General features: G+C 64.6%; 42 protein-coding genes and 1 pseudogene. 30 read left to right on the forward strand and 13 right to left on the reverse strand.

Going from position 1 to position 40,450, the window contains the following annotated elements; genetic code table 11:
- Positions 1–140: 140 nt before the first annotated feature.
- A complete protein-coding gene (locus FBY03_RS21410) occupies positions 141–428 on the reverse strand; it encodes a PA4642 family protein (RefSeq protein WP_147174371.1) in 288 nt (95 codons plus the stop codon).
- Between the two features lie 217 nt (positions 429–645).
- Here FBY03_RS21410 and FBY03_RS21415 point away from each other — a divergent pair, with 217 nt between their 5' ends.
- Entirely contained in the window at positions 646–1,320 is a 675-nt protein-coding gene (locus FBY03_RS21415; RefSeq protein ID WP_147174407.1) for a GntR family transcriptional regulator, read from the forward strand.
- Positions 1,321–1,338: 18 nt separating this feature from the next.
- On the opposite strand, the gene FBY03_RS21420 is transcribed toward FBY03_RS21415, so the two are convergent.
- The 5 genes from FBY03_RS21420 to FBY03_RS21440 all read right to left on the reverse strand — a co-directional run bounded on the left by FBY03_RS21420 (position 1,339) and on the right by FBY03_RS21440 (position 6,112).
- Positions 1,339–1,809, reverse strand: a complete 471-nt coding sequence (locus FBY03_RS21420) for a VOC family protein (RefSeq protein ID WP_147174372.1) — start codon at positions 1,807–1,809, stop codon at positions 1,339–1,341.
- Positions 1,810–1,866: 57 nt separating this feature from the next.
- Positions 1,867–2,319, reverse strand: a complete 453-nt coding sequence (locus FBY03_RS21425; RefSeq protein ID WP_147174373.1) for a nuclear transport factor 2 family protein — start codon at positions 2,317–2,319, stop codon at positions 1,867–1,869.
- A 29-nt stretch (positions 2,320–2,348) separates the two neighbouring features.
- Entirely contained in the window at positions 2,349–2,714 is a 366-nt protein-coding gene (locus FBY03_RS21430; RefSeq protein WP_147174374.1) for a YciI family protein, read from the reverse strand.
- 122 nt (positions 2,715–2,836) lie between these two features.
- Positions 2,837–4,087: an RNA polymerase sigma factor gene (locus FBY03_RS21435; protein ID WP_147174375.1), complete on the reverse strand. Its 1,251-nt coding sequence runs from the start codon at positions 4,085–4,087 to the stop codon at positions 2,837–2,839.
- A gap of 129 nt (positions 4,088–4,216) precedes the next feature.
- Positions 4,217–6,112: an ABC transporter ATP-binding protein/permease gene (locus FBY03_RS21440; protein ID WP_147174376.1), complete on the reverse strand. Its 1,896-nt coding sequence runs from the start codon at positions 6,110–6,112 to the stop codon at positions 4,217–4,219.
- A 655-nt stretch (positions 6,113–6,767) separates the two neighbouring features.
- Between FBY03_RS21440 and FBY03_RS21445 the strand changes: the two genes are divergently transcribed.
- The gene (locus tag FBY03_RS21445; protein ID WP_147174377.1) at positions 6,768–7,409 is read left to right on the forward strand and encodes a hypothetical protein; all 642 of its coding nucleotides are present in this window, start codon (positions 6,768–6,770) and stop codon (positions 7,407–7,409) included.
- Positions 7,410–7,468: 59 nt separating this feature from the next.
- Positions 7,469–8,110, forward strand: a complete 642-nt coding sequence (locus FBY03_RS21450; RefSeq protein WP_147174378.1) for a metalloregulator ArsR/SmtB family transcription factor — start codon at positions 7,469–7,471, stop codon at positions 8,108–8,110.
- A 60-nt stretch (positions 8,111–8,170) separates the two neighbouring features.
- Here the strand turns inward: FBY03_RS21450 and FBY03_RS23350 are convergent, their stop codons facing one another.
- The gene (locus FBY03_RS23350; RefSeq protein WP_256678017.1) at positions 8,171–8,293 is read right to left on the reverse strand and encodes a hypothetical protein; all 123 of its coding nucleotides are present in this window, start codon (positions 8,291–8,293) and stop codon (positions 8,171–8,173) included.
- Between FBY03_RS23350 and FBY03_RS23355 the strand changes: the two genes are divergently transcribed.
- The 13 genes and pseudogenes from FBY03_RS23355 (at position 8,292) to FBY03_RS21520 (ending at position 21,633) form a co-directional block, all read left to right on the forward strand.
- The gene (locus tag FBY03_RS23355) at positions 8,292–9,374 is read left to right on the forward strand and encodes a proline racemase family protein (RefSeq protein ID WP_256678018.1); all 1,083 of its coding nucleotides are present in this window, start codon (positions 8,292–8,294) and stop codon (positions 9,372–9,374) included. The genes FBY03_RS23350 and FBY03_RS23355 overlap by 2 nt on opposite strands.
- Entirely contained in the window at positions 9,371–10,492 is a 1,122-nt protein-coding gene (locus FBY03_RS21465) for an FAD-binding oxidoreductase (RefSeq protein ID WP_147174379.1), read from the forward strand. Before FBY03_RS23355 ends, FBY03_RS21465 begins: the two co-directional genes overlap by 4 nt.
- Positions 10,489–10,725 carry a (2Fe-2S)-binding protein gene (locus FBY03_RS21470; protein WP_147174380.1) on the forward strand — a complete coding sequence of 79 codons (237 nt, stop codon included), beginning with the start codon at positions 10,489–10,491 and terminating at the stop codon, positions 10,723–10,725. The genes FBY03_RS21465 and FBY03_RS21470 overlap by 4 nt, the downstream gene beginning before the upstream one ends.
- Positions 10,722–11,948 (forward strand): annotated as a pseudogene (locus FBY03_RS21475) (FAD-dependent oxidoreductase); the annotation flags it as partial. The gene FBY03_RS21470 and the pseudogene FBY03_RS21475, both read left to right, overlap by 4 nt.
- 123 nt (positions 11,949–12,071) lie before the next feature.
- Entirely contained in the window at positions 12,072–12,821 is a 750-nt protein-coding gene (locus tag FBY03_RS21480) for an AraC family transcriptional regulator (protein ID WP_178090749.1), read from the forward strand.
- A gap of 340 nt (positions 12,822–13,161) precedes the next feature.
- Positions 13,162–13,977, forward strand: a complete 816-nt coding sequence (locus tag FBY03_RS21485; RefSeq protein ID WP_147174382.1) for a transporter substrate-binding domain-containing protein — start codon at positions 13,162–13,164, stop codon at positions 13,975–13,977.
- 64 nt (positions 13,978–14,041) lie between these two features.
- A complete protein-coding gene (locus tag FBY03_RS21490) occupies positions 14,042–15,823 on the forward strand; it encodes an aconitase X (protein ID WP_147174383.1) in 1,782 nt (593 codons plus the stop codon).
- The gene (locus FBY03_RS21495) at positions 15,816–16,481 is read left to right on the forward strand and encodes an amino acid ABC transporter permease (protein WP_079200867.1); all 666 of its coding nucleotides are present in this window, start codon (positions 15,816–15,818) and stop codon (positions 16,479–16,481) included. Before FBY03_RS21490 ends, FBY03_RS21495 begins: the two co-directional genes overlap by 8 nt.
- A 13-nt stretch (positions 16,482–16,494) precedes the next feature.
- Positions 16,495–17,145 carry an amino acid ABC transporter permease gene (locus FBY03_RS21500; protein WP_147174384.1) on the forward strand — a complete coding sequence of 217 codons (651 nt, stop codon included), beginning with the start codon at positions 16,495–16,497 and terminating at the stop codon, positions 17,143–17,145.
- Positions 17,138–17,860: an amino acid ABC transporter ATP-binding protein gene (locus FBY03_RS21505; protein ID WP_147174385.1), complete on the forward strand. Its 723-nt coding sequence runs from the start codon at positions 17,138–17,140 to the stop codon at positions 17,858–17,860. Before FBY03_RS21500 ends, FBY03_RS21505 begins: the two co-directional genes overlap by 8 nt.
- Before the next feature lie 9 nt (positions 17,861–17,869).
- Complete coding sequence (locus FBY03_RS21510; protein WP_147174386.1) at positions 17,870–18,901, forward strand: proline racemase family protein; 1,032 nt, start codon at positions 17,870–17,872, stop codon at positions 18,899–18,901.
- Between the two features lie 165 nt (positions 18,902–19,066).
- Complete coding sequence (locus FBY03_RS21515) at positions 19,067–19,984, forward strand: dihydrodipicolinate synthase family protein (RefSeq protein WP_025164824.1); 918 nt, start codon at positions 19,067–19,069, stop codon at positions 19,982–19,984.
- Positions 19,985–20,049: 65 nt separating this feature from the next.
- On the forward strand, positions 20,050–21,633 hold the full coding sequence (locus FBY03_RS21520; RefSeq protein WP_147174387.1) for an aldehyde dehydrogenase (NADP(+)): 1,584 nt from the start codon (positions 20,050–20,052) through the stop codon (positions 21,631–21,633).
- Positions 21,634–21,888: 255 nt separating this feature from the next.
- Here FBY03_RS21520 and FBY03_RS21525 read toward each other — a convergent pair whose 3' ends face one another.
- The 3 genes from FBY03_RS21525 to FBY03_RS21535 form a co-directional block, all read right to left on the reverse strand.
- Positions 21,889–22,896: an Ldh family oxidoreductase gene (locus FBY03_RS21525; RefSeq protein WP_147174388.1), complete on the reverse strand. Its 1,008-nt coding sequence runs from the start codon at positions 22,894–22,896 to the stop codon at positions 21,889–21,891.
- Positions 22,897–22,997: 101 nt separating this feature from the next.
- Positions 22,998–23,471: a WbuC family cupin fold metalloprotein gene (locus tag FBY03_RS21530; protein ID WP_147174389.1), complete on the reverse strand. Its 474-nt coding sequence runs from the start codon at positions 23,469–23,471 to the stop codon at positions 22,998–23,000.
- A gap of 4 nt (positions 23,472–23,475) precedes the next feature.
- Entirely contained in the window at positions 23,476–24,033 is a 558-nt protein-coding gene (locus FBY03_RS21535; protein ID WP_147174390.1) for a hypoxanthine-guanine phosphoribosyltransferase, read from the reverse strand.
- Between the two features lie 282 nt (positions 24,034–24,315).
- Between FBY03_RS21535 and upp the strand changes: the two genes are divergently transcribed.
- Entirely contained in the window at positions 24,316–24,954 is a 639-nt protein-coding gene (gene upp, locus FBY03_RS21540) for a uracil phosphoribosyltransferase (RefSeq protein ID WP_147174391.1), read from the forward strand.
- Between the two features lie 2 nt (positions 24,955–24,956).
- Complete coding sequence (locus tag FBY03_RS21545) at positions 24,957–26,222, forward strand: uracil-xanthine permease family protein (protein WP_178090751.1); 1,266 nt, start codon at positions 24,957–24,959, stop codon at positions 26,220–26,222.
- Positions 26,223–26,489: 267 nt separating this feature from the next.
- Here FBY03_RS21545 and FBY03_RS21550 read toward each other — a convergent pair whose 3' ends face one another.
- From FBY03_RS21550 to FBY03_RS21560, 3 genes are all read right to left on the reverse strand, one after another.
- Positions 26,490–27,821, reverse strand: a complete 1,332-nt coding sequence (locus FBY03_RS21550; protein WP_147174392.1) for an MFS transporter — start codon at positions 27,819–27,821, stop codon at positions 26,490–26,492.
- 257 nt (positions 27,822–28,078) lie between these two features.
- A complete protein-coding gene (gene hemH, locus FBY03_RS21555; protein ID WP_147174393.1) occupies positions 28,079–29,101 on the reverse strand; it encodes a ferrochelatase in 1,023 nt (340 codons plus the stop codon).
- 12 nt (positions 29,102–29,113) lie between these two features.
- Positions 29,114–30,016 carry a TIGR01777 family oxidoreductase gene (locus FBY03_RS21560; RefSeq protein WP_147174394.1) on the reverse strand — a complete coding sequence of 301 codons (903 nt, stop codon included), beginning with the start codon at positions 30,014–30,016 and terminating at the stop codon, positions 29,114–29,116.
- Between the two features lie 200 nt (positions 30,017–30,216).
- On the opposite strand from FBY03_RS21560, the gene FBY03_RS21565 reads away from it, so the two are divergent.
- The 12 genes from FBY03_RS21565 to FBY03_RS21620 all read left to right on the forward strand — a co-directional run bounded on the left by FBY03_RS21565 (position 30,217) and on the right by FBY03_RS21620 (position 40,334).
- Complete coding sequence (locus tag FBY03_RS21565; protein ID WP_147174395.1) at positions 30,217–31,209, forward strand: NAD(P)/FAD-dependent oxidoreductase; 993 nt, start codon at positions 30,217–30,219, stop codon at positions 31,207–31,209.
- Positions 31,206–31,451, forward strand: a complete 246-nt coding sequence (locus tag FBY03_RS21570; protein WP_147174396.1) for a TIGR02450 family Trp-rich protein — start codon at positions 31,206–31,208, stop codon at positions 31,449–31,451. The genes FBY03_RS21565 and FBY03_RS21570 overlap by 4 nt, the downstream gene beginning before the upstream one ends.
- Positions 31,452–31,586: 135 nt before the next feature.
- The gene (locus FBY03_RS21575; RefSeq protein ID WP_147174397.1) at positions 31,587–32,555 is read left to right on the forward strand and encodes a DUF523 and DUF1722 domain-containing protein; all 969 of its coding nucleotides are present in this window, start codon (positions 31,587–31,589) and stop codon (positions 32,553–32,555) included.
- The gene (locus FBY03_RS21580) at positions 32,552–33,502 is read left to right on the forward strand and encodes a MerR family transcriptional regulator (RefSeq protein ID WP_147174398.1); all 951 of its coding nucleotides are present in this window, start codon (positions 32,552–32,554) and stop codon (positions 33,500–33,502) included. Before FBY03_RS21575 ends, FBY03_RS21580 begins: the two co-directional genes overlap by 4 nt.
- Before the next feature lie 8 nt (positions 33,503–33,510).
- On the forward strand, positions 33,511–34,965 hold the full coding sequence (phrB, locus tag FBY03_RS21585; RefSeq protein WP_147174399.1) for a deoxyribodipyrimidine photo-lyase: 1,455 nt from the start codon (positions 33,511–33,513) through the stop codon (positions 34,963–34,965).
- The gene (locus FBY03_RS21590; protein ID WP_147174400.1) at positions 34,962–35,384 is read left to right on the forward strand and encodes a nuclear transport factor 2 family protein; all 423 of its coding nucleotides are present in this window, start codon (positions 34,962–34,964) and stop codon (positions 35,382–35,384) included. The genes phrB and FBY03_RS21590 overlap by 4 nt, the downstream gene beginning before the upstream one ends.
- A complete protein-coding gene (locus tag FBY03_RS21595; protein WP_147174401.1) occupies positions 35,381–36,154 on the forward strand; it encodes an SDR family oxidoreductase in 774 nt (257 codons plus the stop codon). The genes FBY03_RS21590 and FBY03_RS21595 overlap by 4 nt, the downstream gene beginning before the upstream one ends.
- Entirely contained in the window at positions 36,151–37,398 is a 1,248-nt protein-coding gene (locus tag FBY03_RS21600) for an NAD(P)/FAD-dependent oxidoreductase (protein ID WP_147174402.1), read from the forward strand. Before FBY03_RS21595 ends, FBY03_RS21600 begins: the two co-directional genes overlap by 4 nt.
- Positions 37,398–38,198 (forward strand): DUF1365 domain-containing protein, encoded by an 801-nt coding sequence (locus tag FBY03_RS21605; protein ID WP_147174403.1) that lies wholly within the window; start codon positions 37,398–37,400, stop codon positions 38,196–38,198. The genes FBY03_RS21600 and FBY03_RS21605 overlap by 1 nt, the downstream gene beginning before the upstream one ends.
- Positions 38,185–39,459, forward strand: coding sequence for a cyclopropane-fatty-acyl-phospholipid synthase family protein (locus FBY03_RS21610; protein ID WP_147174404.1), 1,275 nt, complete (start codon positions 38,185–38,187; stop codon positions 39,457–39,459). Before FBY03_RS21605 ends, FBY03_RS21610 begins: the two co-directional genes overlap by 14 nt.
- Complete coding sequence (locus FBY03_RS21615; protein ID WP_147174405.1) at positions 39,452–39,979, forward strand: DUF2878 domain-containing protein; 528 nt, start codon at positions 39,452–39,454, stop codon at positions 39,977–39,979. Before FBY03_RS21610 ends, FBY03_RS21615 begins: the two co-directional genes overlap by 8 nt.
- A gap of 37 nt (positions 39,980–40,016) precedes the next feature.
- The gene (locus FBY03_RS21620; protein ID WP_147174406.1) at positions 40,017–40,334 is read left to right on the forward strand and encodes a YkgJ family cysteine cluster protein; all 318 of its coding nucleotides are present in this window, start codon (positions 40,017–40,019) and stop codon (positions 40,332–40,334) included.
- Positions 40,335–40,450 lie beyond the last annotated feature (116 nt).

The following is a 40,450-nucleotide window of genomic DNA, read 5'->3' on the forward strand; positions in this document are numbered from 1 at the left end:
CGCTGAAAGGCTTGAGTATCCATGGTGGGCAGACCTCACAAGCGGATGTCTGCCTTAAAGCTTAGTCCTTGCAACACAATTTTGGGACAGAGCCATAAAAAAGCCCGCTAGCTAAGCGGGCAGTTTTATTTCTTTAGACCTCAACCGCGGGCGGTTTTGATCACGTCGATATAGGGTTCTGCCGATCGTTGATCCTGGATCAGGGCGATAAAGTCGTTGCCCTTCTCGTCCTTGGCATCCAGGTCGTAACCGGCGGCTACGAAGAAGCCGACAAAACGCTCGAAATCGTCGATGCGCAGGCCACGATAGGCCTTGATCAGCTTATGCAACGACGGCGGCGTGGCATCGGCCGGTTCCACGGCGAGGAACAGTTTGATCGGCTCGTCACCAATCTCTTCGCCAATCACCTGTTTCTTGTCTTTACGCATCGTTCACTCCAGCTAACCAGGCCACACGGGGGCCGCAGTGTACCTCTGGCGAGCCCCGAGGCTCAACGCATCAACCGCTTCGACAGCAGAGCAACGCTGGGCAGACTCGCGGGCCCATACCCTGGCGAACGGTCTAAACATCAGGAGGCGCGATTCGCCCGATTCCTCGTATACAATATCCGCCATCACTGACCAACCGGGGGCCACTCCCTTGCCATTGCCGACCTTCAGCGCCCCCAACCTCGGCGTCACCCCGACCGCCTCGGAAGTCATCACCAAGCACCTGCGCGACGCGATCATCGGCGGCCATTTCGCCGAGGATGAACCGATCCGCCAGGACGACATCGCGCACAGCTTCAATGTCAGCAAGATCCCGGTGCGCGAAGCCCTCAAGCGCCTGGAGGCCGAAGGGCTGGTGCAATTCCAGCGCAACAAGGGCGCGGTGGTGACCAGGATCTCCGAGCCGGAGCTGGCGCAGATCTTCGAGGTTCGGGTGCTGCTGGAAGTCCAGGCGATTCGCCTGGCCGTACCGAACATGAGCGCAGCGACCTTCGCCCGCGCCGAACGCATCTGCGAGGAGTTCATCGGCGAGACCGACATCGGCCGTTGGGCCGAGCTGAACTGGGCACTGCACGCCTGCCTCTACGAACCGGCGCAGCGCCCCTTCCTGCTCAACCTGATTCGCTCCATCCACGACAAGGTGGAACGCTACCTGCGCATGCAGATGAGCCTGTCCGCGGGCAAGGACCGCGCCGACCATGAGCACCGCGAGATCCTCGCGGCCTGCCGGGCGGGCGATGCCGACAAGGCTGCCGAACTGATCGAACAACACATCATCGGCGTCTGCCGCACCCTCTACGAGCACCTGCCCAATCGCCTGACGCCGAACTGAGAGGCGCCGAGCCTGCTATCAGGCATCGCCCTCCCTGAACAGCGCCTCGGCGCGTCTGCCGATCTCCTCCACTGACAGGTCTTCCTTGTGGGTGGCGATGAACCAGACATGCCCGAAGGGATCTTCCAGGGTGCCGGTGCGATCGCCATAGAATTGATCCTGCACCGGGCTGATGACCCTGGCGCCGGCCTCGACCGCCTGGGCAAATTGCCCATCGACATCGGCCACATACAGGTGCACGCCAACCGATACGCCTGGCTGCGACTGCGAGCTGCACAGCGGGCCCTTGTCACAGGGCTCGCCGAGCATGAGCGACGAATCGCCGATCCTGATTTCGGCGTGGCCAACAGCACCGTTGGGTGCCAGCAGACGGAACAGCTCGGTTGCGCCAAAGGCGCGCTTGTAGAACTCGATGGCATCCGCCGCATGCTCGATCCCCAGGTAGGGCGTGATGCTGTGAAAACCGTCGGGTATCGCTTTAACGCTCATGTCGATGCTCCTGCTCAGGTGAATAGCCGCCCTCCGACCACTCAAACTCGGACAGCGCTAGGGCTTGAGGTCGAACAAGGCCTTGCCGCTGTCCATCTCGAAGGGTGCCGAGAAGTGCTCATGCACGATTTTCCAGCCGGCGTCCGTCTTGCGGTAGCTGGCGCTGGCGCGCATCCAGGATGCCTTCACTTCGCCTGTTTCATCCGTGCCGCCGCAGCGGCACAGCCAATGCGCACAGGCCAGATCAGCGGCGGTCATTACCTGCACTTGATCCATCTCGAACAGCATCGGCCCCGCACACAGCGTCAGGCAATATTGCCAATGCTTCCTGTACGCCTCGATACCCTTGAACTGCAGCTGGACGATGGCATCGAAGGCGACCACATCGGCCGCGTAACAAGCCATGATGGCATCGATATCCAAGGCGCGAACGGCCTGTACCCAACGCTCCTGCAAGGCACGGACCTCGGCCTCGGCCTCGGCCGTGGTTTTGGCACTTTCGAGTGGCATGATGGTTCTCCTCTGACGATCGCCGGCGCCTAGGCGTGGCGCTGCTGTTGTTGCACGTTCAAGGTGCGCACCGGGCGCACTTCGATGCTGCCTACCCGCGCGGCCGGGATTTGCCCGGCGATCTGGATGGCTTCGTTCAAGTCCCGGGCATCAACCAAATAGAAGCCGGCCAACTGCTCCTTGGTCTCCGCGAAGGGTCCATCGGTGATCGATAGCTTGCCGTTGCGCATGCGCACGGTGGTCGCGCTCTGCACCGATTCCAGCGCCTCGGCGGCGATCATCCGCCCGCTCTCGCGCACCGCTTCGCTGTAGGCCAGACACTCCTCGTCCCGCGGACTCTCCGGCAGGCTGTGCAGGGTTTGTTCGTTGCTGTAGACCAGGCAAAGGTATTTCATGGCTGTCTCCGTATGCGGTTGTCATCCATCTGGATAATCACTAGTCGTTCCGCGCCGCCGGCAATCGACATCGCTGCAGCGGGCCGATTGAATTTCGACGAACGGTCGATCACGGCCCTCGCTCAGGCGGACAACTCAGCCAAGCGTCGCTCGAGAAACTGTCGATCCGGGCCCAGCTGCGCCAGCTCGAGGGCCTTGCGGTAAGCGACGCGGGCCTCGTCCAGGCGTCCCAGGCGTCGAGATAAATCGGCGCGCGCGGAATAGGCCAGGTGGTAATCGGTCAGTTCACCGCGGGCCAGGAGCGCATCGACCAGGGCAAGCCCCGCTTCGGGACCGTCGCACATGGCCACGGCCATCGCCCGGTTCAGCTCCACCACCGGCGAGCCCGTCACACGGACCAAGACATCGTAGAGGCCGACGATCTGCGCCCAATCGGTCGCGGCGGCGCTCGGCGCCTCGGCATGCAACGCGGCAATGGCCGCCTGCAGACTGTAGGGGCCGAACCGGCGCGAGCGTAGCGCCTGCTCCACCAACGCCTCGCCCTCAGCGATCAGCTCGCGGTTCCACAGGCCGCGATCCTGCTCGTCCAGCAGCACCGGCTCACCGCCCGCCGTGGTGCGCGCCGGGCGCCGCGACTCATGCAGCAGCATCAACGCCAACAGGCCCACGGCCTCCGGCTCGGGGAGCTGCTCGACCAGCAGCCGGCCGAGACGAATCGCTTCGTTGGACAGTTCGCTGCGCGTCAGCGCGTCGCCGGACGAGGCGAAGTAGCCCTCGTTGAACACCAGATAGACCACCCGCAACACCGCCTCCAGGCGCTCTGGCAGCTCCGCGGGGACCGGCACCTCGTAGGGGATGCGCGCATCGCGGATCTTGTTCTTCGCCCGCACTATCCGCTGCGCCACGGTGGGCGTGGCCGTGAGGAAGGCGCGGGCGATTTCTTCGGTGGTCAGGTCGCAGACTTCGCGCAATGTCAGCGCGACCTGGGCGTCCGCGGTCAGCGCCGGATGGCAACAGGTGAAGATCAGCCGCAGCCTGTCGTCCTCGAGGCCGTCCTGATCCATCTGTGGCGCATCCAGCCGATCGTCCAGCTCCATCGCCATCTGCGCCAGCGAGGCGTTGAAGCGGGCCCGCCGGCGCAGGTTGTCGATGGCCTTGAAGCGCCCAACCGATACCAGCCAGGCGCGCGGGTTTTCCGGCACGCCCGCACGCGGCCATTGTTCTACGGCGGCGATAAAGGCGTCCTGCAACGCCTCTTCCGCCAGGTCGAAGTCGCCGAGCAGGCGGATCAGGGTGGCCAGCACGCGGCGCGACTGCGCACGGTAGATCGCCTCGACAACTGCCGGCAGCGGCCCATTTTTCGCCTCGTTCATCCCTCGACCTCACTCCTGTGACGACCACCGATCTGTTGAGATTGAGCAAGCCTATGCCCTCCCACGGATTAGACAAGTCCCCGCGCAACCCTTCTGCATGCTTGCTCATGCGGCTAGCCCGCGAGGCCCTTAACGCGGCGGCTCGGGCCGCGGCGATGGTTCGATTGCCGGTTCCTGCTGCTGCAACCGCCACATCTGCGCGTAGCTGCCGCCGGCCGCCAGCAACTCGCGGTGGCTGCCGCTTTCGATGATACGACCGGCATCCAGCACCAGTATCCGATCGGCCTCCATCACAGTGGACAGGCGATGGGCGATCACCAGAGTAGTACGGCCGACCTGGATGCGCTCGAGCGCGGCCTGGATCGCCTTCTCCGATTTGGAGTCCAGCGCCGAGGTGGCCTCGTCGAAGATCAGGATGGCCGGGTTCTTCAGCAAGGCGCGGGCGATCGCCACGCGCTGCTTCTCGCCGCCAGACAGTTTCAGGCCGCGTTCGCCGACCTGGGTCTGGTAACCGTCCGGCAGGCGCTCGATGAACTCGTGGATATGCGCGGCACTGGCGGCCGCCTCGACCTCCGCGCGGCTGGCCTCGGGACGGCCGTAGCCGATGTTGTAATAAATGCTGTCGTTGAACAGCACTGTGTCCTGCGGAACGATGGCGATGGCGGCGCGCAGCGAGGCCTGGGTCAGCTCGCGCAGATCCAGGCCGTCGATGCGGATATGCCCGCCATCGACGTCGTAGAAGCGGTACAGCAGGCGTGCCAGGGTCGACTTGCCCGAGCCCGAATGGCCGACCACCGCCACCGTACCGCCGGGCGGCACCTCGAAACTCACACCATGCAGGATCTCCCGGCGCGGGTCATAGCCGAAGTGCACCTGCTCGAAACGCAGCCGCGGACGGCTGGCCAGCAGCGGTTGGGCGCCCGGCGCGTCCTGCACATCCTGGCGCTGGTCGAGCAGACCGAACAGCCGCTCCATATTGGTCAGCGCCTGCTTGACCTGGCGATACATCATGCCCAGCACGAATAGCGGAGCCGACAGCTGCAGCAGATAGGCGTTGACCAGCACCAGGTCGCCGATGCTCAACTCGCCAGCCACCACCCCCGCGGCGGCCCGCCACATCATGGCACTGACGCCGCAGGCGATCACCGCGGACTGGCCGAGGTTGAGCAGTGCCAGCGACTGGGTTGACTTGACCTTGGCGTTCTCCAGGTGGCGCAGACTCTGGTCGTAGCGCCCGGACTCGTGCGCCTCGTTATTGAAGTACTTGACCGTCTCGTAGTTGAGCAGCGAGTCCACCGCGCGCTCGTTGGCGCGGGTATCGGCCTCCACCGCGGCGCGGTAGAAACGTGTGCGCCACTCGGTCACGGCCAGGGTCCACAGGCTGTAGGCCAACAGCGTGCCCAGGGTGATGAAGGCGAAGCCCCAGTCGTAGGCCCAGACCAGCACGGCCGTCACCAGCAGTACCTCGAGCAGGGTCGGCACTATGGTGTAGAGCGTCCAGTCGAGCAGCTCGGAGATCGCGCTGCCGCCGCGCTCCACATCACGGGCCACGCCGCCGGTGCGGCGATCCAGGTGGAACTTCAGGCTGAGGCCGAGCAGATGGCCGAAGACTTTCAGGGTGACCTGGCGCGAGGTCCGCGCCATCACGCGGGCGAACACCACCTGGCGCAGCTCGTTGAACAGGGTGACGCCGATGCGCGCCGCGCCGTAGGCCAGCAGCAGGCCGACCGGCAGCAGCAACAGGCTGGGTTGGACATTCAAGCCATCGACTATCTGTTTGAGGGCGACCGGCACATAGAGGTTGACCAGCTTGGCACCGACGATCAGCAGCAGCGCCAGGGCGATGCGCCCGAGGTAGGGCCGCAGGTAGGGCAGCAGCTCGGCGAGCACCCTGAGGTCGCCACGGGCACTGGCCGCGCGTTCGACCGCCGCGGCGCCGCTGGCAGTGTCCTCGGCGACGCTGTTGGCGCTGGGGTCAGGAGAACGGGCAGGCTGCACGAGCGGCTGCTCGTCGGGGGTTGTCATAGGTTCACCTGTCCCGCCACGCGGAGACGGCTCGGGCACTCGTAAGCAACCCGCCTGCGGTCTGCGCCGGCCAGACTGCAACGGGGATTCGCTGTTCGGCACACCTCGATCTCTGCATCACCGCGCTCCTGCGTTGAAAAGAGCCGTCGCAACGACCTTACGCACTTAGGCGCGGTGCTGGAATCTCGGGACAGGCTCAGGGCTCCTTGAACAAGGTTAGCTGTGGATGCTTCAGGGCATGCGCATCGGCAGAAAATCTGCGTGTGCGCCCTGCATTCGTTGGACGTTCTGGCGAGTGGATCGCTCCGGGCGCTTTGACACAACCGGGCAGCTCAGACTGGGGCCGTCGTCGCCTGCACGGCTGGCCGTCATCGCTCAGTACCAGCGCCTTGTTCTGCGTCGAGCGACTCATTGAATCAGCAGCTGCACAACGGAGCCAGTTTCGCGCGGCTGCGAGCCTGCTCGGCGTAGGCACTCCGGGGGCTCGCCCCGGCCACTGACCATCTCAGTCGCCCATCCGGAAGGCTATCAGGCAGCCAGGCGAATCCTTCGAGCCGACTCATGGCCTGCACCACGACTGACTTATTTTTAATATTGACATATTTTTATGTCGTAACTACTTTTAAAGGGCAATCCACTACTCGAGGCTACTGCCATGAACATCAGGACATTGGTTTTGTTGCTGTTTGCATTGTGCGTTCAACCTGCCTGGAGCCAGGTGGATGCGGATAAGGGTCACGCCCTGGTTACCGGGTCGGAGTCCGCCGCGCTGAATACCCGCCTGGCGTTGCGGGACCTGTGGGTGGAGCATATTTTCTGGGTCAGGAATTACGTCATCGCCAACCAGCAGGGTGAGCGCCAGCAGGCCGAGACGGCTGCCACCGAGGTGGTCGCCAATGCCACTTCGATTGCCAATAGCATCGCGCCCTTATACGGTCAGCCAGCCGCAGACCAGTTACTCAAACTGCTGGCCGGACACTGGGGGGCAGTGAAACACTACAGTGACGCGGCGCTCGCGAAGCAAGCGGCAGGCAAGAGCGCCGCGGTGGATGAACTGACCAGCAATGCCAAAGCTATTGCGCAATTTCTGGCCACGGCCAACCCGAACTTGCCGGAAGCCACCCTGGTCAGCATGCTCAGCGCCCACGGTGGACACCACATCGCCCAGATCGATCAGTTGGGCAAGCAGGATTACGCCGCGGAAGCGAGAACCTGGCAGGCCATGCGCGAACACATGCTGGTCCTCGCGGACACCTTGACGGCGGCACTGGTCAAGCAGTTCCCGGACAAGTTCTGAGTTGAACGGGGCGCCTCGGCGCCCCTCCTTTGGGTTGCAGAAGATGACGAGGTCGCAGAATGTTTCAAGGGATGGGCCGTACCCAGCAAGACCTGCTCTGCGCGCTGCTGTACCAACCGGCGGGCATGAGCATCGACGAGCTGGCCAGTCATTTGGCGGTGACGCGCACAGCCATACGTCAGCATCTGTCCGCGCTGGAACGTGACAGCCTGATCCTGCGCGGTGAAACCCGCCCTACCGGTCGTCGTCCCGAGCAGCTGTACCTGCTCTCGCCGCCCGGCAGGGAGCTGTTCCCCAGGCAATACCAGCTGCTGGCGGACCTGCTGATCGGCGAAGTGGCGACCCTCATCGGCCACGACAGCCTGGTCAACTTGATGCGCAGCCTAGGCCGCAGGATGGCCGCCGACATGGAGCAGCAGGCGGTGAGTGAAGCGCGGATCGTCGAGCACATGAATCAGGCCGGGTATGAGGCCGAGGTATTTTTCCGCTCCTCTGGCGAGCAGGAAATAGTCGCGCACAACTGCGTCTTCCACCACCTGGCCGAGGCTCATCCGCAAGTCTGCGAACTCGATCTGGCCCTGATCGGTGCCCTCGGCCAGGGTGACGTGGAACATCTCGAATGCATGGTGCGTGGCGGCCAGGTCTGTCGCTTCAAACTCACCGGAACTCCCCCTACAGCCGGCGGCCGCCCTCACAAGTAAGGCGACGGCAACGGCTCAACTGCCCAACGCCATTGGCTCGGTTCAAGAACCCATGCAGGGTCAGGCTCGCTCGCGCGCAGCTATGCCGATTTCGTCATCTGCCAACGGGAAACTCATCAAGCCGCAGGCCGCCTGAGCGGCCAGTCTTGTCCAGACCTTTCCTGTGCAGGTGTTGGCATCCATGAAACGCATCCGCGTCATCGACTCACACACCGGCGGTGAACCGACCCGCCTGGTGCTCGACGGTTTTCCGGACCTGGGCCACGGTAGCATGAGCGAGCGCCGCCAGCTGCTGGCCGAACGCTTCGACGACTGGCGCGCCGCCAGCATGCTCGAACCGCGCGGCAGCGACGTACTGGTCGGCGCGCTGCTCTGCGCGCCAGTGGACCCCAGCGCCAGTGCCGGGGTGATCTTCTTCAACAACAGCGGTTATCTGGGCATGTGCGGCCACGGCACCATCGGCCTGATAATTTCCCTCGCTCACCTCGGCCGTATCCAGCCCGGCCTGCACCGCATCGAAACCCCGGTCGGCATGGTCGAGGCGACCCTGCATGAGGATCGCTCGGTGAGCGTGCGCAACGTGCCCGCCTACCGCTACCGTCAGGCGGTCAGCCTGCAGGTGCCGGGCCTGGGAACGGTCAGCGGCGATATCGCCTGGGGTGGCAACTGGTTCTTCCTGATCGCCGAGCACGGCCAGCGCGTCGCCGGCGACAACCTAGAGGCGCTGACCGCCTATTGCTGGGCGGTGCGCCAGGCGCTGGGGCAGCAAGGCATCCGCGGCGAGGATGGCGGCGAGATCGACCATATCGAGCTGTTCGCCGATCCTGAAACGCCGATCGGCTCGCAGCCAAGCGTCGCGAGCGAAGAGGAGGCAAGGCAAGAGCAGGCGAAACAGCGCAGTTTACAAGGCGTAAATGAGCATTTTGAGCCTGCTCTTAACGCAGCATCATGCGCGAAGCCCGCAGCAGCTTCGCTGCGAGCCGACAGCCGCAACTTCGTGCTGTGTCCGGGCAAGGCCTACGACCGCTCGCCCTGTGGCACCGGCACCAGCGCCAAGCTGGCCTGCCTGGCCGCCGACGGCAAGCTGGCGCCCGGTGCGCTGTGGCGCCAGGCCAGCGTGATCGGCAGCCAGTTCGAGGCCAGCTACGAGTGGCAGGACGACGGGCGCATCGTCCCGACCATCCGCGGTCGCGCCCACCTCAGTGCCGAGGCCACCCTGTTGCTGGAGGACGACGATCCTTTCGCCTGGGGCATTCGTCCATGAATGCCGAGATCATCGTCGTCGGTGCCGGCATAGTCGGCAGCGCCTGCGCCCATGAGTTCGCCCGCCGCGGCCTCGACGTGCTGGTGCTGGACAGCCAGCGCGGCGGCGCCACGGCAGTGGGCATGGGCCATCTGGTGGCGATGGACGACAACCCGGCGGAACTGGCCCTGAGCCGCTACTCCATCGAGCTGTGGCGGCAGTGGGCGCCGCAACTCGATGCGGGTTGCGCCTACCGCAACTGCGGCACCCTGTGGCTGGCCGCCAACCGCGAGGAGCTGCAGGCCGCCGAACACAAGCGGGAAACCCTCAGTGCCCAGGGCATCGCCTGCCAGATGCTCGACGGCGCCGCCCTGCGCCAAGCCGAGCCAATGCTGCGCAAGGGGCTGCTGGGCGCGCTGAAAGTCGGCGGCGATAGCATCCTCTACGCGCCGAATGCCGCGCGCTGGCTGCTGCAACAGGGCGGCGCGCGCATCACCCGGCGCCAGGATCAGGTCAGCGAGATCGACGGCAACCGCGTGCGCCTGGCCGATGGCCGCTGGCTGACGGCCGAGGCCGTGGTGCTGGCCAACGGCATCCACGCCAGCGAGTTGTGCCCCGAGTTGCCGATCCGGCCGAAGAAGGGCCATCTGCTGATCACCGACCGCTACCCCGGACGCATCCAGCACCAGCTGGTCGAGCTCGGCTACGCCGCCAGCGCCCACGCCAACACAGGCACCTCGGTGGCCTTCAATGCGCAGCCACGGCCGACCGGGCAGATTTTCCTCGGTTCGTCACGCCAGTTCGACAGCCTCGACCCGCAGGTCGAAGGCCCGGTGCTGGCGCGCATGCTGCGCCGCGCCCTGGATTACCTGCCGGCGCTGGGCAAACTCAACGCCATCCGCAGCTGGACCGGCTTCCGTGCCGCCACCCCGGACGGCCTGCCGCTGCTCGGCGAGCATCCGCAGCAGCCCGGCCTGTGGCTGGCGGTCGGCCACGAAGGGCTCGGCGTCACCACCGCGCCGGGCAGCGCCCAATTGCTCGCCGCGCACCTGTTCAAGGAACCCGCGGCCATCGACCCCACCCCCTATCTACCGGGACGCTTTCTGCCGACGCCGCGGCCCCTGGAGCACAGTGCATGATCGAACTCAGCCTCGATGGCCTTCCGCTGCGTGTCGCAGAGGGCAGTACGGTAGCCGCCGCGCTCTATCTGGGCGGCGACGGCAGCAGCCGCACCTCGGTCGGCGGTCACCGCCGCGCCCCGGTATGCGGCATGGGCATCTGCCAGGAGTGCCGGGTCAACATCGACGGCCAGCGCCGCCTGGCCTGCCAGACCCTGTGCCAACCCGGCATGTGCGTGGCGACCCACGCATGAGCGAAGATTTCGACCTGCTGATCATCGGCGCCGGGCCCGCCGGCATGTCCGCCGCCCTGGCGGCCGCCCCCAGTGGCCTGCGCATTGGCGTCATCGACGACAACCCACTCCCCGGCGGGCAGATCTGGCGCGACGGCGTGCAAGCCCAGCTGCCTGCCAATGCCCAACGCCATCGCGCGGCACTGGCGGCGGCGCAGAATATCCAGCTGTTCAGTTCGACCCGAGTGGTCGCCATCGCCGGGCCGCAGCAGTTGCTCCTGGAAGATGGCGAACGCGCCTGGCGCGCACGCTACGCCAAGCTGATTCTCTGCACCGGCGCGCGCGAGCTGCTGCTGCCCTTCCCCGGCTGGACCCTGCCCGGCGTCACCGGCGCCGGCGGCCTGCAGGCGCTGATCAAGGGCGGCGTGCCGGTGGCCGGCGAACGCCTGGTGATCGCCGGCAGCGGCCCGCTGTTGCTGGCTAGCGCCGCCAGCGCCAAACATGCCGGCGCACAAGTGCTGCGCATCGCCGAACAGGCGCCCCCCACTGCCTTGGCCGGGTTCGCCCTGCAGTTGCCGCGCTGGCCGAGCAAGTTGCTGCAGGCCTTGCAGCTGTTCGATGCCAGCTACCGCAGCAACAGCCATGTACTGGCCGCGCTCGGCGAGGAACGCCTGGAAGCTGTGCGTCTGCTGCAAAACGGTAAAGTGCTGGAGATCCCCTGCGAGCGCCTGGCCTGTGGTTTCGGTTTGCTGCCCAACACCCAGTTGGGCCAGGCCCTGGGCTGCCGCATCGCCGGCCAGGCCATCGCCGTCGATCAGTGGCAAGCCTGCAGCCTGAGCGATCACTATGCGGCGGGTGAATGCACCGGCTTCGGCGGCAGCGAACTGGCCCTGATCGAAGGCGCCATCGCCGGCCACAGCGCCATCGGCGCGCAGGCCAAGGCCCGTGCGCTGTGGTCGCAGCGCCAGCACTGGCAAGCCTTCGCCGACCGACTCGAACGCAGCTTCGCCCTCGATCCGCGACTCAAACGGCTGGCCGCCGCGGACACCCTGGTCTGCCGCTGCGAGGATGTCCCTTATGCCGCCCTCGCCGGGCGCAACTGCTGGGTCGATGCCAAGTTGCACAGCCGCTGCGGCATGGGCGCCTGCCAGGGCCGCATCTGCGGCGGCGCGACGCAATTTCTGTTCGACTGGCCGGCCCCGGCGCCGCGCCCGCCGTTCTCCCCGGCGCGCTGTGCAACCCTGCTGCACCTGGCCGACGAACCAGACACGGCGCCGGCCCCCACTCCAGGCAAGGTCTCGACGCTTCCCAGCGCCGTGCAGCCCGACTTAGAGTAGAGGGCTTCCCGTCTCGCCTGGATTCCTTGCATGCTGCCCCTGCCGCTGCCCACCCCGCGCGATCTGCCCGAGCTGCTCGGCAGCCTGCAACAGATTTCTCCCCTGCTGGATGCCATGCCCGGCGTGGTGTTCTTCATCAAGGACAGCGCCGCCCGCTATGTGCTGGTCAACCAGACCCTGAGCCAACGCTGCGCGGTACACAGCCACCACGAGCTGCTGGGCCAGACCGCCGAACAGGTGTTTCCCTCACGCTTCGGCCCGCTCTACACCGAGCAGGATCGTCGCGTATTGCAGGGCGGCGACCCACTCAGCGACCAGCTGGAGTTGCACCTGTACCCCGGCCGTCAACCAGGATGGTGCCTGACTCATAAGCTGGCGCTGCGCGACCCGCAGGGCGTGATCATCGGCATGGCCGGCATCTCCTACGACCTGCAGGCCCCGCAAGCCAGCCACCCGGCCTACCAGAAACTGGCCGCGGTAGACGCGCATATCCGCGAGCATTACGCCCAGCCCATCAGCCTCAAAGACCTCACCGCCATCGCCGGCCTGTCCGTCGCCCAGCTGGAACGCCACTGCAAGCGCATCTTCCAGCTCACCCCGCGGCAGATGATCCACAAGGCGCGCCTGGGCGCGGCCTCGCAGTTGCTGGCCGACCACCTGCCGATCACCGACATCGCCCTGCGCTGCGGCTACACCGATCACAGCGCCTTCAGCCGTCAGTTCAAGGCCCTCACCGGGCTGTCTCCCAGTCAGTATCGCGAGCGTCTGCGCGACGCTTAGCAAGCCGCTGAAAAACTACTGCGCTCGGCTTGCCCAGGCTGTTACCCAATGCGTGGCCTAAACGCACACTCCTGGGGCGAGCTGCTCCCCTAGGTGACACTCACCTCTGCGCGTGCTGTCTGCGGGCTGGGCGGCGCGCCTCATCAAGAACACTTCACGAATAGGTCCAGTGCCCGCCCTCAGCGGCTCGCGCGGTCCGACAGCGCCGTTTATTGCCTGTCCACCAGCACCCCGTCGTCTCTTGGCACAGGCAGTGCATATAAAATATCGTATACGAAATCCTTGATACGAAAGACGCGAGACTCTATAACTGCTCGACCCACACCACCACGAGGCCCCTATGAAAAATCCAACAACTGCCGTAGCCCTCACCGTTGCTCTTAGCGCGTCGCTAATTGGTCAGGCCCAGGCCGACAAACTCGACGACATCATCGAATCGGGAAAACTGCGCTGCGCCGTGACCCTGGACTTCCCCCCCATGGGCTTTCGCGATGAAGGCAACAAGCCCGCCGGTTTTGACGTCGACTATTGCGCTGACCTGGCGAAAGTCCTTGGGGTAACCCCTGAAGTGGTCGAAACACCGTTCCCGGACCGTATTCCCGCGCTGATCTCAGGCCGTGCCGACATCATCGTCGCCTCAACCTCCGACACCCTTGAACGCGCCAAAACCGTGGCGATGACCGTGCCCTACTTTGCCTTCCAGATGGTCGTGCTGACCCGCGAAGACAGTGGCATCGAAAAATACGCAGACCTCAAAGGTCGCCCAGTGGGTAACACCAGTGGCACCTTCGAGGCGATCGCCCTGGAAAAAGACGTGAAAAGCTGGGGCGATGACGCCAGCTTCCGCGCCTACCAAAGCCTGAACGACACCATCCTCGCCGTGACTCAGGGTCACATCGACGCCTCTGTGGTGACCAATACAGTGGCGGCCTCGACCCTCAAGTCAGGCAAATACAAAGGCCTCAAAGTGGCCGGCAATGCGCCCTACACCATCGACTACGTGTCCCTGGCGGCCAAGCGCAATGAGTACGGCCTGATCAACTACCTCAACCTCTTCGTCAACCAGCAGGTCCGTTCGGGTCGCTATGCCGAGCTGTACCAGAAGTGGGTCGGTGGCACTCCGGTGGAGCTGACGGTTCCAGGCGTTTACTACTAAGCACGCGCCCCCCCCATCCACTGGTTAACGCACGGTCGCCAACCCGGCCGTGCGGGAGTTAAACATGCCTGAATTCGCAGTAACGGCACGCAGGCTGGTTGCAGGCAATGCACAAGGCGAGTTGCTGTATGCCGAAGTCGGCCTGAGCTTCTGGGGCGGCGTCGATCCCTTTAGCGGTGAGGTGATCGATCGCCACCATCCACTCAGCGGCCAGGTCATTGCGGGACGCGTGCTGGCCATCCCCAGTGGTCGCGGCTCCTGCACCGGCAGCAGCGTACTCCTGGAACTTATTCTCAACGGTCATGCCCCGGCCGCACTGGTCGTGGCGCACCCCGAAGAAATTCTCAGCTTGGGCGTGCTGATCGCCCAGAGCTTGTTTGACTGTGGCTTGCCCGTCGTCTGCATCGGGCCTGAAGCCTTTTCCCAGCTGCAGGACTGCGCGTTTGTCCGCGTTGAAGCTGACCGGGTTAGCGCCTTCACCCAGATTCCCGCGGATAATTGGCAAGCGACCACGTCAAAGACCAGCGTCACACACGGGGCCACTGGTCCAATTGCCTTGAACGACACGGACCGCGACTTGCTGGCAGGCAAACACGGCAAGGCCGCGCAGGTCGCCATGCAGATCGTCTTGCAAATGGCCGAGCTACAGGGCGCCGGCGAATTGATCGATATCACCCAGGCGCACATCGATGGCTGCATCTATACCGGCCCGGCCAGCCTGCGCTTTGCCGAACAATTGCTTGCCTGGGGGGCGGCCGTCAAAGTCCCGACCACACTCAACTCGATCTCGGTCGACCAGCGTCTCTGGCGCCAGCAAGGCATCGACCCGGCATTCGGCGAACCCGCCAGCCAACTCGGTGAGGCGTATATGGCAATGGGGGCGCAACTGAGTTACACCTGCGCACCCTACCTGCTCGACAGCGCGCCGCAGGCCAATGAACAGGTGGTCTGGGCTGAATCCAACGCCGTGGTGTATGCCAACAGCGTACTCGGCGCCCGGACGCAGAAATACCCGGACTATCTGGATATCTGCATCGCCCTGACCGGTCGCGCACCACTCACCGGCTGTCACCTGGATGCCGGCCGCTTGGCCACTCTGCTAATTCAAGTAGCGCCGCTCGGCCCACTCGATGATGCGTTCTATCCACTACTCGGCTATCACGTCGGCGCGTTGTCGGGCAGCCAGATCCCCGTGCTCGATGGTTTGCACAACGCGGCGCCTACGCGTGACGATTTAAAGGCCTTTGGCGCCGCATTCGCGACCACCTCCGGCGCCCCGATGTTCCACATCGTCGGGGTTACCCCAGAAGCCGCCAGCCTAGAGCAGGCGCTGGGCGGCCTCCCAGCCCAGCACATTGAAACAGTCAGCGCAGCCGGCTTGCTCGAGAGCTGGAACGAACTCAACAGTGCGCCGTCTCCGCAGTTGGGCCTGGTAGCGCTAGGCAATCCGCACTTCTCTTTGAGCGAGTTCGCCGCCTTGGCCGCATTGTGTGAGGGCCGCAGCAAACACCCCGACGTCGCCCTGGTGATCACCTGCGGACGGCACGTGCAGCAACAAGCCAGCGCGGCGGGCTACCTGGCGACACTCGATGAGTTTGGCGCACAACTGGTGACCGATACCTGCTGGTGCATGCTCGGCGAGCCGGTGCTCCCGGTCGGCACCACCAGCCTGATGACCAACTCAGGCAAGTACGCCCACTACGCCCCAGGCCTGGTCGGACGCACGGTGCATTTCGGCAGCCTGGCGGCCTGCGTCGAAGCGGCCTGCCGAGGATTTGTCAGCGGCGAGCTTCCCGCCTGGTTGAGCCAGGCCCATCAGCCAAGGGAAATATTGAGCGATGTTTGACTATAACTTTCACTGGCGCTCGGCTTTAAAGGCACTCCCGGACATGCTCGGCGGTGCCTGGGTTACCTTTGAGACGGCCGCGCTATCGATGGTCTTTGGCGTGCTGATCGCGCTGCTGTTGACCGTCATGCGGCAGAGCCAGAACCCGCTGGCGCGGGGTGTTTCCGGGGCCTGGGTCTCGGTTGCCCGTAACACCCCATCGTTGTTTCAGATCTACCTGTTGTACTTCGGCCTCGGCTCGTTCGGCCTGCACATCAGCTCATGGGCCGCACTGCTGGCCGGGATCACGTTCAACAACGCCGGCTACCTGGCAGAAAACTTTCGTGGCGGGCTCAAGGCCGTTCCCGATACCCAGATGCGCGCGGCCCGTTCACTGGGGATGAGCGCATTCAAAGCCTACCGGTTGATCATAGTTCCGCAGCTACTGCGCATCGTGTTCTACCCCCTGACCAATCAGATGGTCTGGGCCGTACTGATGACCTCGCTGGGGGTCATCGTCGGCCTCAACAACGACCTCACCGGGGTCACCCAGGACTACAACGTAAAGACCTTCCGCACCTTTGAGTATTTCGCGCTCGCGGCAGTGCTTTATTACCTGATTGCCAAAGCCATCGTAATGGTCGCCCGCCTACTCGGCTGGCGCCTGTTCCGCTACTAAGAGGGCAATAGCCATGTTGACTACCAGCCTCACCTCAACCGATCTGCTGTTCATGCTCCAGGGAGCCTGGACCACTATTGCGCTAACCCTCTGGTCGATGCTGCTGGGCACATTCGGCGGGGTAATCTGTGGCCTGCTGCGCGCCACGTTGCCGCAAGCGACCCTGCCGCTGGCCTGGGTGCTGGATATCTTCCGCAGTGTGCCGCTGCTGATCCAGTTCGTGCTGTTCAACTCGCTGAAAAGCATCGTCGGCCTCGACTGGAGTGCGTTCACCGTTGCCTGCGTAGTGCTCGGCGTATACGCCACGGCCTATTGCACGGAAGTGGTGCGCAGCGGTGTCCTCGCCGTCTCGCCCAATGTCCGCCGCGCCAGCCGCTCGCTGGGGTTGAGCTACTGGCAAGACCTGCGCTACATCGTCATGCCGATGGCCACCCGCGTGGCATTTCCGGGCTGGCTGAACCTGTGCCTGTCGGTGATGAAAGACACCGCCCTGGTCATGTGGATCGGCATCATCGAACTGCTGCGCTCCTCACAAACCATAGTCACACGCATCCAAGAACCGCTGCTGGTCCTGTGCATCGCAGGGCTTATCTACTACTTCATCAGCCTGGTTGTGGCCCGCCTGGGTCATCAACTGGAGAAAAGGTGGCAGGAAAATGATTGAGATCGAAAGCGTACACAAATCCTTCGGCGACCTGGATGTGATCAAGGGCGTCAGCCTGACCGTCGAAAAAGGCGAAGTGGTGTCGATCATCGGTGGCTCGGGCTCGGGTAAGTCGACCCTGCTGATGTGCATCAATGGCCTTGAATCGATTCATCAGGGCAGCATTCGTGTCGACGGCGTCGAGGTGCATGACAAAGCCACCGACCTCAACCAGCTACGCCAGAAGATCGGCATCGTGTTCCAGCAATGGAACGCCTTCCCGCACCTCACGGTGCTGGAGAACGTCATGCTGGCGCCGCGCAAAGTGCGTGGCCAAAGCCGCGCCGAGGCAGAGGAAATGGCCATCAAGCAACTCACCCACGTCGGCCTCGGCGATAAGTTCAATGTGTTCCCCGGCAAGCTTTCCGGCGGCCAGCAACAGCGCATGGCCATCGCCCGCGCCCTGGCCATGTCACCTGACTACATGCTGTTCGACGAGGCCACCTCGGCGCTCGACCCGCAGCTGGTCGGCGAGGTGCTGGACACCATGCGCCTGCTCGCCGAGGACGGCATGACCATGGTCCTGGTAACCCACGAGATCAGCTTCGCCCGCGAGGTGTCCGACCGCGTGGCGTTCTTCCGCGACGGTCTGGTGCATGAGATCGGCACACCCGAGCAAGTGCTGGTCAATCCGCAGCGTGCGGAAACCGCCGACTTCCTCAAGTCCGTGCTCTAGGAGAACCCCATGCGCTCGAGCAAAGTCATTCATGTGGTCAGCTGTCACGCCGAGGGCGAGGTCGGCGATGTGATAGTCGGCGGCGTGGCCCCGCCGCCCGGCGACACGGTCTGGGCGCAATCGCGCTGGATCGCCGAAGACCAGACCTTGCGCAACTTCATGCTCAACGAGCCACGCGGCGGCGTGTTCCGCCACGTCAATCTGCTGGTGCCGGCCAAGGATCCACGGGCGCAGATGGCCTGGATCATCATGGAGCCGGCCGACACCCCGCCGATGTCCGGCTCCAACTCGTTGTGCGTGGCCACCGTGCTATTGGAGACCGGCATCCTGCCGATGAGCGAGCCAGAAACCCGCCTGGTGCTGGAAGCCCCCGGCGGTTTGATCGAGGCCGTCGCGCAATGCCGCGATGGTAAGGTCGAGCGCGTCGAGGTACGCAACCTGCCCTCCTTCGCCGACCGGCTGGATGCCTGGATCGAGGTGGAAGGCATCGGCTCGCTGCAGGTGGACACCGCCTATGGCGGCGACAGCTTCGTGATCGCCGACGCCCACGCCCTGGGCTTTGCCCTCAGCGCCGACGAAGCCGCCGACCTGGCGCGCCTCGGCGTGCAGATCACCCGTGCAGCCAATCAGCAACTGGGCTTCGTCCACCCGCTGAACCCGGACTGGGCACATATTTCCTTCTGCCAGCTGGCGGCGCCGGTGAGCCGCGAGCACGGCATCGCCAACGCGGCCAACGCGGTGGTGATCCGCCCCGGCAAGGTCGACCGTTCGCCCACCGGCACCGGCTGCTCGGCACGCATGGCGGTGCTGCACGCCAAGGGCCAGTTGCAGGTCGGCGAGCGCTTTATCGGCCGTTCGATCATCGGTTCCGAGTTCCACTGCCATATCGATAGCCTCACCGAGGTGGCCGGGCGTCCGGCGATCATTCCCTGCCTGTCCGGCCGGGCCTGGATCACCGGCACTCACCAGCACCTGCTCGACCCGAGCGATCCCTGGCCGCAAGGCTACCGACTGTCCGATACCTGGCCGGTCGAGGCCTGAGCCAAACTCTCGCTGCCTGCCGCGACCCCGCTGGGCACGAGCTGCCACGATAAGCAGCACAGCACACCAGAACGACCCGCATCATCGATGCAAAATTTGTCTGGCATTTCTTCGTCAAGACTATATCGTATACGAAATACATTATTCGCAACCGGAGGCACAACCATGAGCAAGCGCGTCAACTGGAGCGGGGTATTCCCTGCAGTCACCACTCAATTCAACCCTGACTTCTCGGTAAACCTGGAGGAGACCCACAAGGTGATCTCCAACCTGGTGCGCGACGGCGTATCCGGCCTGGTGGTCTGCGGCAGCGTCGGCGAGAACACCTCGCTGACCATCGAGGAGAAGATGGCCGTCACTGAAGTGGCCAAGGACGCGTCCGCTGGCCGCGTGCCGGTGATCTGCGGCATCGCCGAGTTCACCAGCGCCGGCGCCGCCAAGGTGGCCAAGGCGGTTGAGCGGGTCGGCGTCGACGGCATCATGGTGATGCCCGCGCTGGTTTACTCCTCCAAGCCACACGAGACCGCCGCGCACTTTCGCAGCGTCGCCACGGGCACCGACCTGCCGGTGATGGTCTACAACAACCCGCCGATCTACAAAAACGACGTCACCCCGGAGATCCTCATCTCCCTGGCCGACATCGAGAACGTGGTGTGCTTCAAGGACTCCTCCGGCGACACCCGGCGCTTCGTCGACGTGCGCAACCAGGTGGGCGACCGCTTCATCCTGTTCGCCGGCCTCGATGACGTGGTCCTGGAGAGCATCGCCGTCGGCGCCGAGGGCTGGATCTCCGGGATGTCCAACGTCTTCCCCAAGGAAGGCGAAACCATCTTCCGCCTGTGCAAGGCCGGCCGCTTCGACGAGGCCATGCCGATCTACGAATGGTTGATGCCGATCCTCCACCTCGACGCCCGCCCGGATCTGGTGCAGTGCATCAAGCTGTGCGAGGAAATCGCCGGGCGCGGCAACGCCCTGACCCGCCCGCCACGCCTGGCCCTGCAAGGCGAGGACCGCGCCCACGTCGAGACGATCATGGCCAAGGCCATGGCCAACCGCCCGGCACTGCCGGATGTCGGCCTGTAAGCCCTGCCCCAAGCCAACAGCGCCACGCTCGGCAACGAGCGCGGCCCTCACCGGAGGCCCCCCGCATGCAGGAAATTCTCGGTCACAACTACATCGGCGGCGCTCGCAGCGCTGCTGGTCAAGCCACCCAAACCAGCTTCGACGCCTGCACAGGCGAAGCCCTGCCCTACCGCTTCAGTCAGGCCACAGTTGCCGAAGTAGACACTGCGGCAAAGGCCGCCGCCGCGGCTTACTTGCAGTTTCGCAGTCTCCCGGCCAGCCGCCGCGCCGGGTTTCTCGAGGCCATCGCCGACGAAATCGACGCCCTGGGGGAGGACTTCGTTGCCCTGGTATGCCGCGAAACCGCACTGCCCGCAGGACGCATCCAAGGCGAACGGGGCCGCACCAGCGGGCAGATGCGCCTGTTCGCCAAGGTATTACGCCGAGGCGACTTCTACGGCGCACGGATTGATAGTGCACTGCCCGAGCGCCAGCCGCTGCCGCGCCCGGATGTGCGTCAGTACAACATTGCCGTCGGCCCGGTCGCAGTGTTTGGCGCGAGCAACTTTCCGCTGGCCTTCTCCACCGCTGGCGGCGACACCGCCGCAGCGTTAGCCGCCGGTTGCCCGGTGGTATTCAAGGCGCACAGCGGCCACATGGCCACCGCCGAGTGCGTCGCCGATGCGATCATTCGCGCCGCCGAAAAAACCGCCATGCCCGCCGGCGTGTTCAACATGATCTATGGCAATGGTGTGGGTGCCGACCTGGTCAAGCACCCACTGATTCAAGCCGTCGGCTTTACCGGTTCCCTCAAGGGCGGCCGGGCGCTGTGCGACATGGCCGCAGCTCGTCCGCAGCCGATCCCGGTGTTCGCCGAGATGTCCAGCATCAACCCGGTGCTGCTGCTGCCGACCGCCCTGCAACAGCGCGGCAGCAAAATTGCCGGCGAACTGAGTGCGTCCGTGGTGCTTGGCTGTGGCCAGTTCTGCACCAACCCGGGCCTGATCATCGCGATTCGTTCGGCTGAATTCAGCGCATTCCTGCAAGAATTCGCCGCCCAGATGGCCGCACAGCCGGCGCAGACCATGCTCAATGCCGGCACCCTCGACAGTTACCGGCGCGGTGTCGACAACCTCCTTGCGCACCCTGGCATCGAACATCTGGCAGGCGCCCGGCAGACCGAGAGCAAAGCCCAGCCGCAGCTGTTCCAAGCGGATGTGAGCTTGCTGCTGAATGGCGACGAACTGCTCCAGGAAGAAGTTTTCGGCCCGACCACCATTGTGGTCGAGGTGGCGGACAAGACCGAACTGCTGGCAGCGCTGCAAGGTTTACACGGACAGCTGAGCGCCACCCTGATCGCCGAACGTGAAGACCTCGCGCCCTTCGCTGACGTAGTGGCGGTGCTTGAGCAGAAGGTCGGCCGGGTGTTGTTCAACGGCTACCCAACGGGTGTGGAAGTGTGTGACGCGATGGTGCATGGTGGCCCTTACCCTGCCACCTCGGACTCACGCGGCACCTCGGTGGGCAGCCTTGCCATCAGCCGCTTCCTGCGGCCGGTGTGCTACCAGAACTGTCCCGATCAATTACTTCCGCAAGCCCTGCAAAACGCCAACCCACTGGGAATTGCCCGCTTGGTTGACGGCCTGATGCAGCGCCCATCCATAACCTGAAAGGTGTCGGCCAGGAAGAAAGTAGATCGGTGCTTTGCCCCGGCTCAATGAGTCGGGGCCTTTTTAGCTTGCGTAGGGTGGGTTAGGCGCTAACCACTTCCTTGTCGGTTGGCGAGTAGTTGGCTGCGCCGTAACCCACCAAAGAAGCCGATACCGCCTGGTGGGTTACGCGACGCAAAGTTGCCGAGGCGCACCTTCACCCCGCGATGCGTCGCTAACCCACCCTACAGATTTCATCCACCCGAACAGCCGTGACTAATCGACCATCAGCGCCTTGAGCTCGTCGTACAAGGCCTGGGGAATCTGCACGCCCTGCTCGGCGCTGCGCGCTCGGGCCTCGTAGCGGGGCTGCGATGGCAGGCGCGCACCCTGGCCCTGGATACTCTCGAACATCGCCTCGGCCCGCGCCAGATGTTCATCGGTGGCATCACCGAGAAAGCGCCGTGGATCAAGCACCACGATCAGTTCACCGTGATAGGGCGATGACTTGCTGCCGTCGTCGAACGCCAAGGATTCGGCACTGGTCAGATCACCAATCAGCGGGCCGGCAATCAGCTCCACCATCGCCGCCAGCGCTGAGCCTTTGTGCCCGCCAAAGGTCAGCATGGCGCCGTTCATGACCGCCTCGGCATCCGTGCTCGGCTGACCATTCGGGTCAAGCCCCCAGCCCAGCGGAATGGGCTTGCCCGCACGCCGATGCAGTTCAATCTCACCACGGGCAATCGCACTGGTGGCGAAATCAAAAATGAACGGATTGTGCCCGACACGTGGCCAACCGAAGGCAATCGGGTTGGTGCCGAACACCGGCTTGCTGCCACCTGCCGGTGCCACCCAGGCATGGCTTGGGGTGAAGGCGAATGCCACCAGACCGGCCCCGGTCAGCGCCTCGATCTCGACCCACAATGCCGAGAAGTGCACACAGCGATTAATCGCCAGCGCGGCGATCCCGCACTGCCTGGCCTTTTCCACCAGCACCGGCAAGCCGGCCTGAAACGCCAGCTGAGAAAAGCCACCCTTGGCATCCACCCGAACCAGCGCCGGGGCCTGATCGATGACCTCAGGTGCGGCGTCCGCCACGACCTTGCCTGCCTTCAGCGAGCTGACGCAGCCGAGCACGCGATACAGGCCATGGGAGGCGCAGCCATCACGCTCTCCCGCCAACACAGTGGCGCTCACCGCCTGTACATGGGGCTCGCTGAAGCCGTTGCTGCGCAAGATGTCCTGCGCCAGTTCGCGCGCCTGTTCCAGGGTCAATCGAATCACGGTCAGCCTCCTCTATTAACCAGTGGCTAGAGTGGCGCCTGGGGCCTACAGCGGCTTGACCCCTTTACCCGGACAGGATGACGAATTCGGCACAACTGTGTTCAGGCGAACTGCCCACGCATCCAGGCCAGATAGTCGGCGACGCCCGCCCCGCCTTCGTTCGGTGCCCAGGGCGCGCGCTCGCCCTCACCGACCGGGCGGTAGGGCCCGGCCTTGCACTCGAACAGAATACTGTCGGCGGCCAGCACCACCAGCGCGTGGAACACCCCGGGCGGCAGGTCGACGCCGACACAGTCGCCGCCCGCCTCGAGCACGCGCGTTTCCAGCAGCTCGCCGCTGTCGCTGAAAATCAGCAGGCCCAGACGTCCCTTGAGCACCAGCAAGGCTTCGGCCTTGTCCGCCGACAGGTGACGGTGCGGCGGGATGTAGGTGTCCGGCTGCAAGCCCACGGCCATGCGGTGGCAAGGCTCTTCCATCTGATGGAAGTTATGGTGCTGACGCTGGCGCGGGCTGGCCGCGGCCTTCCCGGCCAGTTCGGCGAACAGGGTTTGATCGAGAAAGCGCGGTGCGTCCATGGGCTTACAGCCCCTTGACCGCGAAGATGCCGGCGGCGTTGCGCCAGTAGCCCTTGTAGTCCATGCCGTAACCGAAGATGTAGCGGTCGATACAGGGCAGCCCGACGTAGTCGGCTTTCAGGTCCGGGCGCGCCTTGCGCTCGTGATCCTTGTCGATCAGCACGGCGGTATGCACCGCGCGGGCGCCGGCGTGGCGGCAGAAGTCGATGATGGCGCCCAGGGTGTGCCCTTCATCGAGGATGTCGTCGATGATCAGTACGTCGCGGTCGATGAACGACACTTCCGGCTTGGCCTTCCAGAACAGCTCGCCGCCGCTGGTTTCGTTGCGGTAGCGGGTGGCATGCAGGTAGGACACTTCCAGCGGGAAGTCGAGTTTGGGCAGCAGCTTGCCAGTGAAGATCAACCCACCGTTCATCACGCAGAACACCACGGGATTGCGTTCGGCCAGCTCGCCATTGATCGCCACGGCGATCCGCTCAATGGCCGCTTCGACTTCGGCTTCGGTGTACAGGCAATCGGCTTCCGCCATGACTTGGCGAATGTGCGCGAGATCGGCGGACATGGTGATTCCTCTTCAGTGGGCGGCACTGCGCAAGGCAGAGAACCTGATCGGTGCGTCAAAATAAAAGTCGGCAAAGGTACGCATCTGCCATCCAGGGGGCAAGCCCTGATGGACGAGCGTTGCGCCTGCGCAGCCTAACTCGCGCGCAACCGGCGGGTTTATCGGCGAACTTGGGGATATTAAACGCTAACCTCTAGAAAGGCTCGGCCATAGGCCCACCACTTGGCCCGGCCAATGCTTTAATCTAGCGGCATTTTTGCCAGCCCTGCCGGAGAACCCGCCATGCCCATTCTCGAGATCCGCCATCCGCTGATCCGCCACAAGCTCGGCCTGATGCGCCGCGTCGATATCAGCACGAAGAATTTCCGCGAACTGGCCCAGGAAGTCGGGGCCTTGCTGACCTATGAGGCGACCAAGGATCTGCCTCTGGAAAGCTACGAGATCGAGGGTTGGTGTGGCGCGGTCCAGGTCGAGAAGATCTCCGGCAAGAAGATCACCGTGGTGCCGATCCTGCGAGCCGGCATCGGCATGCTCGACGGCGTACTCAGCCTGATCCCCGGGGCCAAGGTCAGCGCCGTGGGCGTGGCGCGCAACGAAGAGACCCTGCAGGCGCACACCTACCTAGAGAAGCTTGTGCCGGAGATCGACGAACGCCTGGCGCTGATCATCGACCCGATGCTGGCTACCGGCGGCTCCATGGTCGCCACCATCGACCTGCTGAAGAAGGCCGGCTGCAAGGAGATCCGCGCCATGGTGCTGGTCGCCGCGCCCGAAGGCATCCAGGCGGTGGCCGCTGCCCACCCGGACGTGACCATCTACACCGCCTCAATCGATGAGCGCCTGAACGAGCACGGCTACATCATTCCCGGCCTCGGCGATGCCGGCGACAAGATCTTCGGCACCAAGCAGAAGGACGCCTGAGCATGCAGGATCATATGCAGGATGCCCCCTGGCGCCAGGCCCTGGCCGGCTCGCAAATGCTCTTCGTGGCCTTCGGCGCGCTGGTGCTGATGCCGCTGATCACCGGCATGGACCCTAACGTGGCGTTGTTCACCGCGGGTCTCGGCACGCTGATTTTCCAGCTGGTGACCAAGAACCAGGTACCGGTGTTTCTCGCCTCCAGCTTCGCCTTCATCGCGCCGATTCTCGCCGCCAAGGCCGACTTCGGTCTGCCCGCGACGCTCGGCGGCCTGGTCGCCGCCGGCCTCATGTATACCCTGCTGGCCGGTGCGGTGCGCCTCAAGGGCACCGGCTTCATCGACCGGCTGCTGCCGCCGGTGGTGATCGGTCCGGTGATCATGTCCATCGGTCTGGGCCTGGCCCCGGTCGCCGCCAACATGGCGATGGGCAAGGCCGGTGACGCCAGTGCGCAACTGGTGCCCTATGACGTTGCCTTGATGATCTCCCTGCCGGCGCTGATCACCACCCTGGTGATGGCCGTAGTGGGTCGCGGCATCCTGCGCCTGGTACCGATTCTCCTCGGTGTCGCCGTGGGTTATGGGATGTCCTGGTCGTTCGGGGTGATCGACTTCGCCCCCATTGCCGCCGCACCTTGGCTGGCCGTGCCGAACTTCGTCGCCCCCGAGCTGCACTGGGGCGCCATTCTGTTCATGCTGCCGGTGGCCATAGCACCGGCCATCGAGCATATCGGCGACGTGCTGGCGATCGGCACCGTGACCGGCAAGAACTACCTGAAGAAACCCGGCCTGCACCGCACCCTGCTCGGCGATGGCTTGGCCACCTCGGCTGCGGGCCTGCTCGGCGGCCCACCGAACACCACCTATTCGGAAGTCACCGGCGCGGTGATGCTGACCAAGAACTTCAACCCCAAGGTGATGCTCTGGGCCGCCGTGATCGCCATGCTCCTGGCCTTTATCGGCAAGTTCGGCGCGGCCCTGCAGAGCATTCCGGTACCGGTGATGGGCGGCATCCTCTGCCTGCTGTTCGGCTCCATCGCGGTGGTCGGCCTGAATACCCTGATCCGCCACCAGGTCGACCTGTCCGAGGCGCGCAACCTGGTGATAGTCGCGGTGACGCTGGTGTTCGGCATCGGCGGCATGGTGATCGGCGCCGGCGACGTCAGCCTCAAGGGCATCTCGCTGTGCGGCATCATCGCCATCGCGCTCAACCTGCTGCTGCCCGGCGGCCGGGGCTGGCGCAGCAAGGCGCTGAGCGACGATCAAGGCTGAAAGCAACTCGGGCAGTGCGCCGCAACCCGCGTGCTGGCGCAGCGCGCCATCAGCCAGAGATAAGAATGCCCCGCCAAGTGCGGGGCATTTTTATTTCCACGACTACCCGCCTGAACGGTTGGTGGGTTCACTCAAGTTCGGATACTTGAGGTTCCCAGACCAGGCGCTGCGACGCGTCATAGTGGGCGATAGCGAGGAGCGGCAACCCAGGACCGGGGCCTGAAATGCCGAATTTGACTCATCGAACTCGCCACACAGGCCACTCGCTCAGGCCGGCTCAGCCGACCATTGCTGCAGACGCACCACGCTTTCCCGGTAGGGTTTGAGGCTCATGCTCAGCAGCACGATCGAGCTGAACACGGCAATGCTGGTGACGATCAGCAGCGAGTAACGCAGCGCCGTGTCGTCGGCAAACACATAATCGGTCACCAGCGCTACGGCGGTCGGACCTATGCCCAGACCGATCAGGGTGATGACGAACAGGTAGATCGCCGAGGCCTGGCCGCGCATGGAGTTGGGCATGATCTCCTGGATCGCCGCAGGGGCCACGCCGAAGGGCATGCTCAGAAAGAACACCGCCGGCGCGACCAGGATCGCCGCCCAGAGCGCGCTTTCCATCAACGGGAAGGCCAGCACGAAGGGCGCAGCCCCCAGGGCGGCATAGAACCCGACGCGCATATTGGCGTCGCTGCTGCCACGCTTGGCCATCCAGTCGGCCAGACGCCCGCCGAAAACGATGCCCAGGCAACCGAACACCGCCACGATGGCGCCGTAGACGATACCGACCTGGCCGGCATCCCAGCCATAGGTGCGGATGAAGAAGGTCGGAATCCAGGCCGCGCTGCCGTAGCCGGCGAAGGCCAGGCCGGCGAAGCCGAAATTGTGGCACAGCACGGTACGTTTGTTGGCGCGGATATAGCGCCCGACATCGGCCAGCGGCACTACCACCCCCGCCCCGACACCACGCCGTGCTGGCTCTTTGACCGCTAGCATGAGCAGGGTGAACAGCACACCGGCGGCGCCAAGCGCGAGAAAAATCAGTTGCCAGGGCCGCACTTCGCCCACTATCGGCAGCAGCACGTCGCCTTGAGCCGAGGCCAGCTTGATCACCAGGCCACCGAACAGAAAGGCCAGGCCCGAGCCCAGGTAGACGCCCATCGAATAGACACTGATGGCGGTGGCGCGGCGCTCGGCGGGAAAGCTGTCGGCGATCAGCGAATAGGCCGCGGGTGACAGCGCCGCTTCGCCGACCCCCACGCCGATGCGGCAGATCAGGAACTGCCAGTACAGCCTGGCCATACCGCAGGCCGCGGTGGCCGCACTCCAGAACAGGATGCCGATGGCGATCAGCCCACGCCTGCTCCGGGTGTCGGCCAGACGCCCCAGGGGAATACCGCAGACGGTGTAGAACAGGGCGAAGGACAAGCCCATCAGCAGGCTCATCTGCGTATCGCTGATCAGCAGGTCGCGACGAATGGGGCCGACCAGCAGGTTGAGGATCTGCCGGTCGATAAAGGACAACACGTACGCCACCATAAGGATGGCGACAGTGGCCCAGGCGCGGGCATTGGAGGGATAGCCGTTATTGTTGTTGGACACTGGCGGTCTCCTCGGCACCGTTTACGCGGTGCGCGACGGTTGAAAGTGACCCCAGCTTAAGCCGACATTGGCCCTGGTGAGTATGACAAGACCCCGTTATCAGCCTGGCGAATGCGCGGCATCCCTTCGGGCTGATAACCGACCCGTGCGTAGCCCGGATGCAATCCGGAGATTTAAATTCCCCGGATTACAGCCGGGCTACTGACTGACAAGCTGATCGAGCGGCGCCCCTGCGCAGCTAGCAAGGGCATGCGCACTCAAAGCATCAGCGGCGCCCGTTCGCTCAGGCTGTTCAGCGCCGCCACCCAGCTCGGGTGATCGTTGAGGCAGGGCACCAGCTGCAGGCTTTCACCACCGGCAGCCTGGAATTGCTCAAGGCCCCGGTCACCGATCTCTTCCAGGGTCTCGATGCAATCGGCGACGAAGGCCGGGCACATCACCAGTAGCTTCTTCACACCCTGCTTACCCAGCTCGTCCAGGCGCGTCTCGGTATAGGGCTCGATCCACTTGGCCCGGCCCAGGCGCGACTGAAAGGACACCGACCATTGCTCCGGACGCAGCCCCATACGGCTGGCGAAGGCCTCGGCGCTGGCCAGGCATTGCGCGCGGTAACAGTGAGCCAGCACCTCGGGCGAGGCCGTGCGGCAGCAGTCGACGCCCTGCAGGCAATGGCCGCTGGGGTCGAGTTTGTGTAGATGCCGCTCGGGCAGGCCGTGAAAACTCAACAGCAGATGATCGAACGGCTGCTGCAGATAGGGCTTGGCGCTGTCCACGAGGGCGTCGAGGTATTCCGCCTGGTCGTAGAACGGCGGCAGCACGGCGATCCGCAGCTTCAGGTTGTGCGCGCGCAGCACCCGCTTGGCCTCCTCGATCACCGTGGTCACCGTGCTGTCGGCGAACTGCGGATACAACGGCGCCAGGGTGACCTGCTGGATGCCTTGCCCCGCCAGGTGCAGCAGCGCCGACTCGATCGACGGCTGGCCATAGCGCATCGCCAGTTCGACCGGGCCGTGACGCCACTGCGCCTGCATCGCCTGCTGCAAGCGCCGACTCAACACCACCAGCGGCGAGCCCTCCGGCCACCAAATGGAGGCGTAGGCGTGCGCCGATTGCGCCGGGCGCTTGATCAGAATCAGCGAGACCAGCAGTCGGCGCACCGGCCACGGCAGGTCGATCACGTAGGGGTCCATCAGAAACTGGTTGAGGTAACGCCGGACATCAGCCACTTCGGTCGACGCAGGGGAGCCCAGGTTGACCAGTAGCAGGGCGTGATCGGTCATATCTATTCCTAGTCAGTGACGGCCCAACAAGTCCTCGAGGGCCGTATCCAGATCGGTGAAACGAAAAGTGAAGCCCGCCTCGCGCAAACGTAGCGGCAGCGCACGCTGGCCGCCCAGCAGCAAGGCGGATAACTCCCCCAGGCCGACGCGTAACAACAGCGCCAGCACCGGCAAAATCGCCGGACGCTGTAACGCGCGGCCCAGGGCGCGGGCAAACTCGGCGTTACGCACCGGCTCTGGCGCGCAGGCATTATAAGGACCGCTGGCCTGCGGCTGCTGCAAGAGAAAATCGATCAGGGCGACTTGATCGGCTAAATGAACCCACGACATCCATTGCCGCCCGTCGCCGAGCGGCCCGCCCAGGCCCAGCTTGAACGGCAACAACAAGCGCTTGAGAAAGCCACCGTCATTCGCCAGCACCAGACCGGTACGCACCAGCACCACACGGATGCCCAGGTCTTCGGCGCGAAGGGCGGTTTCCTCCCAGGCGCCACACAACTGCGCGGCGAAATCCTCACAGACCGGCGGGCTATCCTCGTGCAGTTCACGCTCGCCGCCATCGCCGTACCAGCCCACCGCCGAACCGGAAAGCAACACCTGTGGCTTCTGCTCGCGCAGTTTCAGCCATGCCAGCAACTGCTCGGTCAGGGTGATCCGACTGGCCCACAACAGGGTTTTGCGCTTGCGCGTCCAGGGTCGATCGGCAATCGGCGCCCCCGCCAAATTGACCACCGCATCCAAGCCTACGTCGCCCAGCTGCTCGAGTTGGCCGATGCCACGCACCTGCGCACCACACAAACGCGGCACCTGTTGCGGACGGCGACTCCATACCGTCAACTGATGCCCCTGCTGCGCCCAGTGACTACACAGAGCCCGACCAATCAGTCCAGTACCGCCGGTCAGTAATATGTGCATGACATCTCCCTCGCATGGCGTAACACGGCATATCCACCCTAGTCTGATTCATGACGTTACAACGTGTCTTTAATCCAACTCAGGGTTGTCCTAATACTATAGAGAGGCGCGATTTAATCGAATCAAGCCTATACATAACTTCAACATTGTATAGCTTTTGCCTGAAGCGTAGCCTAATGCTCTAGCACACGAGGTAGACCATGAGCGCAACCGCCCCCATCGCCATCATCGGCACCGGCATCGCCGGATTGTCCGCCGCCCAGGCCCTGCATGCCGCTGGACAGGAAGTCCAGTTGTTCGACAAGAGCCGCGGCAGCGGCGGGCGCATGTCGAGCAAGCGCAGCGATGCCGGCTCCCTGGATCTGGGCGCGCAATACTTCACCGCCCGCGACCGCCGCTTCGTCGAAGTGGTGCAGCAGTGGCAAGTTCGCGGCTGGGTTGCCGAATGGACGCCGAGTCTCTACCACTTCAACGACGGTCACCTCAGCGCCTCGCCGGACGAACAGGTACGCTGGGTCGGCATCCCGCGCATGAGCGCCATTACCCGCGCCATGCTCGGCGCCCTGCCCGTGCACTTCTCCTGCCACATCACCGAGGTGTTTCGCGGCGAGCAGCACTGGACCCTGCAGGATGCCGAGGGCCAGAGCCACGGTCCGTTCAGCCATGTCGTGGTCGCAGCCCCGGCGCCACAGGCCAGCGCGCTGCTGGCGGCCGCCCCGAAACTCGCCGCCGCCGCCGCCAGCGTGACGATGGAGCCGACCTGGGCAGTCGCCCTGGCCTTCGACAGCCCCCTGGCGAGCAAGGTCGAAGGCTGCTTCGTGCAGGACAACCCACTCGACTGGCTGGCACGCAATCGCAGCAAACCCGGGCGCGACACGACGCTGGACACCTGGGTACTGCACGCCAGCAGCGACTGGAGCAAGCAGCACCTCGACCTGCCCAAGGAACGGGTGATCGAGCACCTGCACGGCGCCTTTGCCGAGCTGATCGGCTGCGCCGTACCCGCCCCCGCCTTCAGCCTGGCGCACCGCTGGCTCTACGCCCGCCCAGCCAGCGCGCACCAGTGGGGTGTCCTGGCTGACGCCAACCTGGGTCTCTACGCCTGCGGCGACTGGTGCCTGTCCGGTCGAGTCGAAGGGGCCTGGCTCAGCGGCCAGGAGGCGGCGCGCAGGCTGCTCGAACACCTGTCATGAGCGCCCCGGCGCTAAGCGTCGCCGCGCAACACCGCCTAAACCCGCGCAAACTGCTGCTGTCCAAATGGACGGCAGTCCAACCGCAAAACCGTGAAAAACACTTCCTGGTCAGCCAGCTGTTCTGTGACGAGGACGGCGCCCTGCTGCACATCGAACTGCAAGCGGTGCACAGCCAAGGCAGCCAACGCCTGGACTGGCGCGGCCTGCAAGATTCCGAGCACTGGCAGATCGGCTGGCAATAGCGGGCTCGACCCGCCGCCGCAAAAACCTATACAAAAATTGTACAAAAAGTTTGTATATGCACAATATCGCACCTATGATGGAATTAAGTTGTACAGCCGTATCAGGATGTACAAGTATCCATCAGAGGTTGCGCCATGAATCCGCACCACTCAACGCCCAGCAAACCCAAACTCGCGATCAGCGCCTGCTTGCTCGGTGCCGAGGTGCGCTACAACGGCGGCCATAAGCAATCGCGGCTGTGCAGTCGCACGCTCAGCGAGTACCTCGACTTCGTCCCGCTCTGCCCTGAAGTGGCCATCGGCCTCGGCACCCCACGCGAGCCGATTCGCCTGGTCGGCGACCCGGCCGCACCGCGGGCAGTCGGCACCGTACAGCGCGAGCATGATGTCACCGAGCCGCTGGCCGCATACGGCGAACAGATGGCCGCAGGGCTGGATGACATCTGCGGCTACATCTTCATGCAGCAGTCGCCGTCATGTGGCCTGGAACGGGTCAAGGTCTACCAGGACAACGGTCGCCCCAGCGAGCCCAAGGGCCGCGGCATCTATGCCGAGGCCTTCTGCGCGCGCCGCCCGGACCTGCCGGTGGAAGAGGACGGCCGGCTCAACGACCCGGTCCTGCGTGAGAATTTCCTCACTCGCGTGTTCGCTTATGCCGAATGGCAGCACCTGCTGCGCGCGGGCCTGACGCGGCAGGCGCTGATCGCCTTCCACTCGCGCTACAAATACCTGCTGATGGCCACCAACCCGCTGCAATACAAGGCCCTTGGCCGTCTGCTCGGCGACCTTGGCCAACATCAACTGGCGGAGTTGGCACCCCGCTATTTCAGCCAGCTGATGACGGCGCTGAAGCAGTGCGCGACCCGGCGTACCCACAGCAATGTACTGCAGCACCTCAGCGGTTATCTCAAGCGCGCGTTGAGCGGCGAGGACAAGCAGGAAATACAGCAACTGATCAGCCAATACCGCCTCGGCTTCGTCCCCCTGGTAGTGCCGCTGACCCTGCTCAAGCACCACTTGCGTCGCCATCCCGACCGCTACCTTGCGCAGCAGGCCTACCTGCAACCGCACCCGGAAAACCTCAGCCTGCGCAATGCCCTGTGAGCGCCGAGAAGCCCGTTGCCGCACCCCATCGGCCCAGCGCTGGCTATCCGCCCGCACTGGCCGAGGGCCTGCTGCCGATTCGCGAGGTGGCCCGCGTTACCGGGGTCAACCCGGTTACCCTGCGCGCCTGGGAGCGCCGTTACGGCCTGATCGTGCCGCAACGCACGGCCAAGGGACATCGCCTGTACTCGGCCGAACAAGTCGCACGCATTCAGGCGATTCTCGCCTGGCTCGAACGTGGCGTTGCGGTCAGCCAAGTGAGGGGACTGTTGCGCAGCGCACAACCCGCCTCGACCCAGACCACCTCCCAGTGGCAACAGACGCGCGAAGAGCTGCTGCAGGCGATCGGCAAGCTGGCCGAACGGCGACTGGACGATTGTTTCAACCGCGAACTGGCCCTCTACCCGGCCCATACCCTGTGCCAGCACTTGCTGCTGCCGCTGTTCGATGAACTGCAACTGCGCTGGCGCAAGCAGTTCGGCGCCCAGACCGAGCGGGTGTTCTTCTACTCCTGGCTGCGCAGCAAACTCGGTGCACGGCTGTACCACAACAACCGTCAGCACCACGGCGCCCCGCTGCTGCTGGTCAATTTATCCGAGCTGCCGATGGAGCCGGGCCTGTGGCTCAGCGCCTGGCTGGCCAGCAGCGCCGATTGCCCGGTGCAGGTATTCGACTGGCCGATTCCGCCAGCCGAACTGGCCCTGGCGATCGAGCAGATCCGGCCTCGCGCACTGCTGCTGTATTCCAACCAGGCGCTCAATACCGCGCAGCTCCCGCGCTGGCTGACGGGCCACCACTGCCCCTGCCTGATTATCGGAGCAACGGTATGCATCCGCCGGACGGAACTGCACGTACTTACAACACAGAACAACGCCGTGCACATGGCCGAGGGCCCTCTCGAAGCACTGGCAACCCTCACCCGTCTCGGCTTGCTGGACCGGACATAAGGATTCCCATGCACCAACTGATGTGGTTTCGCAGCGACCTGCGCGTGCAGGACAACAGCGCCCTGAGTGCCGCCATGAACGCCGGGCCGACCCTGGCGTTGTTCCTGCTCAGCCCCGGGCAATGGCGGACCCATGACGACGCGCCCTGCAAGGTCGACTTCTGGTTGCGCAACCTGCACGAGCTGGCCGCATCCCTGGCCAAGCTGAATGTGCCGTTGCTGATCCGCCAGGCCGATGACTGGAGCGCCGCACCGCAGGTGATCGGCGAGCTGTGCCGGCAACTGCGAATCGGCGCGGTACACGCCAATCAGGAATACGGCGCGCACGAACAGCGGCGCGACCAGGCCGTGGCGCAGAGGCTGCAGCAACAGGACATTGTGCTGCGCGACCACCTGGACCAACTGCTGTTCAAACCCGGCACTGTGCTGACCCAGAGTGGCGGCTACTTTCAGGTCTACAGCCAGTTTCGCAAGGTCTGCTATCAGCGCCTGCACAGTGCCCTGCCGCCGCTGCTCGGGACACCTGCGGCCCAGGCGCCGCTGGCCATTGTGGGTGACGTTATGCCAGCCGAGGTGAGCGGTTTTGCGGCGCCCAGCGCAGCCCTGCGCCAGCTCTGGCCTGCGGGCGAAATGGAGGCCCGGCAGCGTCTGCACAGTTTCGCCGAGCAGCGCATCGACTATTACCAGCAGCACCGCGACATCCCCGCCCTACCCGGCACCAGCCAGCTGTCGGCTTACCTCGCCGCCGGTGTACTGTCGCCACGCCAGTGCCTGCACGCCGCCCTGCAAGCCAATCAGGGCGAGTTCGACAGCGGCAGCAGCGGCATCGTCACCTGGATCAACGAACTGCTCTGGCGCGAATTCTACAAACACATCCTGGTCGGTTACCCACGACTGAGCAAATGCCGCGCCTTTCGCCCGGAAACCGAAGCGCTGGCCTGGCGCCAGGCGCCCGACGAACTGCTGGCCTGGCAGCAGGGCCGCACCGGGGTGCCGATCATCGACGCGGCCATGCGCCAACTGCTGACTACCGGCTGGATGCACAACCGCCTGCGGATGATAGTGGCGATGTTCCTGACCAAGAACCTGCTGATCGACTGGCGCGAAGGCGAGCGTTTCTTCATGCGTCAGCTGATCGATGGCGACCTGGCGGCCAACAACGGAGGCTGGCAATGGAGCGCCTCCACCGGCACCGACGCGGCGCCCTACTTCCGCATCTTCAACCCAGTCAGCCAGTCGCAACGCTTCGACCCGGACGGTCGCTTTATCCGCCACTGGCTGCCGGAGCTGGCGAGCCTGAGCGACAAGGACATCCACAACCCCAGCGCACGCGCTAACAAGGGCGGCGATCTGTTCGACAGGCTCGATTACCCACAGCCGATAGTCGACCTGAGCAGCAGTCGCAGCCGCGCCCTGGAGGCTTTCAGGAATCTGCCCAAGCGCGGCACACAGGTGCTGCCATGAGCGATTTCCTGCGCCAATTCGCCAAGGACTTTGCCGGTCTGAACAGGCACAACCTGGACCGCCTCGGCGAGCTGTACAGCGATGACGTGCTGTTCTGCGACCCCCTGCACCAGGTGCGCGGGCTGGCCAATCTGCAGCGCTATTTCGCCGATCTGTATGCCCATGTCAGCGAGCTGCGCTTCGACTTCTACGGCTTCGATCAGGTCCGCGAGGGCGAGGGTTACCTGCGCTGGACCCTGAGCTATCGCCACCCGCGCCTGGCGCGCGGCCAGTTGATCCGGGTCGAAGGCTGTTCGCACCTGCTGTGGAATGGCAAGGTGCATCGCCACCGGGACTACTTCGATGCCGGCAGCCTGCTGTATGAGCACCTGCCCCTGCTCGGCCAGGCGATTCGCTGGTTGAAGCGCAGGCTGGCATGAACGGCCGGCGCATCTGGCTAACCGGCGCCAGCAGTGGTATTGGCTCGGCCCTGGCCGAGTTGTTACTGCAAGACGGCCATCGCCTGGCGCTCAGCGCGCGCCGGGTCGACCCCTTGCAGGCCTTGGCGAGTCGCTACCCGAATCAGGTGCTGGTGGTCCCCGGCGACCTCGGCGATGCCGCCCAGGTCCAGCGGATCGGTGAGCGCATCGCGCACACCTGGGGCGCGCTGGACACGCTGATTTTGAATGCCGGCAGCTGCGAATACCTCGATGCAAGAGCCTTCGAGGCGGCCATGCTCGAACGGGTGCTGCGCAGCAACCTGTTCTCCGCCGGCTACTGCATAGAGGCCGCGCTGCCCTTGCTGCGCCAGGGCCTGCGCCCGCACCTGGTTGGCGTCGGCAGCTCGGTGACCTACCTGCCGCTGCCACGCGCCGAAGCCTATGGCGCCTCGAAGGCCGCGCTGCGCTATCTGCTGGAGGCCCTGCGCATCGACCTGGCCGGCGAGGGTATCGACGTCACCCTGATCAGCCCCGGCTTCGTCGACACGCCGCTGACCCGGAACAACGACTTCCCCATGCCCATGCGCTGGCCGGTGGCTAAAGCGGCGCGACATATCGCCAACCGCCTGGACAAGCGCCCCTTCGAGATCGCCTTCCCAGGACCCTTTATTGCCGGCCTGCAGTTACTCGCGCACCTGCCCGCACGCCTGCGCCTGGCCATCGGCACACGCCTGGCGCGCAGTGAACCAGCCCGCAAGGACAACCCATGAAAATCGCCATCATCGGCAGCGGCATCGCCGGTCTGACCAGCGCCTACCTGCTCAACCGCAGCCACCAGATCAGCCTGTTCGAAGCCAGCGACTGGGTCGGCGGACATACCCACACCGTCGATGTCGAAGTCGCCGGCCAGCAGTACGCGGTGGATACCGGCTTCATCGTGTTCAACGACTGGACCTATCCGAACTTCATCCGCCTACTCGGCCAGCTCGGGGTCGCCTGCAAACCCACCGAGATGAGCTTCTCGGTCAGCGACCCGGCCACTGGCGTGGAGTACAACGGCAACAACCTCAATAGCCTGTTTGCCCAGCGTAGCAATCTGCTGTCGGCGAAGTTCTGGGGCATGGTTCGCGATATCCTGCGCTTCAACCGCGAGGCGCTGGTCGACCTCGAGCACAGCCGCATTGCCGCGGGCACTACCTTGGGCGACTACCTGCAGCACAAGGGCTACGGTGAGCGTTTCATCCAGCACTACATAGTGCCGATGGGCGCGGCGATCTGGTCGATGTCGCTGAGCGACATGCTCGGCTTCCCCCTGCAGTTCTTCGTGCGCTTCTTCAAGAACCACGGCCTGCTGTCGGTCAGTAATCGTCCGCAGTGGTGCGTGGTCGAGGGCGGCTCGCGTAGCTACGTGGCGCCGCTGACGGCCTCGTTCAAGCAGCACATCCGCCTGAACTGCCCGGTGCATCGGGTCGAACGTGACGAGACGGGCGTCACCCTGCACAGCGCCGCCGGCAGCGAGCGCTTCGACAAGGTGGTGTTCGCCTGCCACAGCGACCAAGCGCTGCAACTGCTGGCCGAGCCGACAGCGGTCGAGCAGGCGATTCTCGGCGCCCTGCCCTATGCCGACAATGATGTGGTGCTTCACACCGATAGCCGCCTGCTGCCCCGACGCCGCCTGGCCTGGGCCAGCTGGAACTACCGCCTCGGCGGTGCGCTGGAGCAGCCGGCGGCGGTCACCTACGCGATGAATATTCTGCAGGGCATCCGCAGCGACACCACCTTCTGCGTCAGCCTGAACCAGACCGCAGCCATAGACCCGGCCACGATTCTCGCCCGCTATAGCTACGCCCACCCGCAATACAGCCTGGCCGGCATGGCCGCACAGGCGCGTTGGAAGGAGCTGCTCGGCGCCAATCACAGCTACTTCTGCGGCGCCTACTGGGCCAATGGCTTCCATGAAGACGGTGTGGTCAGCGCCCTGCGCGTGGCCCAGAAGTTCGGTGAGGCACTCTGATGAACAGCGCCCTGTACAGCGGCTGGGTGCAGCACCGCCGCTTTGCGCCCAAATCGCACCACTTCCGCTACCGCATGGGCCTGCTCTATCTGGACCTGGAGGAACAGCAGCAGGTGCTCGGCCTGTCGCCCCTCGCCGGCCAGGGTCGCTTCGCCCCGTTCGCCTTCCGCGAGAGCGACTTTCTCCCCGAGCTCACTCGCACCGGTGTCAGTTTGATCGACGCGGTGCGCCAGCGCGTCGGCGCCGCGCTGGGGCATACGCCGCAGGGCTCGGTCTGTCTGCTGGCACAACCGCGCAGCTGGGGCCTGGCGTTCAATCCGGCGAGCTTCTTCTACTGCCATGAGGCCAACGGCCGCCTGGCAGCGATCCTCTGTGAGGTCAGCAACACGCCCTGGCGCGAGCGTTACCACTATGTACTGCCGGCCGTGGCTGAAGGCCATCAGCACTTCGCCGTGGCCAAGGCCTTTGACGTCTCGCCCTTCCTGCCCCGTGAACTGGAGTACCGCATGGCCTTCAGCCCGGCCGGCGCCAGGCTGGGCATCCATATGGCCGACTGGCAGGGCGAAAACAAACTCTTCGATGCCAGCCTCAGCCTGCAGCGCGAAGCACTCACTCGCGCCAGCCTGCACCGCTACCTGCTGCGTTTTCCCTGGATGACCGGCAAAACCCTGGTCGCGATCTACTGGCAAGCCCTGCGCCTGCTGCTCAAAGGCCTCCCACTGTTCAATCATCACGCCGCGGCGGACCGCTTCAGCGTTGCCCGCCCGCGCCCGAAGGACCTACCCCATGAAAAGCCCTAGCCTGACTTCCGCCAAAGACTCGGTGCGCGCCGGCAATGGCCTCGGCGCCGGCCTGTTACGCCAGGCGGTGATGCGCCAGTTGCGCCAGCTTCGCCACGGCCACCTGGTGCTCATCGAAGGCGATGAGCGCCTGGAGTTCGGCGACCCGCATGCCAGCCTGCGTGCGGAAATCCAGGTGCAGGATGGTGCGCTCTGGGGCATGGTCGCCGGCAATGGCTCGATCGGCGCCGGCGAGGCCTATATCCATGGTTACTGGGGCACGCCCGACTTGACCGCAGTGGTGCGGGTGTTCGTCAGCAACCTGGATGTGCTGGACGCCATGGAGCGCGGCCTGGCCCAGCTCGGCCGCCCGTTGCTGCAGGGCCTGCACTGGCTCAACCGCAACACCCGCAAGGGCTCGCGCAAGAATATCGCCGCCCACTACGACCTGGGCAACAGCCTGTTCGAGCAGTTCCTCGACCCGAGCATGATGTACTCGGCCGCCCAGTTCCGCAGCCCGGACGACAGCCTGGAACAAGCGCAACTGAACAAGCTGGAGCGCATCTGTCAGAAACTGGCACTGAAACCCGACGATCACCTGCTGGAAATAGGCACCGGCTGGGGCAGCATGGCGCTCTATGCGGCGACTCACTACGGCTGCCGGGTGACCACCACCACCCTGTCGCAGGAACAGTATGCCTATACCGCACAGCGCATCGCCGAGCAGGGCCTGCAGCAGCGCATCACCTTGCTGCTAGAGGATTACCGCGATCTGGACGGCCAGTTCGACAAACTGGTGTCCATCGAGATGATCGAAGCGGTCGGCCATCGCTTCCTGCCCACTTACTTCCAGCAGTGCGCACGCCTGCTCAAAGACCATGGTCTGATGCTGCTGCAGGCCATCACCATCCGCGACCAGCGCTACGAACAGGCGAAAAGCAGTGTCGACTTCATCCAGCGCTATATCTTCCCCGGCGGCGCCCTGCCCTCGGTGCAGAAGATGCTGGAGATCATCGGCAGCAAAACCGACATGAGGCTGCAGCACATGGAGGACTTCGGCCAACACTACGCACGTACCTTGCGCCTGTGGCATGACAACCTGCACCGCGCGCGACATCAATTGGAGCAGCTCGGCTACGACGAGCACTTCTATCGCTTGTGGGAGTTTTACCTGTGCTATTGCGAGGGCGGCTTTATCGAGCGCACCATCGGCACCGCGCAACTGCTGCTGGCCAAACCGGCGGCCCGACCCGAACCCCTACTGGGACCCTTGCATGCCTAAACTGATTGCCAACGCCCTGCTGTTTCAGCTCGGCTGGCTCGCCGCAGTGCTCGGTGGCGACAGCCCCTGGCTGCTGATCGTCGGCGGGATAGTCGCGGTGCATCTGCTGTGGACCAGCAGTTGGGCGGCCGAAGGCAAGTTGCTGTTCAGCGTGTTTCTCGCCGGCAGCGCGCTGGACAGTTTCCTGCTCAATCTCGGTGTGTTTGATTTCGGCGCGCCACGCACCGTGATTCCATTGTGGCTGGCCCTGCTCTGGCTGCTTCTGGGCACCACCCTCAACCACTGCCTGGCCTGGACCGCGCAACCCTGGTGGCGCGCCAGCCTGCTCGGCGCCATCGGCGGGCCCTTGTCCTACTACGGCGGCGCGCAACTGGCCGGCATCGGCCTGCCCTACGGCACCTGGCCGACCTTGGCCTTACTGTCAGCCATCTGGGCCCTGGTCATGCCCCTGCTGCACGGCTTCGCCAAACTCTACCGCGCACAGCACGAACAACGTCTGCGCACGCGTCGGTCGAGTTGATCTCGCGCCGAGGCGTGCCTGGCGTACACTGCGCGACATGACCGACAGCCAACACATCAGCCACACCCAACTGCCCAGCGAAAACGCCGTCAGCTGCTCCAACTGCGCGGCCTGCTGCTGCCAGTTGGAAGTCATGCTGATCACCGATACCGGCGTACCGCCGCGCTTTATCGCCACCGACGACTGGGGCGGCGAAGTGATGCAACGCCTGGACGATGGCTGGTGCGCTGCACTCGACCGCGACAGCATGCGCTGCAGCATTTACGAGCTGCGCCCGTTGATCTGCCGCGAGTTCGAGATGGGTTCTGCCGAATGCCAGGACGAACGCCGCGGCATGACCAGTATCTATCGCTGATTGGGCTTTATCGCGGGCAGAAAAAAGGTTCATCGCGCTTTCCCGGGGAAGGCGGCCTTGATTTTCAGGAAGAAGTAGTCCGAGTCCCTGAAGCCATAGGCCATACGCTTGATCAC

The sequence above is a fragment of the Pseudomonas sp. SJZ079 genome (assembly GCF_007993865.1).
Lineage (GTDB): Bacteria > Pseudomonadota > Gammaproteobacteria > Pseudomonadales > Pseudomonadaceae > Aquipseudomonas.

Coding starts and splice junctions, on each gene's coding strand:
- FBY03_RS21410 (WP_147174371.1), bottom strand. CDS start 428: ATGCGTAAAGACAAGAAACAGGTGATTGGCGAAGAGATTGGTGACGAG.
- FBY03_RS21420 (WP_147174372.1), bottom strand. CDS start 1,809: ATGAGCGTTAAAGCGATACCCGACGGTTTTCACAGCATCACGCCCTAC.
- FBY03_RS21425 (WP_147174373.1), bottom strand. CDS start 2,319: ATGCCACTCGAAAGTGCCAAAACCACGGCCGAGGCCGAGGCCGAGGTC.
- FBY03_RS21430 (WP_147174374.1), bottom strand. CDS start 2,714: ATGAAATACCTTTGCCTGGTCTACAGCAACGAACAAACCCTGCACAGC.
- FBY03_RS21435 (WP_147174375.1), bottom strand. CDS start 4,087: ATGAACGAGGCGAAAAATGGGCCGCTGCCGGCAGTTGTCGAGGCGATC.
- FBY03_RS21440 (WP_147174376.1), bottom strand. CDS start 6,112: ATGACAACCCCCGACGAGCAGCCGCTCGTGCAGCCTGCCCGTTCTCCT.
- FBY03_RS21445 (WP_147174377.1), top strand. CDS start 6,768: ATGAACATCAGGACATTGGTTTTGTTGCTGTTTGCATTGTGCGTTCAA.
- FBY03_RS21450 (WP_147174378.1), top strand. CDS start 7,469: ATGTTTCAAGGGATGGGCCGTACCCAGCAAGACCTGCTCTGCGCGCTG.
- FBY03_RS23355 (WP_256678018.1), top strand. CDS start 8,292: ATGAAACGCATCCGCGTCATCGACTCACACACCGGCGGTGAACCGACC.
- FBY03_RS23350 (WP_256678017.1), bottom strand. CDS start 8,293: ATGGATGCCAACACCTGCACAGGAAAGGTCTGGACAAGACTGGCCGCT.
- FBY03_RS21465 (WP_147174379.1), top strand. CDS start 9,371: ATGAATGCCGAGATCATCGTCGTCGGTGCCGGCATAGTCGGCAGCGCC.
- FBY03_RS21470 (WP_147174380.1), top strand. CDS start 10,489: ATGATCGAACTCAGCCTCGATGGCCTTCCGCTGCGTGTCGCAGAGGGC.
- FBY03_RS21480 (WP_178090749.1), top strand. CDS start 12,072: ATGCTGCCCCTGCCGCTGCCCACCCCGCGCGATCTGCCCGAGCTGCTC.
- FBY03_RS21485 (WP_147174382.1), top strand. CDS start 13,162: ATGAAAAATCCAACAACTGCCGTAGCCCTCACCGTTGCTCTTAGCGCG.
- FBY03_RS21490 (WP_147174383.1), top strand. CDS start 14,042: ATGCCTGAATTCGCAGTAACGGCACGCAGGCTGGTTGCAGGCAATGCA.
- FBY03_RS21495 (WP_079200867.1), top strand. CDS start 15,816: ATGTTTGACTATAACTTTCACTGGCGCTCGGCTTTAAAGGCACTCCCG.
- FBY03_RS21500 (WP_147174384.1), top strand. CDS start 16,495: ATGTTGACTACCAGCCTCACCTCAACCGATCTGCTGTTCATGCTCCAG.
- FBY03_RS21505 (WP_147174385.1), top strand. CDS start 17,138: ATGATTGAGATCGAAAGCGTACACAAATCCTTCGGCGACCTGGATGTG.
- FBY03_RS21510 (WP_147174386.1), top strand. CDS start 17,870: ATGCGCTCGAGCAAAGTCATTCATGTGGTCAGCTGTCACGCCGAGGGC.
- FBY03_RS21515 (WP_025164824.1), top strand. CDS start 19,067: ATGAGCAAGCGCGTCAACTGGAGCGGGGTATTCCCTGCAGTCACCACT.
- FBY03_RS21520 (WP_147174387.1), top strand. CDS start 20,050: ATGCAGGAAATTCTCGGTCACAACTACATCGGCGGCGCTCGCAGCGCT.
- FBY03_RS21530 (WP_147174389.1), bottom strand. CDS start 23,471: ATGGACGCACCGCGCTTTCTCGATCAAACCCTGTTCGCCGAACTGGCC.
- FBY03_RS21535 (WP_147174390.1), bottom strand. CDS start 24,033: ATGTCCGCCGATCTCGCGCACATTCGCCAAGTCATGGCGGAAGCCGAT.
- upp (WP_147174391.1), top strand. CDS start 24,316: ATGCCCATTCTCGAGATCCGCCATCCGCTGATCCGCCACAAGCTCGGC.
- FBY03_RS21545 (WP_178090751.1), top strand. CDS start 24,957: ATGCAGGATCATATGCAGGATGCCCCCTGGCGCCAGGCCCTGGCCGGC.
- hemH (WP_147174393.1), bottom strand. CDS start 29,101: ATGACCGATCACGCCCTGCTACTGGTCAACCTGGGCTCCCCTGCGTCG.
- FBY03_RS21560 (WP_147174394.1), bottom strand. CDS start 30,016: ATGCACATATTACTGACCGGCGGTACTGGACTGATTGGTCGGGCTCTG.
- FBY03_RS21565 (WP_147174395.1), top strand. CDS start 30,217: ATGAGCGCAACCGCCCCCATCGCCATCATCGGCACCGGCATCGCCGGA.
- FBY03_RS21570 (WP_147174396.1), top strand. CDS start 31,206: ATGAGCGCCCCGGCGCTAAGCGTCGCCGCGCAACACCGCCTAAACCCG.
- FBY03_RS21575 (WP_147174397.1), top strand. CDS start 31,587: ATGAATCCGCACCACTCAACGCCCAGCAAACCCAAACTCGCGATCAGC.
- phrB (WP_147174399.1), top strand. CDS start 33,511: ATGCACCAACTGATGTGGTTTCGCAGCGACCTGCGCGTGCAGGACAAC.
- FBY03_RS21590 (WP_147174400.1), top strand. CDS start 34,962: ATGAGCGATTTCCTGCGCCAATTCGCCAAGGACTTTGCCGGTCTGAAC.
- FBY03_RS21595 (WP_147174401.1), top strand. CDS start 35,381: ATGAACGGCCGGCGCATCTGGCTAACCGGCGCCAGCAGTGGTATTGGC.
- FBY03_RS21600 (WP_147174402.1), top strand. CDS start 36,151: ATGAAAATCGCCATCATCGGCAGCGGCATCGCCGGTCTGACCAGCGCC.
- FBY03_RS21605 (WP_147174403.1), top strand. CDS start 37,398: ATGAACAGCGCCCTGTACAGCGGCTGGGTGCAGCACCGCCGCTTTGCG.
- FBY03_RS21610 (WP_147174404.1), top strand. CDS start 38,185: ATGAAAAGCCCTAGCCTGACTTCCGCCAAAGACTCGGTGCGCGCCGGC.
- FBY03_RS21615 (WP_147174405.1), top strand. CDS start 39,452: ATGCCTAAACTGATTGCCAACGCCCTGCTGTTTCAGCTCGGCTGGCTC.
- FBY03_RS21620 (WP_147174406.1), top strand. CDS start 40,017: ATGACCGACAGCCAACACATCAGCCACACCCAACTGCCCAGCGAAAAC.